The organism is Duganella sp. CF517, assembly GCF_900110275.1.
Lineage (GTDB): Bacteria > Pseudomonadota > Gammaproteobacteria > Burkholderiales > Burkholderiaceae_D > Rugamonas.
The window spans coordinates 403,700-458,502 of the sequence record NZ_FODC01000001.1 but is presented as its reverse complement, the minus strand read 5'-3'; the positions used below and the strand labels follow the sequence as shown (position 1 = coordinate 458,502).

The window sequence follows — 54,803 nt, the reverse complement described above, 5'->3', positions numbered from 1 at the left end:
ACGACGCCGCCGGCGGCCGACAGGCGCACGCTGTTGAGGCGGCCCTGGACGTCGACCGGCGGGGTTTCCTTGGAGCTGGTCTCGACCGACATCTTGTAGGTGCCGGCGGGGATCTTCAGGCCGGCCGTGTCGATCGTGAACGGCACCGTGCCGGCCGCCTGCGTGCCCAGCTTGACCGAATACTTGGTGCCGTCGTCGCCGGTCAGCACCACGGTGGTCGCGGTGCTCGAGGCGGCCAGCGTGGTCTGGCCGCTGATGGCGGTCTTGCCGTCGATCTTGACGGTGCCGGTTTCGGCCATGACGTCCGAGCCGACCTGCGCGCCCAGCGAAATCACTTGCATGCTTTGCAGCACGCTCGAATTGGCGCTGGTGAGCTGCGACAGGTTCTGCAACGCCTCGGTCTGCGACAGCTGGGTCAGCTGCTGGACGAATTGCGACGGATCGGTCGGCGACAGCGGGTCCTGGTTCTGGATCTGCGCCACCAGCAACTTGGTGAACATGTCCGACGAGGCGCTGGCGGCATTGCCGGTCACGCTGGTGCCGGCGTTGCCGGCGCTGGCGCTGCTGTTGTTGAGGAGACTGACTGCCATGGCTTAACCTTCAGCGAGTTTGAGGAGGGATTGCTGCATGCCGCGGATGCGGCCCAGGACTTCGACATTGGTTTCGAAGGCGCGCGAGGCCGACATCATGTCGGCCATCTCCGCCACTTCGTTGACGTTGGGGTAGAACACCATGCCTTCGGCGTTGGCCATCGGATGGCCCGGCTCGTAGACCTTGCGCAGCGGCTCGGACGACTGCACCACGTCGAGCACTTGCACCTTGCCGCCGGCCTGCAGGTCGCCGTCGAAGCTGTCGCTCATGACGGCCGAGAACACCGGCTTGCGGGCGCGGTAGGTGTCGGCCTCGTTGCCGTTGACCGAATCGGCGTTGGCCAGGTTGCTGGCGATGGTATTGAGGCGCACGCTCTGGGCCGACATGGCCGAACCTGCGATCTCGGAAATATTCTTAAAGGACATGGGTTACTCCGTGGTTGATGCGGGCGATGCTGCGCTCGGTTGCGGCCGGGTGGACGGCGGCGCGCTCACTGGCCACTGATGGCCTTGGCGAGACCGCGCAGACGCATCGTCACGAACGTCAGGCTGGTCTGGAAGTCGGAGGCGTTCTGCGAGAACGCGGCCTGCTCGACGCCGACCTCGACGGTGTTGCCGTCGCGGGTCGGGTGGTAGGGCACGCGGTACATCGACGCGGCGCCGTCGTCGCCGCCGATGTCGCCGGCCGCCTCGGCCTGGGTGTTGGCCAAGGTGGCGGCGAAATCCATGTCGCGCGCCTGGAAGCCCGGCGTGTTTTCGTTGGCCAGGTTGGTGGCCAGGATGCGGGTGCGTTCGGCGCGCAGCTGCAGCGCGTCGGCGTGGACCCCTGCCGCTTCTTTGAAGTTGATGCCCATAGTCTTCCCCTGTCCCAATTCAAGCTGCGTTGCTAAAAAACGGTGTTGCATGAGTGCAAAACGTTACCGCCAATGTAAAATGACGGCACTGCGGTTTAACTACCATCGCTCTCCGCATCATAGTAGAGGTATTGCCCATGTTCAACAAAAGTATTGTAACTGGTTTAGGTGGAATGTTGCTGCTTAGCACAACAATTTTTAACACTTGGGCCGCCTCCAGCCCCACAAACGCCGAACAGGTACCCGTTTTGGTCGAGGCCGCGGCCCGCCAATATGTGTTGCGCTGGGCAGACAGTAGCGGTTTGATAGAGCCCAAATTCGAGTTGAATGTGTTGCGCGGCAGCCGTCCGCTGGCCGCTTGCGGGCAGGGTGTCACGGTCGAGGCGGTCGATACGCGCGCGCCGGGACGCATGAAGTTCGCGGCGACCTGCAGCGCCGGGCCGGGGGCGCCGGGCTGGCGCTACGAGTTCGTGGTGCGGGCGCAGATCTCGGCGCGGATCGCCGTCGCGGCCAATGACGTGCCGGCGGGCAAAGTTATTGCAGATGAAGATGTGTTGCTTGAGCGCCACGACATTTCGAATATCACCGACCCGGTCTCCGATCCGCAGGACGTGGTCGGCATGAGCGGCAAGCGGGCCCTGCGCGGCGGCGAAGTGCTGCGCATGGCGCTGCTGGCCTCGCCGACCCTGGTCAAGCGCGGGGAGGCGGTGCGCATCGTCGCGCGCAACGAACAGGTCGAGGTCAGCATGGCCGGCGAGGCGCTCGACGCCGGCGCGCGCGGCTCGCTGGTGCGCGTGCGCAACGCCAGCGGCACCATCATCCGCGCCAAGGTGACCGGCGCCGGCACCGTGCAACCGGCCGACATGCCGGTGTCGATCAAGCCGTAGCGCGTTGCCCGCCCGGGGCGCCGCGCGGCGCCCGCAAAGCGAACAAGCCAACCCGAGGGGTTGGCTTGTCGTGATCCGGATCCGCATGCGACTTAAGGCTTGGAATCGATCGTCGCGCCGGCGCCGCGCTGGACTTGCGCCGCCAGCTTGCTGAGCTTGTCGGCGTAGGCGGGGTCGGTGGCGTAGCCGCCGCGCGCCAGGCCGGTGGCGAAGGCGCGCGCGTCGTTGCCGGTGTTGAGCGCGGCCTGGTAGCGCGGATTGCTCGACAGCATATCGGCGTAATCGCGGAAGGCGCTGGCCGCGTCCGGATAGCTGCGGAAGCGCTCGGTCTTTTTCAACATCGCGCCTTGCTCGTATTCGGTGGTGGTGGCGGCCGCCACCGCGCCTTTCCAGTTGCCGCCCGCCTTGATGCCGAACAGGTTGTTGGTGTCGGCGCCGCCCTTGCGCAGCGGTTGCAGGCCCCAGCCCGATTCGAGCGCGGCGTGGGCGGCCACCACGTCCGGCGAGACGCCCAGCCTGTTGCCGGTCTCTTCGGCCCACGGTTTGATAGAGGCCAGAAATTGTTTCTGGAGATCGCTGTCGATGCCGCCCGCGCCGGTCCCGGCGTTGACTCCCGTATATTCGCCGTCGATGGCGCCGCTCGAGCGCTGCAACGCCATCGCCTGCAGGCTCAGCGCCTGGGACGCGGACGGCGAGGGCGCCGGATCGCCGAAGCCGCCACCGCCGTGGCTGATGAAGGTGGCGACATCCTGCTGCACCTGGCGGAAGGTCGAGGCGAAGTTGCCGGACGACGAGGAAGAGGAGGACGACGAGAAGGCGCCAACGGCCGCGACGGGGCGGCTGGCGGTCATGTTCGATACGGTGGCGGCGGTCGGCGCCGTCGCGGGCATAAAGTTAAGCTGGCGCATAGAGTTGGTCCTCGCCATGCAGCACGCGCTGCATGATGGTGTGCTGTTCTAACAGCAAGTCGCTATTGCGCTTGCCGAGACGCTTGCATTCAACCACCATGGTTTCCAGCGTCTTCCAGTCGGACTCTATTTTCTCCCGTGCAGCATTTTTCAGCAAGGCAAATGCCTGGGCCATGTTGGCAGTTGGACCAAGTAAACGTTGCGCGAGCGCAACGCGCTGCGCGCGGCGCGCCTGCAAGGTGTCGACCAGGGCCGCGATGGCCTCGGCCGCCTGGCCCAGCGGCGCGGCCTGGTGGCGCACCGCGGCCTGGAATTGCTGCTCCAGCAGCTCCTGCAGCGCCGGGTAGGCGCGCAAATCGTCGGCGATGCCGGCCAGCAGCACGCGCATGGCGTCCTGACGCGTCATGGCCGCGATCTGGCGGGCGCCGTCGTCCGGCGCGCCGTTGACCGCATGGTTCACTTCTCGCTCCCGTGGAAGCGCTGGATCAGGCCGGCGAGCTTGGCGGGATCGAACGGCAGTTCGCCCTTGGCCAGCGCGTCGCGCAGCATGTCGACCTTTTCCTGGTCGATGTCGGGCATCTCGCGCATCGCCCGCAGCGCCGGCTGCATGACGGCCGACTGCAGCGGCGCGGCGGCCGGGGCGGGCGCGGCGGCCTCGCCGGCGTCGACCGGCGCGGCGTCGGCCACGCGTTGGACGGTCATGCCGTCGGGGGTGGAGGTCGTGATTCTCATACGTGTGCCTCTGCTTGGCTTGGTTTCCATACGATATCTTAAAGGTTGCCGCTTAATTGTTGCCGCTGTTGTTGCCGCTGTTGTTGCCGCCGCGGCGCGGCTCGGGCGCGGGCTGGCGCTGGGCGCCACCGCCGCCGAGCGAGTCGCGCAGCTTTTCCAGCAGGCCGCGGTCGGGCAGGGCGGTGTGGATCTCGTCGGTCAGCGGCACCGAGTTGTCCGGCATGCCGAACATGGCGGCGATGATCTTCGCTTGCGTCGTGGTCAGGATCAGCAGCTCGATGCGGCGGTTGACGCCGGCGTCGACGCGCTTCGTGTCGAGCGGCGCGCGGTCGGCCATGCCGACCACCTGCAGCACCGATTCCGGATTCATGGTGCCGGCCAGCAGCTGGGCGCGGGCCGACATGGCGCGGTTCGACGACAGCGTCCAGTTCGAGAAGGCGGCGTAGCTGGTGTCGGCGTACTGCAGCGAATCGGTGTGGCCGACGATCAGCATCTGGTTTTCCATCTTCTTGAACAGCGGGCCCATCTTGCGTAGCAGCGCGCTGAACTTGTCGGTCGGCACGGCGCTGCCGCGCACGAACATGCCCTGGCGGTCGGTGTCGTGCAGCATCACGCGCAGGCCGTACGGCGTGATGATGGCTTCCAGGTTCGACGTCAGGCCGAACTCGGCGCTCATTTTGGTCAGCGCCTTCGACAGCGCGGCCAGGTCGGCTTGCGACTCGTACTTGACCTTGTCCTGCTTGAGCGGCGGCACCGGGTCGGGCTCGCCCTGGGCGTTGGTCTTCTCGCCGGGCGCGTCGCTGGTGCCGAAGTGCGGCATCGGGTAGCGGTCGATCAGGCTGCCGCGCGGGCCGCCGACCTGCTGCGGCATGACACCCTTGCCCTGGTCGGTCTTGGCGCCGTTGGCCTCGGTGAGGATTTGTTCCAGCGATTCGGTGTTGCGCGCGGCCATCAGCCACAGCACCAGGAACAGACACATCAGCGCCAGGCAGAAGTCGGCGAACGCCACCTTCCAGGCGCCGCCGTGGTCGTCGTGCTTGTGCTTGCCGCCACCGCGCTTGACGATGGTCTGGTCATGCCCCTTGTCATGCGGCTTTAGCACCACGACCTCCCCTGGCGTTGTCGGCTGGCTCGCTGTCGCGGCCCTCGAGGTCGTTGATCCAGCGTTCCAGCTGGGCGAAGCTCGGTTTGATGTTCAGCGCCACCAGGCGGCGCCCGGCGTCGATCGCCAGCAGCGGCGGCTTGCCGGCCACGTGCGTGACCAGCACCACCTTGACGGTTTCCTTGTTCGAGCCTTCCGAATTGACCAGCTGCTTCATCATGTTGCACAGCGGGTCGATCAAGCCGTAGCAGAGGAAAATACCGATGAAGGTACCGACCATGGCCGCGCCGACGTGCTCGGCGATCTCGCCCGACGTCGCGCCTTCGCTCACGGTGCTCATGGTGATCACGATGCCCAGCACGGCCGCCAGAATGCCGAAGCCCGGCATCGCCTCGCCGATCTTGCCGAGCGACTTGGCCGGCTGCTCGAGCTCGGTGTGGATCGCTTCCAGTTCCTGTTCCAGCACGCCTTCCAGTTCGTGCGCGTTGATCTTGCCCATGGCCATCAGGCGGAAGTTGTCGACGATGAAGGCCAGCAGCTTGGGCTCTTCCAGCACGCGCGGATAGCGCTGGAACAGCGGGCTGTCCTTGGGCGCCTCGACGTGGGCGTCGAGCGCCTTGAGGCCGCCGGCGGCCAGTTGCAGCAGCTCGTACATCAGCAGCAGCAGCTGGCGTTGGAATTCGGAGTCGTACTTTTTCTTGGTGACGATCTTTTTGATCTGGGTCATCATTTCCTTGAGCACGTGGGTCGGGTTGCCGATGACCAGCGCGCCCAGGCCCGAGCCGGCGATGACGATCAATTCGATCGGCTGCCAGATTTGATGGAACGAGCCGCCCATCATGAAGAAGCCGCCGAAGACGCTGCCTAAAACGATGAGGATGCCGACTATTTGCTGCATGATGATTCGCCTTTCCGCGTCATTTACTAATTCCTGGTGCAGTCCCGAACGATTCAGGCCTGCAGCACGGCTTTCATTTTGCCCAGCGCCGCCTTGTTGAGCTGACAGACGCGGGCGTCGGTCAGGTCCAGCACGGCGGCGATTTCCTTGTAGCTGAGCTCAAATTCGTAATACATTTGCACCACCCGCTGCTCGCGCTCGTCGAGCCCGCGCAGCGCCTGTTCCAGGCTGCGGCGCACCATCAGCTGGTCCTCCGGGCTGGGCGCGCTCTCGTTGCTGACGCTGTCCTGCAGGATCTCGTCGAAACTGGCGATCAGCTCGGCGTTCTCGTCGAGCTGGTAGGCCTGGTAGGCCTCGGCCGTCAAGCCCAGGCCGGTGGTGATCTCTTGCTCGCTGGGCTCGCGGCCGAGCTTGCGGGTCAGCGCGCGCACCGCGTCGCGCAGCTTGTGGCTTTGCTGGCGCACCGCGCGCGGGCGCCAGTCCTGGCGCCGTAGTTCGTCGAGGATGGCGCCGCGGATGCGCAGGCTGGCGTAGCTGCCGAACCCGCCGTCGGGCTCGCCATAACGGCGCAGCGCCTCCAGCAAGCCCATCAGGCCGATCTGCTCCATGTCGTCGCGGTCGATGGCGCCGGCGACCTGCGAATTGAGCTGGCGCACGATGCGCTTGACCAACGGCGCATAGGCGAGCAGATACTTTTGCTCGTCGGCCGCACTGTGCATGACCGGCGCCTTGCCGTCTTCACTGTAGCCCTCGGCGTAAGTTTCCGCATACTGCTCTGTGTAGGCCATGCCCGCTCCACTCGTGTTCATGCCGCTGCGGCTACTCGATGATGAGTTTGCCGATCATGACCTCGGAAAATGGTTTTTCCCGGCCTTCCTGCTCGTACGTCTCGTCGAAGGCCTTGTTCAATTCATTGGCGAACTGGTCGATCGTCATCACCTGCGCGGTGGCCATCGGCAGGTTCGACAGGGTGCGCACGGCAACGCTGCGCAGCATCGGCAAGTGCTCCTTGGCTTCCTTCTCCAGCTTGGCGTTGGTGGTGATCACCAGGTCGGCCGACATGTAGTGGGCCGAGGTGTCGGTGGGCACCCGCTTGAGCATGATGATGACCTTGTCGACGGTCAGGTATTTCGGCGGCGTTTCATCCTTTTTCTCTTCCTTCTTGGCCTTCTTGGCCTTCGCTTCCTTGCCGTCCTTGCCACCCTTGGCGTCGTGTTCCTCGGCCGCGGCCTCGTCGCCCTTGGACATGTACCACACCGCGCCGCCGGCGACGGCGGCGCCGACCACCGCCACCAGGGCGAACGCGACAATCATTTTCATGTTCTTCATCTACTGATTACTCCTGCTCGGACGTCATGGCAAAGAGGGAGGCGGCGCCATCCTCGGACAGCGCGCGGCCCGGCGTGCGGGCGTCGTCCTGCCCGCGCTGCTGGCCGTTGCGTCCGCCGCCGTCGCCCTGGGCCTGCGCTTGCGCGCGGCTCGACGACACGGTCACGGCGACGTCGCCGAACTGGCGCGTCGACAAGTCCTGGCGCACGCTGTCGCCGATGCTGTTGAGCTGGCGCAGCACTTCGCTGTTGTTGGCCGACAGGTTCACCTGCAGCGACCCGGCGCTGTGGCGGATCGAGATCTCGATGCTGCCCATGTTGGGCGGTTCCAGGCGGATCACCGCGTGGTCGTTGTTGCGCTGCAGGTTCATTTGCAGGCGGTCGCCCAGCGCCTGGCGCAGCGGCTGTTGCCACTGCTCCGGCGTGCCGGCCAGCTTGACGGTGGCGCCCGGCGCGGCCGGCGCGGCCGGCGCGCCCGCGGTCAAGCCGGCGCTGGCGCTGGTGGCGGCCGGCGCGGCGGCGGTGGCGCGGTTCTCGTCCTTGGCCACGCTGGCGCCGGCCAATGGGGCGGCGTCGGCGCGCTGGCCGGCGGCCGCCTCGGCGGGCGCGCGTGGCGCCGGGCCGGCGTTGGCCGCGGTCGGGGCGGCGGCGTCGAGCGCGGGCGCGGCGGCGTTGGCGCCGGCGGCGTCGCCGCCGGTTGGCCGGGCGGGGGCGCCCTGGGCGGCGCCGTTGGGCAGGCCCTGGGCGCCGGCGCCGGTGCCGGCTTGCTGCTGTGCGGCGGCGAGCGCGGCGGCATCGGCGGCTCGCTGCGGCGCGACCACATTGACGGCGATGCTGGCGGCGGCCAGGTTCAGGCGCGTGGCCGAGTTGCTCAGCGTCGAGACGGCGCTGACGGTCTCGCCACGGGCATCGGCGGCCAGCGCCTGCGTGCCGCCGGGGGCGGCGCCGGCGCTGAGCATGGAGGTGATCATTGCCGGCAGGGTGTCGGCGGCGGTGGTGGCGGCGGCGCCGCTGTCGGCGCCGGCGGTGGCGTCGGCGGCATCGGCGGCCGGCGCGGCGGCGCCGTCGTCCTGGACGGCGGCCGACAGGTCCGCCAGATTGAGCATCTGGGCGAACGGCGCGGCCAGCGGCGCATCGGCAACCGGCTCGTCGGCCAGGTCGGCCGCTTCGGCGCTCTTGCCGGACGACGTGGTCCTGGCCGCTTGTGCGGCGGTGCCGGACTGGGCGGTTCTGGCCGGGGCCGGGCTGGCCGGCGACCTGGCCGGGGCGGCCTGGCCGGCGCCCGGGCGCGGGTTCGCGGCCGCCGCGTTGCGCTGGGCCGGCTCCCTGGCCGGCGCGGCGGCATTGCCGGCGCGCGCGGCTTGGCCGCGATTGGCGGCGACCGGCGCGGTGAAGTCCGCCTTGGCGGCCTGGGCCGCCTTGTCGGCGGCGCTGGCGTAATGGACGCTGTTCATTGTGATGCTCATGCTTGAATTCCGTTGTCTGCTTGTTCGCTGTCGAGGGCGTAGGCCAGCCACCCCTCCTTGTTTGCCTGCATTTCGTTCAGACGCCGCCCCAGGTCTTCGGTGGCGAGGTCGCAACGGCGTACCGCTTGCCGGTGCATGTCATGCAGGGCCGCCAGCGCGGCCCGTTCGGCGCCGCTCCATTGGCCCTGCGCCGCCATTTGCGGCAAGGTCGCCGCCACCAGCGTGTTCAGCGCCGCCAGCAGCTTCCAATCCTCGGCGGCGATGGCGGCGTTCATCTTCTTGGCCATCTGCAGCAATGTCGCTTGCCTATCCATTTTTGGCCTGTACGCCCAGCCAGCCTTTTTTGATGGTCGTCAGCAAGGTCGTGACCTCGTCGATGATGCCCGGGTCCAGGCTCACGCCGGCCGTGTAGAGGCGCCCGGCGCAGTAGTCGTACAGGCGGCTGAGGTTTTCGACGACGTCGCCGCCGTTGTCGAAGTCCAGCGAGCTCGACAAGCCGTTGATGATGTCGGTGCACTTGTTCAGGCTGTTCGCCTTGAGCTCGTAGCGCTTGCCGACGATGTGGCCGCGCGCGCGCGCCAGTTCCTCGAGCAAGCCGTCGGTCAGCACCAGCACCAGTTCGATCGGCGACGCCCTTGCCACCTGGGCGTCCAGATTGGTGGAGTGGTAACTGCTATAAGCTTCGTGGTTCAACATGGGTTCACCGTACGGGTAAGAATCCGCGGCACGATTGCCGCGGCGGGACTGCGGGTTAGCTATCGCTGTCGGAGGAGAACAGCGACGTGAACAGGTTGGAGGTGCCGGTCATCGACGACTGCAGCTGCTGCAGCGCGGTAAATTGCGCCAGATAACGCTTGTAGGCGTTGTTGAACTGGTTTTCCAGCGTCGCCAGGCGGTCGGTGACGTCGCTTTGCTGCTTGGTCGCGACGTCCTTGCGGGCGCTGATATAACCGGTGGTGAGGTTGGTCCAGCCGGACGCCAGCTTGTTCATCGCGCCCAGCACGCCGGTGCCGGGGTCGGTGCCGACGCCGGCCTTGCCGAACAGCGTGTCGAGCGCGGCGGGATTGGCGCCGACGGTCTTGTTCAGGCGCGCCGTGTCGAGCGTGAGCATGCCGTCGCGCCCGGCGGAGATGCCGAAGTTGATCAGCGACTGGCCGCCGGTGGCCGCGCGCAGCGCCGTGCCCAGGCGGTCGCGCAGCGAGGCGATGCCGGCGTCGCCGTACAGCGCGGTGGCGGCGCCTTCGGCCCCCGAACCGCTGACCGTGTTCATCGCGCCCAGCAGCGTGTTATAGGCGGTCACGAACGCCTGGACGTTGGCGGCCGTGCCGCTTTTGTCGGCGGCCACGGTCAGCGTCACCGGCGTGGCGTTGGCGGCCTGGGCCTGGGTGACGGTGAAGCTGATGTCGTCGATGGCGGTGATGGTGTTGGAGGCTTGCTCGATCTTGGTGCCGTTCTGGCCGCCGATCCAGACGATGGCGTTGCTCGCCGCGCTCAGCACGGTTTTGGCCGACAGGTCCGCCTGCAGCGCCGGGTCGCCCAGGCCGCTGACGTCGATCGAGGCGACCGCGTTGTCGGCGCCGGTCTGGGTCGACGTCAGCACCAGCTTGGAGGTGCCGTTGATGGTCATCGTCGACGCCGACACGCGCGAATTGTTGGTGGCGGCGACGTTGACGGCGGCGGCGATTTCCTTCGCGCTCAGCTTGCCGTCGAGGTCGCTGTCGGCGTTGGTCAGCGCGACCTGGAAGGTCGAGCCGTCGGCCAGCGCGATGTTGAGCGAGCCGGCGTTGGTGGCGGTGCTGTCGGCGACGTTGTACGAGACCTGGCCGGCGGTGGCGAGTTGCTCGACATAGAACGAATAGGTGCCGGCCACGGCGCGCGAGTTGGCGCTGGCGGTGGCGACCGAGGGGTTGCTGATCGTGGCCGCGTTGGCGGTGACGGTCTTGCTGCCGGTGGTCAGGCCGGCCAGCGCGCCCTGGAACGCGCTCAGCGCCGAACCGAGCTGCGTCAGCGCGGCCGTGGTGGCCTTGGCCTGCGCGCCCTGCGCGTCGAGGATCGCCTTGGTCGGGGCGACGTAGTTGTTGGCCAGATTGGTGGCGGTGGTTTTCGGGTCGTAGACCGGACTGCTGATGACTGCCATGATCGTGCTCCTGGAAAGGATGAATGAAGTGTACCTTGATACAAGGCGACCCTAATCGTTTCCGTATGAAAATATTTCTAACTTTTTTTTGGGTGTTGCAAATGTGTCGCGCCGGGCCGGGACTGTGTCGTTTACCGCATCAGTGACGCCGCGACAACAGATTTGGCAAGGCGCTAACGTTACACCGGCGATTTCTGTCCGCGCAGCCAGGCCTGGGTCGCCAGGTCGTCATGCTGCTTGCGCTCCTTGGCGTCCTGTTGCTTGAGCACCACCTTCTGCTGCGTCACCAGCACCTTGCCCAGCACCTCGCGCTTGGCCCAGGCGGCGTTGAGCGCCTGTTGCGACACCGCCATGTCGGCCTCGTGCATGTGCAGGTCGAGCCGGTGGCTGTCGGCCATCTGCATCACGGCCTGCTTGTAGTTGCCGCAGTTGCCGGCCAGCGCCGGGTGCAGGTTGCCGCTGGCGCCGCTGTTGGTGTACAGGCCGGTAAGGCGGTCGAGGTTTTTCTGGTAGCGTTCGCGCAAGTTTTGCTTTTCCGCCATCTCGGTCTGCAGGCGCTCGACCTCGGTATTGCGCAGGGCGACCAGGGTGGTCAGGTTGCGGATATTCTGGTGGCTCATGTCATCAGCCTTTCAAGTTCACTTACGCACGGCGCGAACGGCGCTTCTTCCTTGGTGCCCTGGCACAGAAAATCTTCGACCTTCGGGTGCAGCATGACGGCCTTGTCGGTGACCGGATCGGCGCCCGGCACATAGGCGCCCAGCGGGATCAGGTCGCGCACGCGGTTGTGGCGGGCCATGCTCGACTTGAGCGCGCGCGCGGCCAGCATGTGTTCCTGCGTGATGACCTGGCTCATGCAGCGGCTGATCGAGGCGCCGATGTCGATCGCCGGATAGTGGCCGCGCTCGGCCAGTTCGCGGGTCAGCACGATGTGGCCGTCGAGCACGGCGCGGGCGGTGTCGACCACCGGGTCCTGCTGGTCGTCGCCCTCGGCCAGCACGGTGTAGATCGCGCTCATCGAGCCGGTCTGGTTCTCGCCGTTGCCGGCCGATTCGACCAGCTGCGGCAGCGCCGAGAACACCGACGGCGGATAGCCCTTGGTGGCCGGCGGCTCGCCCAGCGCCAGCGCCACCTCGCGCATCGCCATCGCGTAGCGCGTCAGCGAGTCGACCAGCAGCAGCACGTTCTTGCCCTGGTCGCGGTAGTGGGCGGCGATCGAATGGCACAATTCGGTGGCCATGATGCGCATCAGCGGGCTCTCGTCGGCCGGCGCGATCACCAGCACCGCCTTGGCCAGGCCGTCCTTGCCGAGCGACATGTCGACAAATTCGCGCACCTCGCGCGAACGCTCGCCGATCAGGCCGACGACGACGACGTCGGCCACGGTCTGCCGCGTCATCAGGCCCAGCAGCACGGACTTGCCGACGCCGGAACCGGCCATCAGGCCGACCCGCTGGCCCTTGCCCAGGGTGAGCATGGAATTGATGGCGCGCACGCCGACGTCGAGCGGCTCGGTGACCGGCTTTTTCTTCAGCGGATGGACCCGCGGCGGCTGCGACTCGAGCGGAAAGTCGCCGCTGAGCTTGCCCAGGCCGTCGATCGGTTCGCCCAGCCCGTTGACCATGCGCCCGAGCCAGCTCGAGCCGATCTGCAGGCTCACTTTTTCGGGGGAGGGCAGCACGCGCGCGCCGGTGGTCAGGCCGACCGCTTTTTTGAACGGCATCAAAAACGATAGCTTGTCGCGGAAGCCGACCACTTGCGCGTCGAGCCATTCGCCGCCGACTGTCTCGATTTGGCAACGCTGGCCGGTGTGCATCGGGCAACCGACGGCCTCGAGCAGCAAGCCGGACGCGCCGACCAGGCGGCCCGTCGGGGTCGCCATGGGCACGGAGCCCAGCTCGAGGTTGCGTAACGCGTCAGCGATCACTCTTCCGTCTCCGTTTCGTCGCCGCCGTCGGCCGCCTGCAATTGATTATCGACCTGTTCCATGACAGCGGCAAGACGTTGATGACATCCGGCATCGACTTCATTGTCGCCAGCCTTGATGCGGCATTCGCCCACTTCCAGCCGGGCGTCGGGAATCAGGTTCCAGCGCTTGGAACGTTTTGGATCGAGCTCGGCGATGCGCTTCAATTCCTCCGGGTTGAGGAAGACGTCGATCTCCTCGCGCGTCGGTGGCATCGATGCCAACGTTTCCTCGACCAGCGCCATCAGCTGCACCGGTTGCAACGCCAGCTCGGCGCGGATCACCTGGCGCGCCACCTTGGCCACCAGGTCGACCACTTCCTTGCGCTGGGCGGCGCGGTAGTCCGAGCGCAGTTTTTTCAGGCTCTTGAGCATGGCGTCGACCGGGCGCGCCATCTGGTCGTAGGCGACCAAGGTTTCGTGGCGGCCTTCCTCGCGGCCCTGTTCCTGGCCGGCGGCGCGGCCGGCCTCGAAGCCGTCCTCCTGGCCGCGCGCCAGGCCGATCTCGTAACCGTCGCGCTGGCCCTGTTCGAAGCCCTCGCTGACCGACGCCGCCCACTGGGCGCCGCCGTCGCCGCCCTGGCCGTGGCTCTGCGCCACCGCGCGCTGGTGCGCGAGGTTGGTGAACTGGGCCAGCGGCGGAAAGCGGTAGGCGCGGAATTGCTTCATTCGACCACCTGTTCGGCGAACAATTGGATTTCGATCTCGCCGCCGTCGGCCAAGGCCTTGACGGTGGCCATGATTTCCTGGCGGGTTTGTTCGATGCGCGACATCGGCATCGGGCCGGCGCGGCGCATCATGTCCTCGAACGCCTGGGCCTGGCGCTTCGGCATGGTCTTGAGCACGGCGTCGCGGATCGACACTTCGGCGCCCTTGAGCGCGATCGCCCATTGTTCCAGCGGCACTTCCTCGATGATGCGGGTGATGGCCACCTCGGACTGGTTGCCGAGGATGAAGAAGTCGTACATCGACAGCTCGATCTGGGCCACGACCTCGGGATCGTGGGCGCGCAGCAACTCGACCATCTGCGCGCGGTTGCCCGGCAGGCGGTTGAGGATCTCGGCGGCCTGGCGGATGCCCTCGACGCTGGTGCTTTGCGAGTCGAACGAGCTCAGGCAGCGCACCACCAGGTCGTCGAGCTCCTGCAGCAGGTCGCGGTCGATCTCGTCGAGGCGCGCCAGGTTCAGCAGCACCAGGTCGCGGCCCTCCTGCGGCAGCGCGTCGATGATCTGGCCGGCCAGGGCCGGCGGCAGGAAGGCCAGGAACACCGACTGCATCTGCACGTGTTCGTTGGAGATGTATTCGGCCAGCCACTTCGGCGAGGCCCACTGCAGGCGCGCCATTTTCGGGCGCAGCTCGTCGCCGTAGATGTTGTTGAGCACCGTGTTGGCGAGGTCGCCGCCGAGCGCCAGGTCCAGCGAGCGCTTCAGGTAGCTGCGCGAGGCGCCGTGCACGCCGGACTGCTCGCGGTAGTCGTCGAAGAAGGTTTGCATCGCCGCCTTGACGGATTCGACCTTGATGCCGCTCATGCGCGACATCACCTGCGTCACCTCCAGCAATTCCTCGCGGCTCAGGCAGCGCAGCACGGCGGCGGCCGGCTCCTCGCCGATGCTCAGCAAGACGATCGCGGCCTGCTCGACCGGCGACAGCTTGGGCGCGGCGTGCGCGTAGTCGGAATCGTCCGGGTCCTGCGGTTTATTGAGTTCGGCCATTTTTCTGCATCCATTGTTTAACGACTTCGGCTACGCGTTCCGGTTCCTTGGCGGCCAGCACCTTGAGGTGGTCGACCATGACGTCGACCGCCGAGCCCGGTGGCGGCAGATCGTAGTTCTCCAGCAGCGGCACCACCGGCATGCCGGCTTGTTCCGTTCCCGGCAGGGCGGGAGCGCCGGCCGCGCCGGCCGCGCCCGGCAGCGCCGGCAGCACGCCGTCCTTGGCGTCCTTGGCTTCCTTGGCGGCCGCCACGGCGGCGGCCTCGGCGGCGCGGCGTTCGGCGGCCACGCGCTGCAATTCCTTCGGATCGGGCGTGAAGCGCACCGTCACCAGGCGCAGCAGCGGACGCAGGATCAACAGGTAGCCCAGCAGCAGGCCGACGCCGTAGATCACGTAGGAGCTGATGTCGACGATGTTGTCGCGCTCTTCCCACCATGGCGTCACGGCCGCCTTCGGCGGGAAGTTCATGGCCGACACCACCAGCTGGTCGCCGCGCTCGGCGTTGATGCCCAGGCCGTTGCGCAGGATTTTGTCGATGTTGGCGATCTCGGCGGCGCTCCAGCCGGTCTTCGGCGTCGGCGCGGCGGCCTGCGCCAGCACCACGGCCACGCTGAGTTTTTGCAGGCGGCCCCGGCTGCGCTTGGTCTGGGTGATGCTGCGGTCGTAGGCGTACTGGCGGGTGGTGGCGTTCTTGCGCGCGGTGCCGTCGCCGGCGCTGGCCGGGTCGGTGGCCGGCTTGGCGGCGTCGGCCGGATTCGGGTTGGCCGGCGGCGGCCGGTTCGACAGCGTGCCCGGCACGCCCATGGCCATGCGGTTGCGGTCCTGCTCCTCGCGCATCGCCTCGCTCGTCACTTTCGGGTCGGCGCCGAATTTCTCCACCGTCTCCTCGATCTTGTCGTTGTCGACGGCGGCCATCACGCTCAGGCGGAAATTGTCGTCGCCGATCACCGGACCGAGCAGGTTCTTGACGTTGGCCTTGACCTCGTCCTGGATGCGCTTGCCGTTTTCGTTGCCGGCGCTGCCGGCGTCGAAGCCCTCGGTCAGGTCGATGTGCGACGACAGCAGGTTGCCGGTCTGGTCGACCAGGCTGACCCGCTGCGGGCTGAGGCTGGCGACGCTGCCGGCCACCATGTTGACGACGGCGGCGATGGCCTCCGGCTGCAGGGTGCGGCCCGGCTTGAGCGCCACCACCACCGAGGCCGACGACTTGTCGCCGTCGGACGACACGAACGAGGTCGACTTGGCGATCGACAGGTGCACGCGGGCGTGCGCGATGGCGTCCATGGTCATGATCGACTGCGCCAGCTCGCCTTCGAGGCCGCGGCGGAAGCGCACGTCCTGGACGAACTGCGACACGCCCAGCGGGTCGTTCTTGTCCATCAATTCGAGGCCGGCCGGCAGCTGGGCGGTGACGCCCTTGGCCGCCAGCAGCATGCGCACCTTGCCCAGCATCGACGCCGGCACCAGCACCTGGCCGCTCTCCGGATGCAGGCGGTAGGGGATGTGGTCGGTGTCGAGCACGGTCATCATGTCGGACGCCGAGACTTTCTCGCGCGCGCCGAACACCGGCTTGTAGCCGGACTGGTCGTTCCAGAGGTACATCAGCACCAGCGCCGTCACGCCGATCGCCAGCAGCAGCAGCGGATACAGGTTCTTGAGCAGGTTGGGGGGCAGCGACATGGCGGCCGGGCTGGTGCGCCAGCGACCGAAGGCGGTCTTGATGGTGTTGATCACGTTGATTGCTTTCGCGTTGTGGGTGCGCGGTGGTGTCGGCAGGTAGGTGGCTGGGGCGCGCGCTTACAGCGGCAACTTGATGAGCTCGTCGACGGCGCCCATCACTTTGTTGCGCACCTGCATCAGCATCGAGAACGACAGGCTGGCCTCCTGGCTGGCCAGCATGGCGCCGACCAGGTCGTCGCTCTTGCCGGCGTCGACGTCGGCCATCTTCTGGCCGGCGGCGGCGTCGCCGTCGTTGACCTTGCCGATCGCGTCCTTCATCGACTGGGCGAACGAAAAGCCGGCGTTGGCGTCGGCGGCGCCGAACTGGCCGGCCTGGCCGCCGAACTGGGCGGCCGGCGCGATGGCGCTGTTGCCCAGCGTTTGCGCGGCGTTGGTCAATGACGCCAGGTCGGCCTGAATCAGGCTGGAGAATCCGTTACTCATGCTTGTTACCTCCTGTTGCGTGCAACGCGCGCCGCTTGCGCGCCGCGTCGTCCCACGTGTCTACCATATCCAGATTGCCGGTGAGCGGCAAGCCCGGCGTCGCGTCCGCGTCCAATGCCGGGCTGAACCGCACTATGTCTATCTCATTCGTGCTACACATCCATCTTGCATGTCACAGTCTTGTAGGAAAGATCGTGGCGGCGCTGTCGGACTAACCCTGGTGCATTGCATTTTTGCAATTGTGTCGGGCGGTATTGTGCGGCGGGAAAATGTCACGTTTTGAGCGTACCCTGATTAAATGTTTTCGATGCCAATTCCGGCGCTCTTGGAAAGTGTTTTCCTGGAGTAAATACCGTTATAAATCATTCACTAAGGGTCGTTTATTAATGTTTGTTGCGTTGCAGCGATTCCTCTATGAGGCTGCGTTTAGCTTACCGGCTAGCAATATTCTTGTAAAGGTTTATTTGCCCTACGTAAACATCCTGCGACAAAACTTGTTCCATAGCAATAATGTGAATTTTCCTGTAGACTGTTCCTAGCGATCCCGACCTACTTGCCTTATGCTGTTGCACGGAGCCAAATTTTGCGCTGGAAGTAACCAGTTTTTAGCTGGATAGTGCGATGATGGAGGAGTATGAAGAATTATCCGACCTGGCCATAACATGACAACCACAAAACCGACCGCGCCCCATCAGGTTCTGGACCCTTGCTTGCTGGGGCGTCCGGTGCACCTGCTGCATATCTTTGCGGCCCAGTTGCGCGACGACCTGACGCAGGCCATGCGTTTGAACATGAACCGCCGCTACTGGGGCGCGTTCCGGGTAGACGACGTGCAGTTCACGCGGTTCGACGGCGAACAGCGCGGGCGCTGGTTGAGTTTTGCCGCGCCGGCCGGCCATATCGCCTTTTCGCTCGAGCGCAAGGTGTTGCTCAGCGTGCTCAACTTCCGTTACGGCAGCAGTGGCAAGTCCGACAATAGCGCCGCCACGGTCGACGAAAACACGGTGCGCGTGACCGCCACCGAGGAGCGGCTCGCTGTGGTTTTGGGGCAACAGCTGGCCGGCACGCTGGCCGGCCGCATCGAGCTCAACTTGCCGGTGATCGACAAGGCGCCGTCCGCCGAAGGCGCCGAGGAGGGCGTCGACACCGAATTCAAGCCGGCGCCCGGCGCGCCGCCGCCCAAGGGCAACTGGACCATCACCGTGACCCTGGCCGACAACGCCAGCGGCGCCACCGGCCAGTTCTGGTTCGCGCTGGACAAGGCGCTGATGGCCAGCGTGCTGCGCGGCCTGTTGCGCGACCGCGACGGCGCCAAGAAACCGCAGGCCGCCAGTCCGCTGGCGCAGCGCCTGCAGGTGGGCCTGACGGGCCGCCTGGCGAGCAAGGAAGTGATGCTGGGAGCCTTGTACGATTTGCAGGTGGGCGATGTCATCCCCATCAGCCTGAGCAGAGCCGACGTCCTGCTCGAGGATTCCCGGCTGTTCACCGCGGCCGTGACCGAGCACAAGGGCAAACTCTGTCTAACCTCCTTTGAAGATGTTGAATAAACATGATGAACATGAACGTAGCCAATCCCACCGACGCCCTGCTGGAAGACCTGTCCGAGGAAATGATCATCGACCAGGTCGGCACCGAACTGGCCGACGTGCCGGCCGTCGCGCCGCGCCGCGACCTGCCGGCGATGATGCGCAAGATCCCGGTGACGTTGACCCTGGAGGTCGGCTCGGCGCGCATCTCGCTGCAGGAGTTGATGGCGATCGGCCCCGATAGCGTCGTCGAGCTCGACGTGCTGGCCGGCGAGCCGCTGGTCATCAAGGTCAACGGCACGGCCATCGGCCGCGCCGAGGTGGTGGTGGCCGGCGAAAACTACGGCCTCAAAGTCATCGACCTGGACGGCCTCAATCTCGACATGATGACTTCATGACCCGGAGTGTGACGACGCGGTGGCGCCGGCCCGGCCTGGCCGCCGCCGGCGTGGCGGCGTTCGCGGCCGGCCTGGCGCTGGCGCCGGGCGCGGCCCAGGCGGTCGACCTGCTGGCCAACGTGGTGCCGGGCGCCAAGACCGAGCTGACGGTCAAGATGCAAATCCTGATCATCATGACCTTGCTGGGCTTGCTCCCGGTGATGGTCATGATGATGACCAGCTTTACCCGTTTCGTCATCGTGCTGTCGTTGCTGCGCCAGGCGCTGGGCCTGCAGCAGGGCCTGCCCAACAGGGTGATCACCGGCGTCGCGCTGATCCTGACGCTGCTGGTGATGCGCCCGATCGGCGACCAGATCTGGACCGACGCCTTCGTGCCGTACGACCAGGACAAGATCAGCCTGGAGACGGCGCTGCAGATCGCCGAAAAACCCGTTTCCCGCTTCATGCTGGCGCAAACCAGCAAGGCCGCGCTGCAGCAGATCGCCCACCTGGCCGGCGAGGATAAAATCACCGTGCCGGCCGAGCACGCGTTCACCGTCAAGCTGGCCGCGTTCGTGCTGTCGGAGCTGAAGACCGCGTTCCAGATCGGCTGCATGCTGTTCATCCCGTTCCTGGTGATCGACCTGGTGGTGTCGTCGGTGCTGATGGCGATGGGCATGATGATGCTGTCGCCGCTGGTGATCTCGCTGCCGTTCAAGCTGCTGCTGTTCGTGCTGGTCGACGGCTGGACCCTGACCGTCAACACGCTCGTCACCAGCGTGCAGGCGTATTAGATAGTAGATTGAGATAGGCTAGCCATGCTCACTCCCGAAGTTGCCGTCGACCTGGTGGTCGAATCGCTGCACATCGTCATGCTGCTGGTGATCCTGCTGGTGGTGCCCGGCCTGATCATGGGCCTGCTGGTGGCGCTGGTGCAGGCGGCCACGCAGATCAACGAACAGACGCTCAGTTTCCTGCCCAGGTTGCTGGTCACCCTGCTGGCCATCATTTTGATGGGCCGCTGGATGGCCGGCTACCTGATGGACTTTTGCGTCTCCATTTTCACCCGCGCCGCCACCCTGGTCGGCTAGCGGCGCCCCCGAACCCCCACATGGAACCGGTCCTGGCCCAGCTGCTGCCGATGCTCACCGCCATCTGGTGGCCGTTCTGCCGCATCCTGGCGATGTTCATCGGCGCCCCGGTGCTGGGCGAGGCCGTCACGCCGGTGACGGTGCGCATCCTGATCGCGCTGGTGCTGGCGGTGCTGATGCTGCCGGCCACCGGTGCGGTCGGCGGCGTGGGCAACTACGGCATCGATCCGTTCTCGATGCACGGCGTGGTCGCCACCATCGAGCAGGCGCTGATCGGCTTCGTGCTGGGGCTGGCGTTCCACTTCGCCATGTCGGTCGTCGGCGTGCTCGGCTTCATGGTGTCGTCGCAGATGGGCTTTTCGATGGCGGTGATGAACGACCCGATGAACGGCCAGTCGTCGGACGTGGTCTCGGCCTTGCTGTCGGTGCTGTCGATCATCGTGTTCTTCGCCATCGACGGCCACCTGGTGATCGCCAACATCATCGGCCAGAGCTTCCGCGCCTGGCCGCTCGGGCACGGCTATGCGCCGATACTGCTCAACGCGGTGGCCTACAACGTCGCCTGGATCTTCTCGGCGGCGATGCTGCTGGCGATCCCGATCGTGTTCTCGACCCTCGTGGTGCAGCTCGGCTTCGGCTTCCTGAACCGGGTCGCGCCCAGCCTGAATCTGTTCGCGCTGGGCTTTTCGGTGATCACCATCTTCGGCCTGGTGATGCTGGCCGAGGTGGTGCGCTTCATCCCCGACCACTACGTGCGCATGACCAACCAGGTGCTGGAGCTGATCCGCCAGCAGATGCAGGTGGCCGCCAATGGCTGAGGGCAGCACCGGCGACAAGACAGAAAAGGCTTCACAACAGAAGCTCAAGAAGTCGCGCGACGAAGGCCAGGTGGTGCGCTCGCGCGACCTGTCGACGGCGATCGGCATCCTGGTGAGCCTGAAGCTGTTTGTCTACCTGCTGCCCAACTACATGGCCGACTTCCACGAGATCTTCCACCAGAGCTTCGCGCCGTTCGACAGCGTCGGCTCGATCGACAACGCCATGTCGACCGTGTTCGGCAGCGCCATGCTGCTGTTCATCAAGATGGTGCTGCCGCTGTTCGTGGTGCCGCTGTTCATCGTGCTGGGGGCGATGGTGCCGGGCGGCTGGGTGATGACCACCAAGCACTGGGCGCCCAAGCTCAGCCGCATGAGCCCGGCCGCCAACCTGGGCCGGCTGTTCGGCGCCAAGCACGGCTTCGAGCTGCTGGTGTCGATCGCCAAGGCCGGCGTGCTGATCTCGGTGCTGATCCACGTGGCGCGCTCGACGGTGAAGGATTACACGCAGCTGCAGCACATGCCGATGGGGCAGGCGATGATGAACGGCTCGAACCTGATGCTCGACGGCCTGATGGCGCTGATCGCCGTGTTCGTCATCTTCGCGCTGATCGACGTGCCGGCGCAGGCCTTCTTCTTCGCCAAACAGCAGCGCATGAGCAAGCAGGACATGAAGGAGGAGCACAAGTCGACCGAGGGCCGGCCCGAGGTCAAAGGGCGGATCCGCCAGCTGCAGCGCGCGCTGGCGCGCAACAGCGCCCGCAAGACCGTGCCCAGCGCCGACGTCGTCATCGTCAACCCGGAGCACTACGCGGTCGCCCTCAAGTACGACCACGACCGCGCCGAGGCGCCGTACGTGGTGGCCAAGGGCGTCGACGAGATGGCGCTCTACATCCGCCAGATCGCCAGCGAACACAAGATCGAGGTGATGGAGCTGGCGCCGCTGGCGCGCGCCATCTACAACACCAGCCAGGTCAACCAGCAGATCCCGGTGCAGCTGTACCAGGCGGTCTCGCAGGTGCTGAACTACGTGCTGCAGCTGAAAGCATTCCGTACCGGACGGCGCGCCGCCGAGCCGGCGTATCCAAACGAAGTCGTCGTCCCCACATCCATGAGCGAGGTTAAGCAGTCATGAATTTATTCCAGCGGTTGATCGCCGAAGCGCGTCGCCACAAGTTCGCCACACCGATATTCCTGTTGGTGATCCTGGCGATGATCATCCTGCCGTTGCCGCCTATCCTGCTGGACGTGATGTTCACGTTCAACATCGTGCTGGCGCTGATCGTCATCATGGTGGCCGTCTCGGCCAAGCGGCCGCTGGACTTCTCGGTGTTCCCGACGGTGATCCTGGCCACCACCATGCTCAGGCTGACGTTGAACGTGGCCTCGACCCGGGTGGTGCTGCTGCACGGCCACCAGGGCACGGCCGCCGCCGGCGAGGTGATCGAAGCCTTCGGCGAGGTCGTCATCGGCGGCAACTACGTGGTCGGTATCGTCGTCTTCGTCATTTTGATGATCATCAACTTCATGGTCGTGACCAAGGGCGCCGAGCGCATTTCGGAAGTGTCGGCGCGGTTCACGCTGGACGCCTTGCCGGGCAAGCAGATGGCGATCGACGCCGACCTTAACGCCGGCCTGATCAACCAGGAGAAGGCGCAGGCGCGGCGCAAGGACGTCGCCGCCGAGGCCGACTTCTACGGCGCCATGGACGGCGCCTCCAAGTTCGTGCGCGGCGACGCCGTCGCCAGTATCCTGATTCTGATCATCAACATGGTCGGCGGCGTGGCGATCGGCTCGATCATGCAGGACATGTCGTTCGGCGACGCCTTCAAGCAGTACGCGCTGCTGACCATCGGTGACGGCTTGGTGGCGCAGATCCCGGCGCTGCTGCTGTCGGCCGCCTCGGCCATCCTGGTGACCCGCATCTCGGACTCGGGCGACTTCGAGAAGCAGGTCGGCGACCAGGTGCTGACGTCGCCGCAGGTGATGTTCAGCGCCGCCGGCATGATGCTGATCCTGGCCGTGGTGCCGGGCATGCCATGGCAGATGTTCACCCCGTTCGCCATCGTGCTGGCCTATGTCGGCTGGAAGCTGGGGCAGGTGGTCAAGGCGCCCGACACCTCCGGCATCGACGCCATCGAGGCGGCGCTGCGCGACGACCGCGCGCCCGAGCTCGACTGGCACAGCCTGCCGGCGGTGCAGCAGTTGCAGCTGGCGCTGGGCTATAAACTGGTCGGCCTGATCGACAAGACCCACGGCGAGCCGCTGACCAAGCGGGTGCGCGGCGTGCGCCAGAGCCTGTCCGAATCGATGGGCCTGCTGTTGCCGCCGATCGTCGTGCGCGACGACCTCGGCCTCAAACCGTCGCAGTACACGGTGATGCTCTCGGGCAGCGTGGTGGCCCAGGCCGAGGTGTTCGCCGACCGCCTGATGGCGATCCCGTCGCCCAACATCTACGGCCAGATCGACGGCATTCCCGGCATCGAGCCGGCCTACGGCATGCCGGTGACGTGGATCGAAACGAGCGAGAAGGCCAACGCGCTGGGGCTCGGTTACCAGGTGGTCGAGGCGCCGAGCGCGATCGCCACCCATTTGTCCAAGCTGATCCGCGAATACCTGCCCGAGCTGTTCCGCCACGAGGACGTGCCGGCGCTGATGGACCGGCTGACGGCGCTGTCGCCCAAGCTGGCCGCCTCGCTCGACAAGGCGCTGACGCACACGCAGATGCTGCGGGTGTTCCGCGTGCTGCTGGCCGAGAACGTCTCGCTGAAGGATATCGTGCCGATCGCCACCACGCTGGTCGACAGCTCGGAGACCACCAAGGACCCGATCCTGCTGGCGGCCGAGGTGCGCTGCGCGCTGCGGCGCCAGATCGTCACCGGGCTGTTCGGGCAAAAGACCGAGATGCTGGCCTTCAACCTCGGCGGCGACCTCGAGAACATGTTGCTCGGTTCGTTGAACCAAGCGCGCCAGAGCGGCAAGGTGGTGCTGGACAACTACCCGATCGACCCGCACCTGCTGGCGCAGCTGCAGGTGAACATGCCGGTGGCGCGCGAGCAGATGAAGCAGCAGGCGACGCCGCCGCTGTTGCTGGTGTTGCCGCAGATCCGCCCGTTGCTGGCGCGTTACGCGCGCCTGTTCGCGCCCGGCCTGCACGTGCTGTCGTACAACGAGATTCCCGAGAACCGCGAAGTGAGCATCATCGGCACCGTCGGTTGATCCGGGAATGCGCGGCGCGGCTCAGGTGGCGCCGCACGCGTCCTTGCGGTAAAAATAGAAATTGCCCAGCGCGATGAACGGCGTCGCCGCGCCGACCTTGTAGGTCAGTTCGCGGCGCTGTTCGTTGTACGCCGCCAGCGCGCCGATCTTGCTGCGCAGCTGCACCTTGGCGATGTCGGACGGGAAGTCGGCGTTGCCGCCCAAGGTCACCGTCAGCATCCCGGTGGCGCCATCGTGCCGCCATTTGCCCGGCTGGTAGAACTGGAAGCCGCCCTTGAAGGCGAGCGTGCCGTCCGACTGCATCACCATGCAAATCGCCGGATAGTCGGCGGCCGGGCTCTCCCAGACCTGCACCGGCTTGGGCGCCGGTGTTCGCAGGGCGCAGCCGCCCAGCGCGGCCAGCAGCAACGCGGGATAGATGTAAGCGGGGTATAAGTAAGCTCTCATATTCCTCATTTGACGAAAAGCGTCCAGGCCAAGCCGGCCAGTCCGCAGGCTACCACGACCTGGATCACGCCGCGTTTGTAACGGAACAGCGCCACGCCGGCGGCCAGCCCGATCAGCGCGGACGGCCACTCGAAGGCGCCGCTCCACCCACGCGGCCACAAGGTGTGCCAGGCGAAGAACAGCGCCAGGTTGAGGATGACGCCGACCACGGCGGCGGTGATGCCGGTCAGCGGCGCGGTGAACTTCAGGTTGCCGTGCGTCGATTCGATGAACGGCCCGCCCAGCAGGATGAACAGGAACGACGGCAGGAAGGTGAACCAGGTGACCACCGCCGCCGCCACCGCGCCCGACAGCAACAGCGCGTCGCCGCCGAAGATGGCGCTGTTCCAGCCGCCGGCGAAACCCACATACGACACCACCATGATCAACGGTCCCGGCGTGGTCTCGCCCAGCGCCAGGCCGTCGATCATCTGCGCCGCGCCGAGCCATTGATAGTGCTCGACCGCGCCCTGGAACACGTAGGGCAGCACCGCGTAGGCGCCGCCAAAGGTCAGCAGCGCGGCCTTGGTGAAGAACCAGGCCATGCGGGTGAGCACGCCGTCGGCGCCGAACAGCGCCAGCAGCGCCCCCATGCCGGCCAGCCACAGGCCCAGGTGCGCCAGCAGCACGGTGCGGAAGCGCCGCCAGCTGAATTGCGCGTGGGCCGGAGTCGGCGTGTGGTCGTCGATCAGCGCCGGGCCTGCCGGCGCGGCGGCCGTGCCGTGGCCGCCCGCGCCGCGGAAGCGTTGCGGGGCGTAGCGTCCGCCCAGGTAGCCGGCCAGGCCGGCGGCCAGCACGATCAGCGGGAACGGGACCGCCAGCACGAAGATGGCCAGGAAGGCGGCCGCGGCGATCGCCCACAGCCAGCCGTTTTTCAGGGTGCGCGAACCGACCCGCCAGGCCGCGTGCAGCACCAGCGCGGTGACCGCCGGCTTGATGCCGTAGAGCAGTCCGGACACCGCCGGCGTGTGGCCGTACGCCATCGCCATCCACGACAGCCCGATCAGGATGAGCAGCGACGGCAGCACGAACAGCACGCCGGCGGCGATGCCGCCGCGGGTGCGGTGCATCAGCCAGCCGATGTAGATCGCCAGCTGCTGCGCCTCGGGACCCGGCAGCACCATGCAATAGTTGAGCGCGTGCAGGAAGCGCCGCTCCGAGATCCAGCGGCGCCGCTCGACCAGCTCCTGGTGCATGATGGCGATCTGGCCGGCCGGTCCGCCGAAGCTGATGAAGCCGAGCTTGAGCCAATACAAAAAAGCGGCGCCGAAGCCGACCGCTTCCGGCGCCGCCCGGGCGGGGTGGTGGGCCATGTCTGTTGCGCTCATGCGCGCCAGTTTATCACGCTGCCATTACGCGGTTTCCGCGAGAACGTCGTCCGGCGGCAGCGGTTGCGACAGCATGACCGCCATCTCGGCCATGGCCTTGAACACGGCCGCCGTCAGCGCCGCCGTGTGCGCCCGGGTGGGGTAGGGGTGGTCGGTGCTGGTCGGCGGCAGTTCGCGCCGGAGGCGGCAGCGCAGGATCGTCAGGCCGCAGCGCCCGACCATCGCCGCCAGCTTGGGCAGGATTTCGCGCATGTGCTGCATGGCCGAGGTGTGGGCCGCGCCCACTTCCATGAACACGCCGTTGCCGCCCGCCGGTTCCATCTGGATGACCACGCGGCCCAGGCCGGGCAGCATCAGTTCGAGCCGCAGCGCCACGCGCGCGCGCTTGCGGCGCTGGGGCAAGGGCTCGTCGTCGTCGTTGACGACCACGCGCAGCACCAGCCGTTCCGCCCCCCAGGCGAACACGGCGAAACGCCACGGCTCCATTTCGGTCACCAGCGGCAGGCCGGGACGGCCCTCGCGCAGCGCCGACGGGGTGTGGTCGGCCATGAACAGGCTCGACGGGACGTGATGGCCGGCGGCCTGTTCCAGCCAGGCGGCGCGCTGCTCGCCGTACGCGCGCACCATGGTTTGCCACGAGCCGGCCATCATGGCCGTGTCGGGCGGCTGCCACACCAGTTGGCGCGACATGAAGACCTGGTTGGGCCGCATCGCCGACGGCTCGGCCGCGTTGGGCAGGTCGGCCAGCGCGGCGGCCAGCGCCTCGAGCCCGGACTGCGGCAGCGGCTGGGCGTCGGGACCGTCGAACGGCATGCCGACGCCGCCCGGCGCGGCCGGCGCCAGCGGCGTGACCGGATAGGGGGCGTTGCTGTCGCGCGCGTCGATCGGCCCGCGCACGGACGGCCCCGGCTGTCCGGACTGCCGGTCTGGGATGCTCAAGGGGCGCGGAGTGGCGCCGACGCGGTCTACGGCCATCAGGCTCGCTCTTTAATGTTCGGGTTCGATACGATGAAAAAAAAGCCAACCGAAAACTCCGGTTGGCTCCTTGTCTTCCGTCCCGCGAGCGGAACGGAGAGGCTACGATTATTGCAGCAAGGACATAACCAGGGACGACGTGCTGTTCGACTGCTTCAGCATCGCGGTACCGGCTTGCAGCAGCATCTGGCTGGAAGTCATGTTCGACGATTCGGTCGCGAAGTCGGTGTCCATGATACGGCCAGTTGCGGCTTTGGTGTTAGTGGAAACGTTGGCCAGATTGTTATTGACGTGTTCCAGACGGTTCGAAACGGCACCCAGCGACGAACGGACGGTCGAGACGGAGTCGATGGCGGTGGCCAGCGTGTCGATGATGGTGTTGGCCGATGCGGCGGTGCCGAACTCGGTGCCAGGACCGGCAGGGGCGGTGCCGGTGGCGGCGAACAGGGCGGTCGAAGCGCCGACGGCGGTGTGCATGGCTTGCAGGTCAACGCTGATATCGACGTCCATTTTCTCGGCGGTCGAGGTGCCGATCTGGAACGAGATCGCGGCGTTGAACTTGGAGTCGGCCTTGGTGCCGATCAGCGAATTGCCGCCGAAACCGGTGTTGCCGATGATGTTGGTCAGTTCTTTGCCCAGTGCATCGTATTCCGACTGCATCGCGGTACGGTCGGCGGTGGTCGACGAACCGTCGGCTGCCTGGGTGGCCAGATCCTTCATACGCACCAGGATGTTGGTGGTCTCGTCGAGCGCGCCTTCCGCGGTTTGCATCATCGAGATCGAGTTCTGGGTGTTACGCATCGCCACGGCCATGCCGCTGGTCTGGTATTTCAGACGGGTTGCGATTTGCAGGCCGGCAGCGTCGTCCATTGCCGAGTTGACACGGAAACCGGTGCTCAGATTGGTCTGCGAAGTCGACAGCGACGACTGGGTACGGGAGATCGAGTTTTGTGCCGACAGGGCAGCGGCGTTGGTGTGAAGGCTCAGCATGGAAATACTCCTGGTAGGTGGATTCAGTTCGGAGCGTCGGTATTTTGCGCTCTCCCAAGTACAAGACGACCGTACCCTGAAGGACATTAAATGCTTTGTGGAAATTTCTTAAAAAAAATATGTAACAGTGGCCGTGTCCAGGGCGCCAGGCCGCTTTGCGCGATTTTTCACTGGTTAATTATCCGCCGTTTGCCGCCGGCGGACCTGGCAAAGCGCGGCGCGCATAAAAAAACAGCACGGTCAAAAGACCGTGCTGTGTCGCTATTGTTGGTGTTTACATATTCGGATAGTTCGGCCCGCCGCCGCCCTCCGGCGTCACCCAGACGATGTTCTGGGTCGGGTCCTTGATATCGCAGGTTTTACAGTGGACGCAGTTCTGCGCATTGATCTGCAGGCGGTCGGCGCCGGCGTCGGTCTTGACGAACTCGTACACACCGGCCGGACAGTAGCGCGCCTCCGGCCCGGCGTACTGGGCCAGGTTGACGTCGACCGGCACGCTCGGATTCTTCAAGGTCAGGTGGATCGGCTGGTCTTCGGCGTGGTTGGTGTTGGAGATGAACACCGACGACAGGCGGTCGAAGGTCAGCTTGCCGTCCGGCTTGGGGTAGACGATCGGCTGGAACTGCGAGGCCGGCTTCAGGCACTCGTGGTCGGCGTGCGTATGGTGCAAGGTCCACGGCGCCTTGCCACGGAAGACGATCTGGTCGATGCCCGTCATCAGCGAGCCCAGCACGAGGCCCTTGTTAAGCCATGGCTTGACGTTGCGCGCCACGTGCAGCTCCTCGTGCAGCCACGATTTCTCGAACGCGGCCGGGAAGGCGGCCAGCTCGTCGTGCTGGCGGCCGGCGCCCAGCGCCTCGAACGCGGCCTCGGCCGCCAGCATGCCGGTCTTGATGGCCGCGTGGCTGCCCTTGATGCGGCTCATATTGAGGAAGCCGGCGTCGCAACCGATCAGCGCGCCGCCCGGGAACACCAGTTTCGGCAACGATTGCAAGCCCCCCGCGGTGATCGCGCGGGCGCCGTAGGAGATGCGCTTGGCGCCCTCGAAGAACGGCTTGATGGCCGGATGGGTCTTGTAACGCTGGAATTCCTCGTACGGCGACAGGTAGGGGTTCTCGTAGTTCAGGCCGACCACATAGCCGACCACGACCTGGTTGTTCTCCATGTGGTACAGGAACGAGCCGCCGTAGGTCTTGGTGTCCAGCGGCCAGCCGGTGGTGTGGACCACCAGGCCGGGCTGGTGCTTGGCCGGGTCGATCTCCCACAGTTCCTTGATGCCGATGCCGTACGATTGCGGGTCCTTGCCCTTGTTCAGGTCGTACTTGGCCATCAGCTGCTTGCCCAGATGGCCGCGCGAGCCTTCGGCGAACAGCGTGTATTTGCCGTGCAGCTCCATGCCCAGCTGGAAGTCCGAGCCGGCCTCGCCGTCGCGCTTGACGCCCATGTTGCCGGTGGCGACGCCTTTGACATGGCCGTCTTCGCCGTAAAGAATTTCGGCGGCGGGGAAGCCGGGGAAGATCTCGACGCCCAGCGCCTCGGCCTGCTGGCCCAGCCAGCGCACCACATTGCCCAGCGAGATGACGTAGTTGCCGTGGTTTTCAAAGCAGGCCGGCAGCGCGAAGGCCGGGGTCTTGAAGGACTTCGTTTCGGTCAGGAACAGCACGCGGTCTTCGGTGACGGCGGTGTTGAGCGGCGCGCCTTTTTCCTTCCAGTCCGGGATCAGTTCGGTGAGCGCCTTCGGGTCCATGACGGCGCCCGATAGGATGTGCGCGCCCAGTTCGCCGCCTTTTTCCAGCACGACGACCGAGACTTCCTGGCCCTTGTCGGCCGCCAGCTGCTTGATGCGGATCGCCGCCGACAAGCCGGCGGGGCCGCCGCCGACGATGACGACGTCGTACTCCATCGCGTCGCGCGGGCCGTACTGTTCTACGAGATTTTGAGGCTGTGTCATGGTCTTTTTATAGTGGTTATGATGTATTTAAAAGAGGGACGGCTACGTGATGGGAAAATTTTAGCACGAGTGTGCTTCTTTTTCCGTCCGAATGCAACTTTGGCGCCATTTTGAGGGACATTATTAGACACCGCAATCTAATACTGGCGATTTGTGTAATGATTACGTTTCGACAGCCGGGGCGTACACCTGGGGTTGGACCCGGCCGTCAGGAATTCGTCACCAATAAATCTAGGAGTAGCTCGTGGGCATAGAAGTCAACTTTGAGGGAAAAATCGCGCTGATCACCGGCGCCTCCAGCGGCCTGGGCGCCCGCTTCGCCAAAGTGCTGGCCCAGGCCGGCGCCCAGGTGGTGCTGGCCTCGCGCCGCACCGAGCGGCTCAAGGAGCTGCGCGCCGAGATCGAGGCCGACGGCGGCGCCGCGCACGTGGTCAGCCTGGATGTGACCGATTTCGCCAGCATCAAGTCGGCCATCGCCCACGCCGAGACGGAGGCCGGTCCGATCGATATCCTGGTCAACAATTCCGGCGTGTCGACCACGCAGCGGCTGGTCGACGTCACGCCCGAGGACTACGCCTTCGTCATGGACACGAATTTGCGCGGCGCCTTTTTTGTCGCGCAGCAGACCGCCAAGCGCATGATCGCGCGCGCCAAGGGCGACCCGAGCAAGAAGCACCGCATCATCAACATCGCCTCGGTGGCCGGCCTGCGCGTGCTGCCGCAGATCGGCGTCTATTGCATGAGCAAGGCCGGCGTGGTGCAGATGACCAAGGCGATGGCGGTGGAGTGGGGCAAGTACGGCATCAACACCAACGCCATTTGCCCGGGCTACATCTCGACCGAGATCAACGAGGACTACTTCGCCAGCGAGCAGGGGCAAAAGCTGATCAACATGCTGCCGCGCAAGCGTCCCGGCACGCCGGAGGATTTGGATGGCTTGCTGTTGCTGCTGGCGGGCGAGGATTCGAACTTCATCAACGGCGCGATCATCTCGGCCGACGATGGCATGACGGCGATGTAAAAATGCGCGTATCCGCTAAAGCTGTATGCCCACCAGCTTGTGCACCAACTCGGAGGACGTCGAGGCCGAGAATTTGCGCATCAGTTTGGCGCGGTGCATTTCCACCGTGCGCGGGCTGAGGTCGATCTGGCGGGCGATGCTTTTGCTGGTCTTGCCTTCGACCAGCAGCGCGGCGATCTCGCGCTCGCGCGGGGTCAGCTCGGCGGTGACGGGGCGCTTTTCGCTGACGTCCTCGAACGTCCAGATGCCGGGCCCGAGCGGCTCCTGGGCCTTCATCGAATGGCCGGTGACGTGGCACCAGAACAGTTCGCCACTGGCGCGGCGCATGATGCGCTCGTCAGAGTAGCGGCCCTTGGCGTTCATGATCGGAATGATGCGGTCGCCGGTGCGCAGGAACTCGTCCATCGTCGGATACAGCGCGAGGAAGGACAGGCCTTCGAGCTGGGCGCGGGTGTAGCCGAACATCGACGCCAGCGCGTCGTTGCAGCGCTGGATGACGCGACTTTCCGAGATGCACATGCCGACCGGCGCGTGCAGGAAAATGGATTCGTAGTCGATGACAGGGGCGGCGTTCATTGTGAAAGTGGCAGGTAGTTCTACGGTATTGTGCTTTTAGAGAGCGTATTCTATGCTGAGACGCCGCGCGAGTAGCGCAGTTAACAACGTTATCAACTGATTTAGCAACAAAGCACGAACAATCGACTTCGACAAATAAGACCAGCACCACTTAAATACAAGAGTTAAGGGACAACATGAACAAAATCTATCCGGATGCCGCCGCAGCGTTGGCGGGCGTCGTTCAAAACGGTCAGACGATCGCCGTGGGCGGCTTCGGTCTGTGCGGCATACCCGAAGCGCTGATCGGCGCGTTGCGCGATTCCGGCGTGACCGGCTTGACCGCCATCTCCAACAACGCCGGCGTCGACGGCTTCGGCCTGGGCCAGCTGCTTGAGACGCGCCAGATCAAGAAGATGATCGCATCCTACGTCGGCGAAAACAAGGAATTCGCGCGCCAGTACCTGGCCGGCGAGTTGGAACTGGAATTCACCCCGCAGGGCACGTTGGCCGAGAAACTGCGCGCCGGCGGCGCCGGCATTCCCGCCTTCTTCACCAAGACCGGCGTCGGCACCATCGTCGCCGACGGCAAGGAAATCCGCGAATTCGACGGCGAACAATATGTGATGGAGCGCAGCCTGGTGGCCGACGTGGCGCTGGTCAAGGCCTGGAAGGCCGACAAGGCCGGCAACCTGGTGTTCCGCAAGACGGCGCGCAACTTCAATCCGAACGCGGCGATGGCCGGCAAGGTCACCATCGTCGAAGTCGAGCACCTGGTCGAGATCGGCGAGATCGATCCGGACGCGGTGCACCTGCCGAGCATTTTCGTGCACCGCATCGTCGTCAACGCGACGCCGGAAAAACGCATCGAGCAGCGCACCGTGCGCGCCAACTAAGAACATCGGAGACACTATCATGGCATGGACACGAGACGAAATGGCCGCGCGCGCGGCGAAGGAATTGCAGGACGGTTTTTACGTCAACCTGGGCATCGGCTTGCCGACCCTGGTGGCGAACTATGTGCCGCCCGGTATCGAGGTGTATTTGCAGTCGGAAAACGGCCTGCTGGGCATCGGCCCGTTCCCGACCGAGGATGAGATCGACGCGGACCTGATCAACGCCGGCAAGCAGACCGTGACGGCGCTGCCGGGCGCCGCCTACTTCAGCTCGGCCGATTCGTTCGGCATGATCCGGGGCGGCAAGATCAACCTGGCGATCCTGGGTGCGATGCAGGTGTCGGAGCAGGGCGACCTGGCCAACTGGATGATTCCCGGCAAAATGGTCAAGGGCATGGGCGGCGCGATGGACCTGGTGGCCGGCGTCAAGCGGGTGGTGGTGCTGATGGAGCACGTCGCCACCGCCAAGGACGGCACGACGTCGCACAAGCTGCTGAAAAAATGCGACCTGCCGCTGACCGGCGTGGGCGTGGTCGACTTGGTCGTCACCGATCTGGGCGTCATGGAAGTGACCGAGACCGGCTTGAAGGTCACCGAGCTGGCGCCCGGCGTGAGCCGGGAACAGATCCAGGCCGCGACCGGCGTCGAGTTGGACATGTCGGCGCTTTGATGTTTTCCAGGGCCGTATGACAAATGGCACGCCTCGGCGTGCTATTTTTTTGACGGCATCACGGCGGATGACCGCCGCGCGTAATCCACCCCAAGAAAAGCGGAAAGCGCCGTCGAAAAAAAAGCCCCGGGCATCGCTGCGCGGGGCTTGGTTGCGACCGGATGACGGCTTAGTGCGCTGGCACGATGATCGCCGGTTTCACTTCGGTGTCGGCGGCAACCACGGTCGAACCGGGATTGTTCAGTTCCGCGTTCATCTTGGCGACATCGAGTTCGTTTTCCCATTTCGACACCACCACCGTCGCCACGCCGTTGCCGACGAAGTTGGTCAGCGCGCGGCATTCGCTCATGAAGCGGTCGATGCCCAGGATCAGCGCCATGCCGGCCACCGGAATCGTCGGCACCACGGCCAAGGTCGCGGCCAAGGTGATGAAGCCGGCGCCGGTGATGCCGGAGGCGCCCTTGGAGGTCAGCATCGCCACGCCCAGGATGGTCAGCTCTTGCATCAGGGTCAGCTCGGTGTTGGTTGCCTGGGCAACGAACAGCGCGGCCATCGTCATGTAGATGTTGGTGCCGTCCAGGTTGAACGAGTAGCCGGTCGGAACCACCAGGCCGACCACCGGTTTGGCGCAGCCGAGGCGCTCCAGCTTGGTCATCAGCGAAGGCAGCGCGCTTTCCGACGAGCTGGTGCCCAGCACGATCAGCAGTTCTTCCTTGATGTACTTGATGAACTTGAAGATCGAGAAGCCGGTGTAGCGGGCGATCAGGCCCAGCACGACGAACACGAACAGGCCGCAGGTCAGGTAGAACGAACCCATCAGTTTTGCCAGCGGAATCAGCGAGGCCAGGCCGTATTTGCCGATGGTGAAGGCCATGGCGCCGAACGCGCCGATCGGGGCGACCTTCATGATGATGTTGACGACGCCGAAGATGGCGTGCGAGAGCTCGTCGATCAGCTTGGTGATCGGACGGCCGCGCTCACCGAGCAGCGACAGCGAGAAGCCGAACAGGATCGCGATCAGCAGCACTTGCAGGATGTCGCCCTTGGCGAACGCGTCCACGAAGGTCTTCGGGATGATGTTCATCAGGAAGTCGGTGGTGGTCAAGCCTTCGGCGTGCGTGTATTGCGCGATCGACTTGGCGTCCAGGTGGGCCGGATCGGCGTTGAAGCCGGCGCCCGGTTTGAGCACGTTGGCCACGACCAGGCCGATGGCCAGGGCGAAGGTGGAGACCACTTCGAAATAGATCAGCGCTTTGCCGCCGACGCGGCCGATTTTCTTGACGTCTTGCATGCCGGCAATACCGGAGACCACCGTGCAGAAGATCACCGGGGCGATGATCATCTTGATCAGCTTGATGAAGCCGTCGCCCAGGGGTTTCATGGCGACCGCGTCGGCAGGCAGGAAGATGCCGAGCAGGATGCCGCAGGCGATGGCGAACAGCACCTGGACATATAGAACTTTATAGAATGGCTTTTTCACGGGGTCTCCTCGCGTTTCGTTTGAGGAGTCCATGATGTCCCAACCGGAGAGTTATCACCATTGTGGAAACCCGCAAATCACTGGCTGTGATAACTCTCCCATATGAGGGATAACACGTAGCGGGTGTGATTTATTGCGCGACCCAGCCGCCGTCCATGTTCCACGCCACGCCGCGCACCTGCTTGGCCGCGTCGCCGCACAGGAACACCGCCAGCGCGCCGAGCTCCTCCGGCGTGACGAATTCGCCCGACGGTTGCTTGTCGGCCAGCAAAGCCTTCTTCGCCTCGTCGTTGCTGATGCCATCCTTGGCGGCGCGGGCGTCGACCTGCTTTTGCACCAGCGGCGTGAGCACGAAGCCGGGGCAGATGGCGTTGACGGTGACGCCGGTGCTGGCCGTCTCGAGCGCGCCGGCCTTGGTCAGGCCGATCAGGCCGTGCTTGGCCGCGACATAGGCCGACTTGCCGGCCGACGCCACCAGGCCGTGGGTCGAGGCCAGGTTGATGATGCGGCCCCAGTTGTTGGCGCGCATGCGCGGCAGCACCAGGCGCGACGTGTGGAACGCCGACGTCAAGTTGATGGCGATGATGGCGTCCCATTTCTCGACCGGGAAATCCTCGATGTTGGCCACGTGCTGGATGCCGGCGTTGTTGACCAGCACGTCGACGCCGCCGAACTTGTCGCCGGCGAAGGCGATCATGCTTTCGATCTCGGCCGGCTTGGACATGTCGGCGTTGTGATAGGCGACCTGGACGCCGAATTCCTTGGCCAGGTCCTGCTGCAGTTTGTCGATCTCGGCGGCGTCGCCGAAGCCGTTCAGCAGCACGTTGGCGCCCTCGGCCGCCAGGGTGCGCGCGATGCCCAATCCGATGCCGGACGTGGAGCCGGTGACCAATGCTGTTTTACCGCTCAAAGTCTTGTTTGTCATGGTGTCCTCTGCGGGGTTGGAGATAAAAGGCTGGCTGCGCTACACTTCGGTAGGATTTTAAGCGCAACGCCCGGTAAAATGGTATTTCAGAACATCATTACATAAAAACCATCAAGGAAGCCGCATGCTCGAAGCAAAAATAAAGTCTGTTCAGTGTCTGTCGTTGGCTGGCTTGCACCGGATGGCATATAAGGAATGGGGCGACGCGGGCAACCCGAACGTGCTGGTCTGCGTGCACGGCGTGACGCGCGTGTCCGACGATTTCGACAGCATGGCGCGCGCGCTGGCGGCCGACTACCGCGTGATCTGCCCGGACGTGGTCGGCCGCGGCCGCTCCGACTGGCTCCGGAATCCGCAGCTGTACCGCATCCCCCAGTATGTCAGCGACATGGTGACGTTGCTGGCACGGGTATTGGACCAGGGGCCGGCGCAAAAGGTCGACTGGTTCGGCACTTCGATGGGCGGCCTGATCGGCCTGGGCCTGGCCTCGCTGCAGGACAACCCGATCCGCAAGCTGGTGCTCAACGACATCGGCCCGGTGCTGGCGCCGGCGGCGCTGCAGCGCATCGGCGACTACATCGGCCAGGATCTGCGCTTCGACACGTTCGACGACGGCGCCCGGTTCGTGCGCGACGTCTCGGCGTCGTTCGGCCAGCACAGCGACCAGGAATGGCACAAGCTGGCCACCGATGTCTTGCGCCAGGATAAGGACGGCAAGTGGGTGCGCCATTACGATATGGCGCTGTCGTTGCCGTTCCGCTCGGCGACCCCCGAGTCCGCCGGCATGGACGAGGCGATGCTGTGGGCCGCCTACGACGCCATCGCCTGCCCGACCCTGCTGGTGCGCGGCGCCGATTCCGATCTGCTCACGCGCGAGACGGCGGCCCTGATGGCGCAGCGCGGTCCGAAGGCGACCCTGGTGGAAATCCCGCACGTCGGCCACGCGCCGACCTTTATCCACGACGATCAGATCGCGATCGCGCGCAAATTCCTGCTTGGCTGATAGGCCCGGCGTACCAAATCAAGTTAAAGAAGAAAAAGTATGGAAATCAAACGACTGCATGTAGGCAAACGATTGTCCGAAGTGGCAATTCACAACGGCACCGTCTATCTGGCGGGCCAGATCGCCGAAGAAACCAGTCTCGATATCAAGGGGCAAACCCGCGAAGTGCTCGGTCACGTCGACCGCCTGCTGGCCGAATCGGGCAGCGACAAAACCTGCATCCTGAGCTGCCAGATCTACATCGCCGACATGGCCGATTTCGAGGGCATGAACGAAGAGTACGACGCCTGGGTGCCGAGCGGCCACACGCCGCCGCGCGCCACCGTGGAAGCCAAGCTGGCCAATCCGGAAGTCCTGGTCGAGATCGTCATCGTCGCCGCGCAGCGTTAGGAACATCATGGTTTCAATCACCGCGCTTACCAGCGCCACGTCGGACCAACTGGTGCAGGGGCTCACGCCCGACGACAGCGCGCGCATGCTGTCGGCGCTCGACTTCGCCAGCACCGCGTATGGCGACCTGGTCAGCACCAGCGGCCAGTCCGCGCTGGAGTTCTCGATCGGCGTGGCCGGCACCTTGTCGTTCATGCGCACCGACGTCGAGACCCGCATCGCCGGGCTGATGTTCGAGCTGACCTTGCTCGACACCGCGCAGGCGGCGGTGATCGAACCGCGCTTCGGCCAGGAAGTCGGCGACCTGGTGGCCGGCGTGCGCCAGCTGATACGCCTGCGCGAATTGACGCAGGCGCCTGGCGGCCACGGCGGCGTGTCGCCGGTGCCGGTGGGCCGCGGGCGCAACGCCGCGCAGATGGCGGTGGCGCAGGTCGAAACCCTGCGCAAGATGCTGCTGGCGATGGCGTCCGACATGCGCGTGGTGCTGGTGCGGCTGGCCTCGTGCGTGACGACCTTGCGCTACTTTGCCGACATCAAACTGTTCAACGACATGACGTGCGCCTACGGCCGCGAAACCCTCGATTTGTACGCGCCGCTGGCCAACCGTCTGGGAATCTGGCAACTGAAGTGGGAGCTGGAGGATTTGTCGTTCCGCTTCATCGAGCCGGAGGCGTACAAGCGCATCGCCAAGATGCTCGAAGAAAAGCGCATGATGCGCGAAGGCTTCGTCACCAGCGCCATCGCGCGCTTGCAATCGGAAATGGCGGCCGCCGGCATCCAGGCCGAGGTGTTCGGCCGGCCCAAGCACATCTACTCCATCTGGAGCAAGATGAAGGGCAAGGAGCTCGACTTCACCGACCTGTACGACGTGCGCGCCTTCCGCGTGATCGTCGCCGACGTCAAGACCTGCTACACGGTGCTCGGCGTGGTGCACAACATCTGGACGCCGATCCCCAAGGAATTCGACGACTACATTTCGCGTCCGAAGCCGAACGGCTACCAGTCGCTGCACACGGTGGTGACGGCCGAGGACGGCCGCCCGCTGGAAGTGCAGATCCGCACGCAAGAGATGCACAGCTTCGCCGAATACGGCGTGGCGGCGCACTGGCGCTACAAGGAGGAGGGCGGCTCCAACTTCGCCGGGCAAAAGTACGACGAAAAGATCGCCTGGCTGCGCCAGCTGCTGGCATGGAAAACCGACGTCGCCGACGCCGTCGTCGGGCAGGAGGAGCAGCAGCGCGAATGGGTCGAGAAGCTCAAGTCGGCCGCGCTGGACGACCGCATCTTCGTGCTGACGCCGCAGGCGCGGGTGCTGGAGTTGCCGGTCGGCGCCACGCCGGTCGACTTCGCGTACCACCTGCACAGCGATGTGGGCCACCGCTGCCGTGGCGCCCGCGTCGACGGCGTCATGGTGCCGCTGAACACCCCGCTGAAAAACGGCCAGACCTGCGAGATCATCACCGCCAAGGGCGCGCCCGGCACGGCCGGGCCGTCGCGCGACTGGCTCAGCGACGAATACACGGTCGCCACCCGCACGCGCTCGAAGATCCGCGCCTGGTTCCACGCCATCGACATGCAGGAAACCTTGTCGCACGGGCGCGCGATGGTGGAAAAATCGCTGCAGCGCGAAGGCAAGACGGCGGTCAACCTGGAAGCGCTGGCCAACAAGCTCGGCTTCGCCAAGGTCGACGACCTGTTCCTGGCGGTGGGCAAGGATGAATTCAGCCTGCGCCATGTCGAGCACGCGCTGCACGACACCGGCGAGCCGGTCGAGCAGGAAGACGCGGTGGTGCTGGGCAAGAGCAAGGCGTCGAGCGTCGACCAGGGCGCCAAGTCGGGCGTGCTGGTGGTCGGCACGGACGGCTTGATGACGCAGCTGGCCAAGTGCTGCAAGCCGGCGCCGCCGGACGGCATCGTCGGTTTCGTCACGCGCGGCAAGGGGGTCTCGATCCACCGCGCCACGTGCAAGAACTTCGCCGAAATGCGCGCCAAGGCGCCGGAGCGGGTGATCGTCACCGAATGGGGGCGTGCGGTATCTGACACGGTCTACCCGGTCGACATCTTCATCCTGGCGGGCGACCGCCAAGGCCTGCTGCGGGACATCTCGGAGATCTTCTCGCGCGAAAAGATCAACGTCGTCGGCGTCAACACGCAAAGCGCCAAAGGCTACGCGCGCATGACCTTCACGGCCGAGATCGGCGCCACCGCGCAACTGCAAAAAGCGCTCAACGCCATCGCCGAGGTCACCGGCGTGCAAGAAGCCCGCCGCGCCTAAAACCCCGGGGTCAAGTCTGGCAATCGGACACGGACGCAGCCGTAAAACCCCGGGGTCACGTAAAACCCCGGGGTCAAGTCTGACAATCGGACACGGACGCAGCGGTGCCAGCGCGTTACTGCTGGCTTCGTGTCCGAATGTCAGACTTGACCCCCGCACCGGTGACCCCCGCGCCGGGGAGCTGGGTTTGCGGGATGCGCGACGCGTGCGACGAGACCAGCAGCCAAGCGGCGCCATCCCATTGCCATACGCGCGTGACGCGTTGGCGCTCGGTCCACGGCGCGCCGTCGCCGGTTGCGGATTGCGTGCTGACGTTGTTGATGATGGCTATGTCGCCGTAGAACCGGGTGCTCGATTCCTCGTTGAGGATGGCGTTGCTCAACCCGGGACGGGCGGCCAGAGACATCAGATAGTCGAGCTTGCGCTGAACCGTGCCGTCCGCGTTGATCAGCATGAAGTCCTCCGCCATCAGCTGGCCCAGCTGCTCGGTACGCGCTTGCTGGCGCAAGGTGTTCCAGGCATCGTCGACCACCGCCAGCGATTCCCGCTGCGCCTCGGCCGCCGCCACCGGCAGCGGCAATCCCATTGCCATCGCCAGCCATGCGGCAGACAGGCCGCGGCGCATCGACCCCGCGCCGTGAACCCCGGCCGTCATGCCCGGATAATCCCGGCCACGCGCGCGGCGATGGTTTCGGCCAGCAAATGGATGTGGTAGCCGTCGACAAAGCCATGGTGCGCCTGCACCGAGAACGGTACCGTCATCTTGCCGTTGTCGGCGTCGCCGAACCTGCCCCAGGCCAGCGAGGGAATGTCGTAGCCGCCGTGCCGGTAGATCGGGTGCTCGATCGACGTCAGCTTGAACCACGGCATGCAGGTGATGTGGACGTTGTTCTTTTGCTCGCGCTCGGACTGCTCCTTGGCGGAGTTGATCATCCCGGCGCTGCCCTCGGCGACGGCCTTCGCTTCCAGGCTGCGGGCGACGAACTCCCGCAAGTCCGTCGACATCGCGAAACAGGCGAAGTTGAGATTCTTGTCCTTGTTGAGCACGGTGTACGACGCCCAGAACTCGTCGATCTTGATGACTTCACCGTCGTTGATGCGGTACATGAAGTTGTCGATTTCCTTGACCGAATTGAGTATGCAGTACAGGAAGAAGTGGAACGGCGGCAGTCTATGCTCCTTGCACCAGGGCCGGAAGTCCGGCACGGACATCTCGAAGCTGACGTTGACGAGCGGCTTTTCAAACGCGGCGAAGAGATTGTAGCGGTCGCGGCGCTTTTCAAAATTGTGCATGGTGTTCCAGGGACTGTTGTTAAAGGGATGCCTGCGGCGCGACCTCGGCCTGCAAGGTGATGTGGTCGATGCCGTGCTTGTCGAGCAGCATGGCCTTGATCGCGTGCAGGATGTCCGGCCAGCGCTCGAGGTCGACGATCTCGACGTGGCCGATCAGCGCCGGCTCGCCCGGCGACATGTCCCACACGTGCAGGTCGTGCACCGAGCACACGCCGGCGATCTGCTCCAGGTCGGCGCCTACCTTCAGATAGTCGATCGGCTCGGGCACGCCGCCCATCAGGAAGTGGTAGGACTCGCGCAGCACGTCGACGGTCGATTTTAAAATCAGCAGCGCGACAAAGATCGACAGCAGCGGGTCGATCATCATCCAGCCGGTGTAATAGATGACGGCGCCGGCGACCAGCGCGGCCACCGATCCCAGCAAGTCGCCCATGACGTTGACCAGCGCGGCGCGCGTGTTCATGTTGCTGTCGCCCCGCGACAACATATAGGCGAGCACGATATTGATGGCGAGGCCGATGCCGGCGACGACGAACACCGTGGCGCCGTGCACCTGCTCAGGATGCGCGAAGCGTTGCGCCGCCTCGAACACGATCCAGCCGACCAATACCAGCAAGACCAGGCTGTTGACGAACGCGGCCAGCGCCTCGGCGCGGCCGAAGCCGAACGAGTGGCGCGCCGACGGCGGCCGCTTGGCGATCAACTGCGCCAGCAACGCCAGCCCCAGCGCGGCGGCGTCGGTGACCATGTGGCCGGCGTCGGAAATCAGCGCCAGCGAGTTGGACATGAAGCCTGTAACGACCTCGACCACGGCGAAGCCCAGCGTCAACGCCAGCGACCACGCCAGCACCGACTGGCTGCGCTGCACAGTGAAGTGCGCGTGCTTGGCGTCGCCGTCGCGGTGCTCGTGCAGGTGGGCGGAAGGCGAGGGCGGCGGCGGGGTGGACTGCGCCGCGCTAGCATTGATGCGGGTTTCAGCTTGCATGGGTTCTATCGGTGATGGCAATAAACCACAGTTTAAAGGATGCCGCCCGGCGCGTCTTGCGCTGTCATGGTGCGCTTTGTAAATGTTTCCTATGAATACCCTTGTTTTTCTCCGAATCGCTCTCTATAATGCTGGTCTTCGGGCGGTTAGTTCAGCTGGTTAGAATACTTGGTCGACATCCAAGGGGTCGCAGATTCGAATTCTGCACCGCCCACCAGATTACGTAGTACGGTAGTAAATGCGAGCAGTAAGGCGCAGTAAAAAGCGGTAAAATAGCAGCACAGTAGTACAACGGGCGGTTAGTTCAGCTGGTTAGAATACTTGGTCGACATCCAAGGGGTCGCAGATTCGAATTCTGCACCGCCCACCAGAACATATGTAAGAGCGAGAAAGGCAATCCGGTTATGACACCGCGAACTACTACCAAGCTTTGGGAGTGACGCTAGTCGATCGGGATTCTTTTTGCTCAAAAAAAGAGAAAACGCGGCTAGCCCGCGTTTTTTTTTCGTCCGCGTTTTTATTATCAAATTCCGCTGTAACTACACCGGCCTCGCGCCAACAGGAGATCACTATGCTTTCAGTCCGCCTTCCAGATGGTTCTGCCCGTGAATTCGACGGCCCAGTCACCGTGGCTCAAGTGGCGACCAGCATTGCCACCAGCCTGGGCAAGGCCGCGCTGGCCGGCAAGGTCGATGGCAAAGTGGTGGATACCTCTTTCCTGATCGAGAAGGATGCCGATCTGGCCATCATCACCGACAAAGACCCGGAAGGCCTCGATGTGATCCGTCACTCGACTGCCCACTTGCTGGCCTACGCCGTCAAGGAACTGTTCCCGGACGCGCAGGTGACCATCGGCCCGGTCATCGAAAACGGTTTCTACTACGACTTCTCGTACAAGCGTCCGTTCACCCCGGACGACCTGGTCGCGATCGAAAAGAAAATGACCGAGCTGGCCAAGAAGGACGAGCCGGTCACCCGCAAGGTGCTGCCGCGCGACGAGGCCGTCGCCTACTTCAAGTCGATCGGCGAAGACTATAAGGCCGAAATCATCTCGTCGATTCCGGCCGACCAGGACGTGTCGCTGTACTCGGAAGGCAAGTTCACCGACTTGTGCCGCGGCCCGCACGTGCCGTCGACCGGCAAGATCAAAGTGTTCAAGCTGATGAAGCTGGCCGGCGCCTACTGGCGCGGCGACAGCAAGAACGAAATGCTGCAGCGGGTCTACGGCACCGCCTGGACCAAGAAGGAAGACCAGGAACAGTACCTGTTCCAGCTGGAGGAGGCGGAAAAGCGCGACCACCGCAAGCTGGGCAAGCAACTGGACTTCTTCCATTTCCAGGACGAAGCGCCGGGCCTGGTGTTCTGGCATCCGAAGGGCTGGACCATCTGGCAACAGGTCGAGCAGTACATGCGCAACAAGTACCAGGTCAACGGCTACCAGGAAGTCAAGGCGCCGCAGATCCTGGACTCCAGCCTGTGGGGCAAGACCGGCCACTGGGATAACTACCGCGAAAACATGTTCGTGACGGAATCGGAAAACCGTTCGTACGCGCTCAAGCCGATGAACTGCCCGGGCCACGTGCAGATCTTCAACAGCAACATGCGCAGCTACCGCGACCTGCCGCTGCGCTACGGCGAGTTCGGCCAGTGCCACCGCAACGAGCCGTCCGGCGCGCTGCACGGCATCATGCGGGTGCGCGGATTCACCCAGGACGACGGCCACATTTTCTGCACCGAAGAGCAGATCGAGCCGGAAGTGGTGTCGTTCCACACGCAGGCGATGGAAGTCTACAAGGACTTCGATTTCCACAACATCGACGTCAAGCTGGCGCTGCGTCCGGACAACCGCATCGGCACCGACGAAGTCTGGGACGAGGCCGAGGACGCGCTGCGCTCCGGCCTGCGCGCCTGCGGCGTGACCTGGACCGAGTTGCCGGGCGAGGGCGCGTTTTATGGTCCGAAGATCGAATACCACCTGAAGGATTCGCTGGGCCGCCCATGGCAGGTCGGCACGATGCAGGTCGACTTCTTCATGCCGGAGCGTTTGGGCGCCGAATATGTCGCCGCCGACAACACCCGCCAGGTGCCGGTCATGCTGCACCGGGCGATCGTCGGCTCGATGGAGCGCTTCATCGGCATCCTGATCGAGAACTACGCCGGCGCGCTGCCGACCTGGCTTGCTCCGGTGCAAGTATCGGTGCTGAACATCTCCGACGCGCAGGCCGAATATGTGGGCCAGGTCACGGAAAAGCTGCGCCGCAGCGGGTTCCGCGTGCAGAGCGATTTGCGCAACGAGAAAATAACCTATAAAATACGTGAACATTCCGTCCAAAAACTGCCTTACATCCTTGTAATCGGCGATAAAGAGCGGGATGCCAACACCGTGGCCGTGCGGGCACGGGGCAATGTCGATCTGGGCGTCATGTCCGTCGATGCCCTGATCGAGCGACTCCAGCAAGACGTCGCCAATAAAGCCTGATCGCACTGGCCTTACCATTAGATTTTAAAAGGAATCACCATAGCTACTGACAAGTCGCATCGCATCAACGGCGAAATCACTGCCCCTGAAATGCGTTTAAGTGGGGTCGAGAACGAGCCGCTCGGTATCGTCACTTTGGCCGAAGCCTTCCGCCTGGCGGAAGAGGCCAATGTCGACCTGGTCGAGATCGCGCCAACGGCGGTACCGCCGGTTTGCCGTTTGATGGACTACGGCAAATTCAAGTATTCGGAGCAGAAAAAGGCTCACGAAGCTAAATTGAAACAGAAAATCATCGCCGTGAAGGAAGTCAAATTCCGTCCGGGTACCGATGATGGTGACTACAATATCAAGCTGCGTAACCTCATCAAGTTCCTTGATGAAGGCGACAAGACCAAGATCACGCTGCGTTTCCGCGGTCGTGAAATGGCGCACCAGGATATTGGCTTCCGCATGCTGGAACGTCTGAAAGCCGATCTGGAGCCGTACGGCCAGGTCGAGCAGTTCCCGAAGATGGAAGGCCGCCAGATGATCATGGTGCTGTCTCCTAAGAAAAAGAAGTAAATCCGTCGCGTATGGATCGACCAGGGGCGCTTTCGGGCGCCCCTGGTAATTTGTGGTGCAGATTTGCCGCAAGTGGTCTATAATTGCCGGCTGTTGTAATGTAGTGGACTCGCATCCGCTGCAAAAACAAGTGAAAGCAGGCATCTAAGTGTGACGTCGTGTCACCACCTGCAATCCTGTTTGATATGGAGCTACCCCAAGGGTAGATTGCTATGCCAAAAATGAAAACCAAAAGCTCCGCGAAGAAACGTTTTCGCGTGCGTCCAGGTGGTACCGTCAAGAGTGGTCACGCGTTCAAGCGCCACATTCTGACCAAGAAAACCACCAAGTCGAAGCGCCAATTGCGCGGTATCACGAATGTCGATGCGGCTGACGTGAAATCCGTCCTGCGCATGATGCCATCCGCTTAATCTCACACTCAATTTAAGGAGTTACTATGCCTAGAGTAAAACGTGGGGTTACAGCTCGTGCCCGTCATAAAAAAGTCTTAAACCTGGCCAAAGGTTACCGTGGTCGTCGCAGCAAGGTTTACCGTGTTGCCAAGCAAGCAGTCATGCGCGCTGGCCAATACGCTTACCGCGACCGTCGTAACAAGAAGCGCGTCTTCCGCCGCCTGTGGATCGCCCGTATCAACGCCGCTTCCCGTGAGCATGGCGTGACGTACAGCGTGTTCATGAACGGTCTGAAAAAAGCTTCGATCGAACTGGACCGTAAGGTTCTGGCCGATATGGCAGTGATGGACAAGCCGGCCTTCGCCGCGATTGTCAACGCTGTGAAAGCAAAAATCGCTGCGTAAGCATTGATTGTTGATCGCTGGCCCCTTACCGGGCCGGTGGTGGGAACGGGGCAAAGGTCTAGACCTGTGCCCCGTTTTTGATTGAGGATAAGAAAAACGCATGGACTCCCTGGAACAACTCGTCGCCTCAGCAGTGCAGGATTTCACGGCCGCGCAAGATGACGCCGCCGCGCTGGAAAATGCCAAAGCCAAATATCTGGGCAAGACCGGCCAGATCACCGAATTGATGAAGGGTCTGGGCAAGCTCGACCCCGAGGCACGCAAGGCGCAGGGCGCCCTGATCAACGCGGCCAAGGGTCAAATTGAAGCGGCCTTGACGGCCCGGCGCGACGCGCTGGCCGACGCCCAGATGCAAACCCGTTTGAACGCCGAGGCCATCGATGTCTCGCTGCCTGGCCGCGGACGCGCCGGCGGCGGCCTGCACCCGGTGATGCGCACCTGGGAACGTGTGGAGGAAATCTTCCGCTCGATCGGTTTCGACGTGGCCGACGGCCCCGAGATCGAAAACGACTGGACCAACTTTACCGCCTTGAACAGCCCGGAGAACCATCCGGCCCGTTCGATGCAGGACACTTTCTACATCGAAGGCAACGACAGCGAAGGCAAGCCGCTGCTGCTGCGCACGCACACCAGCCCGATGCAGGTGCGCTACGCGCGCAGCCACACGCCGCCGATCAAGGTGATCGCGCCGGGCCGCACCTACCGCGTCGACAGCGACGCCACGCACTCGCCGATGTTCCACCAGGTCGAGGGCCTGTGGATCGCCGAAAACATCAGCTTCGCCGACCTCAAGGGCGTGTACCTGAACTTCGTCAAGGCCTTCTTCGAGACCGACGACTTGCAGGTGCGTTTCCGTCCGTCGTATTTCCCGTTCACCGAACCGTCGGCCGAGATCGATATCGCCTTCGGCTCCGGACCGCTGAAGGGCCGCTGGCTGGAAATTTCCGGCTCGGGCCAGGTGCATCCGTCGGTGGTGCGCAACTTCGGCCTGGACCCGGAAAAGTACATCGGCTTCGCGTTCGGCTCCGGCCTCGAGCGCCTGACGATGCTGCGTTACGGCGTCAGCGACCTGCGCCTGTTCTACGAAGGCGACCTGCGCTTCCTGAAGCAGTTTAACTAACGGGTTCAGCTCACGAATCATACGGGCGGTCGAGCGCGGCCGGCAAGGCAAGCGCTCCCGCTGGACACTCTTTGAAGGCTTGATTATGCAATTCTCCGAAAACTGGCTCCGTACCATGGTCGATCCGAAGATGACTTCGGACGAACTGGCCCACCTGCTGACGATGTCCGGCCTGGAAGTGGAAGAAGTCGAACCGGTCGCGCCGCCGTTCTCGAACGTCGTCGTCGGCCTGGTGCGCGACATGGCCAAGCATCCGAACGCGGACCGCCTCAACGTGTGCCAGGTCGACGTCGGCACCGGCACCTTGCTCAACATTGTCTGCGGCGCGCCGAACGTGCGTCCCGGCCTGAAGGTCGTGTGCGCGATGGCCGGCGCCGTGCTGCCGCCGGGCGCCGACGGCAAGCCGTTCGAGATCAAGGTCGGCCAGCTGCGCGGCGTCGAATCGCAGGGCATGCTGTGCTCGGCCAAGGAGCTGAAATTGTCGGAAGAGGGCGGCGGCCTGCTGGAGCTGCCGGACGACGCGCCGGTCGGCAAGAATTTCCGCGACTACTACGCGCTAAACGACCTCAAGTTCACCATCAAGCTGACCCCGAACAAGGCGGACTGCCTGTCGGTGCTGGGCGTGGCGCGCGAAGTATCGGCGCTGACCGGCGTGGCGCTGCACGCGCCGCAGTTCCGCAACGCCGTCGTCAACAGTGACGAAGTGCTGCCGGTGAAAATCTCGGCGCCGGACCTGTGCGGCCGTTTCTCCGGCCGCGTGATCCGCAACCTGAACGCCAAGGCCGCCACGCCGGACTGGATGAAGCAGCGCCTCGAGCGCAGCGGCCAGCGCTCGGTGTCGGCGCTGGTGGACATTTCCAACTACGTCATGCTGGAACTGGGCCGTCCGAGCCACGTGTTCGACCTGGCCAAGATCCACGGCGGCCTCGACGTCCGCTGGGGCAAGGCCGGCGAAACCCTGAAGCTGTTGAACGGTAACACCGTCAGCGTCGACGAATGGGTCGGCGTGATCGCCGACGACCAGGAAATCGAATCGCTGGCCGGCATCATGGGCGGCGACGCCACCGCCGTCTCGCTGGAAACCGAATCGATCTACCTGGAAGCGGCGTTCTGGTGGCCGAACGCCATCCAGGGCCGCGCCCGCAAGTACAACTTCTCGACCGACGCGGCGCACCGCTTCGAGCGCGGCGTCGACTACGCGACCACGGTCGAGCACCTTGAGCGCATCACCTCGCTGCTGATCGAAATCTGCGGCACGGCGGCGACCCAGGTCGGCCCGGTCGACGACCAGATCGTCAACATCCCGCAGCGCGCACCGGTCAAAATGCGCACCGCCCGTGCGCAGAAGGTCATCGGCGTGGCGCTCGACGACAACACCGTGGCCGACATCTTCACCCGCCTGGCGCTGCCGTTCACCCTGGAAGACGGCGTGTTCGCGGTGACCGCGCCGAGCTACCGCTTCGACATCGAAATCGAGGAAGACCTGATCGAGGAAGTCGCGCGCGTGTACGGCTTCGAGAACATCCCGACGGTGGCCCCGGTGGCCGCCAACACGATGATCATCGCGCCGGAAAACACCCGTTCGCTGTTCGCCGTGCGCCACCAGCTGGCCGACCTGGGCTTCCAGGAAGTGGTCAACATGAGCTTTGTGGACGCGGCGTGGGAGCAGGACTTCGGCGGCAACACCAATCCGATCAAGCTGCAAAACCCGATCGCCAGCCAGATGAGCGTGATGCGCTCGACCCTGGTCGGCAGCCTGGTCGCCAACGTGCGCTACAACCTCAACCGCAAGACCAACCGCGTGCGCGTGTTCGAAGTCGGCGCCATCTACCAGCGCGACGACGGCGTGCCGGACGGTCCGCTGACGGTGGCCGGCTACCAGCAGCCGAAGCGCGTCGCCGCGATCGCCTACGGCACCGTGGCGGACGAACAGTGGGGCCAGGACAGCCGCGCGGTCGACTTCTTCGACCTGAAGGCGGACCTTGAGCACCTGTTCGCGCCGTTGCAACTGCGTTTCGTCAAGGCCGAACATCCGGCGCTGCATCCGGGCCGCTCGGCGCAGGTGCTGCTCGATGGTAAGGTGATCGGCTTCATCGGCGAGCTGCATCCGCGCTGGATGCAGAAGTACGAGCTGCCGCAGGCACCGGTCGTGTTCGAGGTGGATGCGGTTGCCTTGCAGCAACGATCCGTGCCAGAATACGCCGAGATCTCCAAGTTCCCCGGCGCCACGCGCGATCTGGCTGTGGTCGTCAAGCAAGACGTTCCCGCGCAGGATTTGTTGGACGCATTTAATGCTGCCGTGCAAGCAAGTCCGCAAGGAAAGATCGTGCAAGCCATTGTTTTGTTTGATGAATATCGTGGAAAAGGTTTGGAGCAGGACGAAAAATCGCTTGCTTTCCGCTTTAGCTTGCAAGATACTCAAAACACGCTGCAGGACGATGTTGTCGAGGCCGTCATGGCCGCGGCAGGCGATGCGGCCAAGCAAAAGCACGGCGCCCGCTTGCGCACGTGAGCGGCCGCCAGGGCCATCGATTTTGTTTTTTTTGATCGTTCGGGAGTCCGGCACAGGCCGGACTCATTCGTTCTTTGATAAGGCAGGGCAGGAAAATTAATAACAACGACGTTGATTCCGCCGTACTCCAATCCGCATTGGCTGCCGATTTGCATCGGGCCATGCAGGTCGCCAAGGTACGCCAGGATGCGGAAAAAGATTTGCCCACGCTGACCAAGGCGGAGCTGGCCGAACTGCTGTTCGAACAGGTTGGCTTGAACAAGCGCGAGGCCAAGGACATGGTGGAAACCTTCTTCGACGAGATCCGCAACGCGCTCGAGCGTGGCGAAGCCGTCAAGCTGTCCGGGTTCGGCAACTTCCAGCTGCGCGACAAGCCGCAGCGTCCCGGCCGCAATCCCAAGACCGGCGAGGAAATCCCGATCACGGCGCGCCGCGTCGTGACCTTCCATGCGAGCCAAAAACTCAAGGGCATGGTCGAGGAGACCAATCCGATGGCGCGTGCGGCCTGAGTGGGAGCTGATTAGTGATGAACGATCGCCTCGCCAAGTCCGAACTGGTCGTGCTGCCGCCGATACCTGCCAAGCGCTACTTCACCATCGGTGAGGTCAGCGAGCTGTGCGGCGTCAAGCCGCACGTGCTGCGTTACTGGGAGCAGGAATTTACCCAGCTCAAACCCGTCAAACGACGCGGCAACCGCCGTTATTACCAGCACCACGAGGTGCTGCTGATACGCCGCATCCGCGAGCTGTTGTACGAGCAGGGCTTCACCATCAGCGGCGCGCGCAATAAACTCGACAGCCGTGCCGTCGATGGCGCGGCGGCGGAGTATGATGGCGGTTTCGGCGAAGAGGCGAAAGCCGTTCCCGCTCCATTGGACCGCGAAATGATACGCAGCGAACTGCTTTCCATCCTGAGTCTGCTCCAGCAAGACTAGTGCGCGCACTGCTGCACAAGGCGTGGCAAGAAGCTAATTCCTGATATACTTTCAATATTATTCATTTATCAGCGACGCTGATATACACGGTGGCGTGAAGTCCGGCGTGCCCGAGGGCGCGAGCCGGACAAGACGAGGGGAAACAATGATACGCGTTGCCATTTGTGACGACCATCAGATAGTAAGAGCAGGATTTAAACAGATTTTTTCGGCGTCGGACGACTTCGACGTGGTCGCGGAAGCCGGCACCGGGCGTGAAGCGCTCGATATCGCTCGCCGTGAGATTTGCGACGTGCTGCTGCTCGATATCGCCATGCCGGATCAAAGCGGCATCGATACCTTGCGCACGATCCGCCAGGGGCAGCCCGATCTGCCGGTGCTGATCCTGTCCGGATATCCGGCGCAGCAGTACGCGCTGAATTTGTTCAAAATGGGCGCCAACGGCTATTTGAACAAAGAGTGCGAGGCCGACGAGCTGATCACCGCCGTGCGCACCGTGTACCAGGGGCGGCGCTATGTCAGCTCGACCGTCGGCGAACTGCTGGCGCAAAGCTTCGACCGCGATCCCAATACGGCGTTGCACACCGAGTTGTCCGACCGCGAGTTCCAGGTGTTCCTGCGGCTGGCGCGCGGCGCGACGGTGTCCGATATCGGTGTGGCGTTGTCATTGAGCATCAAGACCGTCAGCACCTACCGCACCCGCATCATGGAAAAGATGGGGATGCAGTCGAACAGCGATTTAACATATTACGCAATGAAAAATAACTTGCTTGATTGAAATTAAGCAAGCCGCTCTCGTCCTGAGACCTATTGCTTAATGGATACAGTTGCGCACTCTTCGGGTGCGCAGCTGCTGCATCTATTTCCCTAACGGACTATAATTAGCCAGCTGGCGTGTTGCCTGACTGACTTAACCCCCGCGAAGGAAGTGGATGTATTTCACTGTGGAAACAGCGCCGCATCACCGTTTGCCGCTCTACAAGACCGTCTTGTGCGTGACCTGCGCCCTGCTGCTGATCGTGAACGGCTTCAGCCTGTTTTACAATTTGCAGGCCCTGCGCGGCGCGCAAGTGCTGCTGGGGCAGAGCGCGCGCGTGGCCGACCGCCTGCAATACCTCAACGTGCTGGTGCTCGACGCCGAAAGCAGCATGCGCGGCTATTTCCTGTCCGGCAGCGACGCCTATCTGGGGCCGACCCGCACCGCGCTGGTCGACAGCGAACATGAATTCAAGGAACTGCAAAAGCTGCTGGCCGATAATCCGACCCAGCTCAAAAATCTGACCCAGTTGCAAACCCTGGTGCGCCGCCGCCTGACCACCGTCAGCCAGGCGATCGACGTCTACCGCGAAGGCGGGCTGGACGAAATCGTCAAGATCGCCAAACTGAGCGACGGACGCGGCAGCATGGACGAGATCCGCCTGCAGGTCGTCATCATGGAGCAGGAGCAGAACGAAACCATGGCCACGCGCAGCGCCATGTTCTATCAGGAATATCAAAAGGCGGTGTTGCTCGGCATGAGCATCAACGCCGTCGCCATCGTGGTGCTGATCATGTTCTACCAGCTGGTGCGGCGCAGCTTCGCCAACCGGGCCCAGGTCGAGCACGCGCTGCAGGCCGCCAACGAAACATTGGAAACCCAGGTCGAGCAGCGGACCGAGCAGCTATCCGTGCTGTCGCGCCACCTGATCAGTATCAGCGAGGAGGAGAAGGTCCGGCTCTCGCGCGAGCTGCACGACGAGATGGGCGCCTTCCTGACGTCGATCAGCATGGACATCGCGGCCGTCACCCACCAGTTGCAAAAGAACCAGCCTGAGCTGGCCGCCCAGCTCAAGCGCGCGCGCGGCACCTTGATGGAGGCGGTGGAAATGAAGCGCCGCATCGTCGAGAATCTCCGGCCGAGCCTGCTGGATAACCTCGGCCTGTGCGCCGCCATCGAAAGTTATTGCGACGAATTCAGCCGCATGGCGCAGGTGCGCTGCGATTGCGACGTCGCCGCCGATATCGAGGCGCTGGGCCGCGACTCCGGCGACCTGTCGATCGCCCTGTTCCGCATCGTGCAGGAATCGCTGACGAATATCCGCAAGTACGCCAAGGCCAGCCGCGTGACGGTCACCTTGAACCGCAATCAGGAAGCATTGATGCTGCGCATTATCGACGACGGCATCGGCATCGACGCCAACAACATCGTCAAGCCGATGTCGCACGGCCTGCTGGGCATGCGCGAGCGCGCCTTGCTGCTGGGCGGGACGATGACGATACGCCGCGGACGCAACGATACGGGCACCTGTATCGAGGTCGCCATTCCGCTGCGCAAGAGTGATGGTGGGGTGACGCCGAGTCCGGCGGCGCCGGCGCCGGGACAGGAGCGCCGCATGCAGCCGCAGACGGTCGACGCGATGATGACGGCGGCCGCGCCAGCGCCGGCACCTTTGCCGCCGCTGCCCAGTTCCATCACCGACGTGCTTAACAGCGTGCTACATCAACCAGAAGACGATCATATTCGGTCTTCGCCACCTTATAGCACTCACCCGCATAATCCTCCAAGCCTGAGCGATCAAGCACGGTGATGTTGCCACGGCGGTAGGTGATCAAGCCTTCCTCCTGCAACTTGCCGGCGGCGGCGGTGATGCTCTCGCGGCGCACGCCCAGCATGATTGAAATCATTTCCTGCGTCACTTTCAGTTCGTTCGATGGCGAGCGGTCCAGGCGGTCCAGCAGCCAGCGGCACAGCTTTTGTTCGATCGAGCTGTGGCGGCCGCCGACGGCGTTTTGCGCCATCTGCGCGAACAGCGCGGTGTTGTAGCGCATCAGCAGCGCCGGCAGGGCGCCGCCCTGGTTGAAGGCGTCGCGCAAGTGCTGGGCCTTCATGCGGTAGCCGTAACCGGCGGCCTGCACCACGGCGCTGCACATGGCGCGCTCGCCGTCGAACAGCGACACGCCGACCACGCCTTCGTGGCCGACCACGGCGATCTCGGTGGTGGCGCCGTCTTCCATCACGTACAGCAGCGACACGATGGCGGTGGTGGGGAAATGGACGTAATCCATCGCGCCGCCGAATTCAAACAGTTCTTTGCCAAAGGGCAGGGTGACGAGTTCGAGGTGTTCGAACAGCGACTCGAGCACGTCACGTGGAAGCGCGGCCAGCAGTTCGTTTTGCTGGGTGCCGCTGTAGCTGACAACAGGCCGCGACGCAACCTTAAACTCTTTCGTATCGACCGCCATGGTGGATGCGGTGGATTTCTCGGTTGCGTTGACTTGGGTGTTGTTCATATTTTCCTCACTAATCTCTGGCTATACAAATCACGTCGGGGGTAATCTGACGTGCTGGTAGCACTTTATGGGGAATGTTAGTTTGCGAACATAAGAGGAGCGGTCGCACAAATGTAGGCTTGCAACATGGTTGGTTGTAGGTTTGCTCCTACACAACGGCTATGTTTCTGTTCATCGGCGGTGCATAATGCACAAATCCCAGTCGAAGGGCGCACAACATGCATGTACTTGTAGTGGAGGACGACACGGTCCTCGCCGACGGCCTGAGCCGTGTGTTGGGCGGCCACGGCATGGTGGTCGAAGTGGTCGGCGACGGCGCCCAGGCCGACGCGCTGCTGCAGCGTGCCGCCCAGGCCGAAGTGATCGTGCTCGACATCGGCCTGCCGGGCATCGACGGCTTCGAGGTGGTGCGCCGGCTGCGCGCGCGCGGCAGCCAGGTGCCGGTGCTGTTGCTGACGGCGCGCGACGCCATCGAGGACCGCGTGCGCGGGCTGGAGCTGGGCGCGGACGACTACCTGGTCAAGCCGTTCGCCACCGCCGAGCTGGTCGCGCGGATCAAGGCGCTGGCGCGGCGCAACGCGCCCAAGCCGACGGTGCTGGCGTTGGGCGAGCTGGCGCTGGACCTGTCGGCCAAGCGGGCGCGGGTGCGCGACAAGAGCGTCGAGCTGTCGGTGCGGGAGTGGGCGGTGCTCGAATACCTGTTGCAGCACGGCGCGCGGGTGGTGTCCAAGCAGCAGATCATCGAAGCCATCCTGCCGTGGGGCGACGACCTGACCTTGAACGCGGTCGAGGTCTACATCTCGCGGCTGCGGCTGAAGATCGCCGATGCCGGCGTCTCGATCCGCACCATCCGTGGTTTCGGCTACATGCTGGAACTGGCGCCGGCGCGGGGGGCGGATGACTAGCATCAGGCTGCGCCTGCTCAAAACACTGATCGTACCCATCCTGTTGATCAACTTGGCGGGCGGGGCGCTGGCCTACATGCTGGCGTGGCTGCCGGCGCGGATCGCCGTCGACCACAGCCAGCCCGGGGTATCGGCGCGGGCCGGCGCTGCCGCGGGTCCGGCGGCGGGGCCGGCCGCCGCCGACCGGGCGCCGGACAAGCATGTGCAGATGCGGCACGCCGTGGTGCGCGGCCTGGTGCTGCTGGAAGTATTGATCGCGCTCGCCTGCATCGGCTTGATCTGGTTCTCGGTCAGCAACGGACTGCGGCCGCTGAACCGCCTGCGCGCCGGCCTCAACGCGCGCGACGGCGACGACCTCGCGCCGATCGCCATCGCCGACGTGCCGTATGAACTGGAGCCGGTGGTCTCGGCCCTCAACGGCCTGCTGGACAAGGTGGGCGACGGCGCCCGGGCGCGGCAGGACTTCCTGGCCAACGTCGCGCACCAGCTGCGCACGCCGCTGGCGGGGCTCAAGACGCAGCTTGAATGGCTGGGCGCGCGCCACGCCGAGCCGGACACGGCGCACTCGGTCAAGCTGATGTTGTCGGCCACCGAGCGCATGATCCGGCAAACCAACCAGCTGCTGGCGCTGGCCCGCGCCGAACCGAACCATTTCGAAAAGACGCGGCTGGAAGCGGTGGCGTTGAACCAGCTGGTGGAGGACGCGATTCAATCCTTCGTCGACCAGGCCACGGGCAAGGGGATCGACATCGGTTTCGCTTTGCGGCCGGTGGAGATCATCGGCGACCGTTTCCTGCTGCGCGACCTGATCGACAACCTGATCGACAACGCGATCCGCTACACGCCGGCGGGCGGCGCGGTGACGGTCGCATGCCGGGCGGACGAGGGCGGCGGCGTGCTGACGGTCGTGGACAGCGGCCCCGGCATCCCGGCGGCCAAGCGCGAGCAAGTGTTCAGCCGCTACGTGCGGCTCGACGACAAAACCCATGGTAGCGGCCTCGGCTTGGCAATCGTGCGCGACATCGCCGTCGTCCACGGCGCCACGTTAAGCATCGGCGACGGCGCCGGCGGCCGGGGCGCGGTCTTCACCGTCCGCTTCCCCAATAGCAACTCCGCGGTCGTTGACTCCAACTCCGGGGGCAAGTCTAACAATTCCACATAAGTTCGGCCGTAGACGATCGTCGGACGCCCTGTGGAGTCCAGTTCGTGCAGCGATGTGAGCCTTGCCCCCG

General features: G+C 64.4%; 58 protein-coding genes and 2 tRNA genes (1 of these 60 cut by a window edge). 28 read left to right on the top strand and 32 right to left on the bottom strand.

What is annotated here, in order from left to right:
- The 3 genes from BMX85_RS01880 to flgB form a co-directional block, all read right to left on the bottom strand.
- Positions 1-590, bottom strand: partial view of a flagellar hook capping FlgD N-terminal domain-containing protein gene (locus tag BMX85_RS01880; RefSeq protein ID WP_090313991.1) — the 5' portion only. It extends 82 nt beyond the left edge of the window; the window shows 590 of its 672 coding nt (coding positions 1-590); the start codon lies at positions 588-590; its stop codon lies beyond the left edge, outside the window.
- Between the two features lie 3 nt (positions 591-593).
- Entirely contained in the window at positions 594-1,016 is a 423-nt protein-coding gene (gene flgC / locus BMX85_RS01875) for a flagellar basal body rod protein FlgC (protein WP_090313990.1), read from the bottom strand.
- A gap of 65 nt (positions 1,017-1,081) precedes the next feature.
- On the bottom strand, positions 1,082-1,444 hold the full coding sequence (gene flgB, locus BMX85_RS01870) for a flagellar basal body rod protein FlgB (RefSeq protein WP_090313989.1): 363 nt from the start codon (positions 1,442-1,444) through the stop codon (positions 1,082-1,084).
- Positions 1,445-1,746: 302 nt separating this feature from the next.
- Here flgB and flgA point away from each other — a divergent pair, with 302 nt between their 5' ends.
- Entirely contained in the window at positions 1,747-2,331 is a 585-nt protein-coding gene (flgA, locus tag BMX85_RS01865) for a flagellar basal body P-ring formation chaperone FlgA (protein WP_229210240.1), read from the top strand.
- A 92-nt stretch (positions 2,332-2,423) separates the two neighbouring features.
- Here the strand turns inward: flgA and BMX85_RS01860 are convergent, their stop codons facing one another.
- From BMX85_RS01860 to BMX85_RS01780, 17 genes are all read right to left on the bottom strand, one after another.
- Entirely contained in the window at positions 2,424-3,239 is an 816-nt protein-coding gene (locus BMX85_RS01860) for a glycoside hydrolase family 73 protein (protein WP_090313987.1), read from the bottom strand.
- On the bottom strand, positions 3,226-3,699 hold the full coding sequence (flgN, locus tag BMX85_RS01855; protein ID WP_229210239.1) for a flagellar export chaperone FlgN: 474 nt from the start codon (positions 3,697-3,699) through the stop codon (positions 3,226-3,228). Before flgN ends, BMX85_RS01860 begins: the two co-directional genes overlap by 14 nt.
- Positions 3,696-3,971, bottom strand: coding sequence for a flagellar biosynthesis anti-sigma factor FlgM (locus tag BMX85_RS01850; protein WP_090313986.1), 276 nt, complete (start codon positions 3,969-3,971; stop codon positions 3,696-3,698). Before BMX85_RS01850 ends, flgN begins: the two co-directional genes overlap by 4 nt.
- 52 nt (positions 3,972-4,023) lie before the next feature.
- Positions 4,024-5,073 (bottom strand): flagellar motor protein MotB, encoded by a 1,050-nt coding sequence (locus tag BMX85_RS01845; RefSeq protein WP_090315137.1) that lies wholly within the window; start codon positions 5,071-5,073, stop codon positions 4,024-4,026.
- The gene (gene motA, locus BMX85_RS01840; RefSeq protein WP_090315135.1) at positions 5,057-5,971 is read right to left on the bottom strand and encodes a flagellar motor stator protein MotA; all 915 of its coding nucleotides are present in this window, start codon (positions 5,969-5,971) and stop codon (positions 5,057-5,059) included. The genes BMX85_RS01845 and motA overlap by 17 nt, the downstream gene beginning before the upstream one ends.
- Positions 5,972-6,024: 53 nt before the next feature.
- Complete coding sequence (locus BMX85_RS01835) at positions 6,025-6,759, bottom strand: FliA/WhiG family RNA polymerase sigma factor (RefSeq protein ID WP_090313985.1); 735 nt, start codon at positions 6,757-6,759, stop codon at positions 6,025-6,027.
- A gap of 31 nt (positions 6,760-6,790) precedes the next feature.
- Positions 6,791-7,300, bottom strand: a complete 510-nt coding sequence (locus tag BMX85_RS01830) for a flagellar basal body-associated FliL family protein (RefSeq protein ID WP_090313984.1) — start codon at positions 7,298-7,300, stop codon at positions 6,791-6,793.
- Positions 7,301-7,307: 7 nt separating this feature from the next.
- Positions 7,308-8,765, bottom strand: coding sequence for a flagellar hook-length control protein FliK (locus BMX85_RS01825; protein WP_090313983.1), 1,458 nt, complete (start codon positions 8,763-8,765; stop codon positions 7,308-7,310).
- Positions 8,762-9,079: a hypothetical protein gene (locus tag BMX85_RS01820; protein ID WP_090313982.1), complete on the bottom strand. Its 318-nt coding sequence runs from the start codon at positions 9,077-9,079 to the stop codon at positions 8,762-8,764. The genes BMX85_RS01825 and BMX85_RS01820 overlap by 4 nt, the downstream gene beginning before the upstream one ends.
- Positions 9,072-9,461, bottom strand: coding sequence for a flagellar export chaperone FliS (gene fliS, locus BMX85_RS01815; RefSeq protein WP_090313981.1), 390 nt, complete (start codon positions 9,459-9,461; stop codon positions 9,072-9,074). Before fliS ends, BMX85_RS01820 begins: the two co-directional genes overlap by 8 nt.
- Positions 9,462-9,516: 55 nt before the next feature.
- Positions 9,517-10,902: a flagellar filament capping protein FliD gene (fliD, locus tag BMX85_RS01810; protein WP_090313980.1), complete on the bottom strand. Its 1,386-nt coding sequence runs from the start codon at positions 10,900-10,902 to the stop codon at positions 9,517-9,519.
- A gap of 179 nt (positions 10,903-11,081) precedes the next feature.
- On the bottom strand, positions 11,082-11,522 hold the full coding sequence (gene fliJ, locus BMX85_RS01805) for a flagellar export protein FliJ (RefSeq protein ID WP_090313979.1): 441 nt from the start codon (positions 11,520-11,522) through the stop codon (positions 11,082-11,084).
- Complete coding sequence (gene fliI / locus BMX85_RS01800; RefSeq protein WP_090313978.1) at positions 11,519-12,829, bottom strand: flagellar protein export ATPase FliI; 1,311 nt, start codon at positions 12,827-12,829, stop codon at positions 11,519-11,521. Before fliI ends, fliJ begins: the two co-directional genes overlap by 4 nt.
- Positions 12,826-13,536 carry a flagellar assembly protein FliH gene (gene fliH, locus BMX85_RS01795; protein WP_090313977.1) on the bottom strand — a complete coding sequence of 237 codons (711 nt, stop codon included), beginning with the start codon at positions 13,534-13,536 and terminating at the stop codon, positions 12,826-12,828. The genes fliI and fliH overlap by 4 nt, the downstream gene beginning before the upstream one ends.
- A complete protein-coding gene (locus BMX85_RS01790; RefSeq protein WP_090313976.1) occupies positions 13,533-14,579 on the bottom strand; it encodes a flagellar motor switch protein FliG in 1,047 nt (348 codons plus the stop codon). The genes fliH and BMX85_RS01790 overlap by 4 nt, the downstream gene beginning before the upstream one ends.
- A complete protein-coding gene (fliF, locus tag BMX85_RS01785) occupies positions 14,563-16,314 on the bottom strand; it encodes a flagellar basal-body MS-ring/collar protein FliF (protein WP_177196626.1) in 1,752 nt (583 codons plus the stop codon). The genes BMX85_RS01790 and fliF overlap by 17 nt, the downstream gene beginning before the upstream one ends.
- 63 nt (positions 16,315-16,377) lie before the next feature.
- A complete protein-coding gene (locus tag BMX85_RS01780) occupies positions 16,378-16,743 on the bottom strand; it encodes a flagellar hook-basal body complex protein FliE (protein ID WP_090313975.1) in 366 nt (121 codons plus the stop codon).
- A 662-nt stretch (positions 16,744-17,405) separates the two neighbouring features.
- Between BMX85_RS01780 and BMX85_RS01775 the strand changes: the two genes are divergently transcribed.
- The 7 genes from BMX85_RS01775 to BMX85_RS01745 are packed head-to-tail and all read left to right on the top strand — an operon-like array spanning position 17,406 to position 23,771.
- On the top strand, positions 17,406-18,290 hold the full coding sequence (locus BMX85_RS01775) for a FliM/FliN family flagellar motor switch protein (protein ID WP_090313974.1): 885 nt from the start codon (positions 17,406-17,408) through the stop codon (positions 18,288-18,290).
- Between the two features lie 5 nt (positions 18,291-18,295).
- Positions 18,296-18,667: a FliM/FliN family flagellar motor switch protein gene (locus tag BMX85_RS01770; protein WP_177196625.1), complete on the top strand. Its 372-nt coding sequence runs from the start codon at positions 18,296-18,298 to the stop codon at positions 18,665-18,667.
- Positions 18,664-19,440 (top strand): flagellar type III secretion system pore protein FliP, encoded by a 777-nt coding sequence (fliP, locus tag BMX85_RS01765; protein WP_090313972.1) that lies wholly within the window; start codon positions 18,664-18,666, stop codon positions 19,438-19,440. Before BMX85_RS01770 ends, fliP begins: the two co-directional genes overlap by 4 nt.
- Positions 19,441-19,464: 24 nt before the next feature.
- Positions 19,465-19,737: a flagellar biosynthetic protein FliQ gene (locus tag BMX85_RS01760; protein ID WP_090313971.1), complete on the top strand. Its 273-nt coding sequence runs from the start codon at positions 19,465-19,467 to the stop codon at positions 19,735-19,737.
- A gap of 20 nt (positions 19,738-19,757) precedes the next feature.
- Positions 19,758-20,555 (top strand): flagellar biosynthetic protein FliR, encoded by a 798-nt coding sequence (locus BMX85_RS01755; RefSeq protein ID WP_090313970.1) that lies wholly within the window; start codon positions 19,758-19,760, stop codon positions 20,553-20,555.
- Entirely contained in the window at positions 20,548-21,687 is a 1,140-nt protein-coding gene (locus BMX85_RS01750; RefSeq protein ID WP_090313969.1) for an EscU/YscU/HrcU family type III secretion system export apparatus switch protein, read from the top strand. The genes BMX85_RS01755 and BMX85_RS01750 overlap by 8 nt, the downstream gene beginning before the upstream one ends.
- Positions 21,684-23,771, top strand: a complete 2,088-nt coding sequence (locus BMX85_RS01745; RefSeq protein WP_090313968.1) for a flagellar biosynthesis protein FlhA — start codon at positions 21,684-21,686, stop codon at positions 23,769-23,771. The genes BMX85_RS01750 and BMX85_RS01745 overlap by 4 nt, the downstream gene beginning before the upstream one ends.
- 21 nt (positions 23,772-23,792) lie before the next feature.
- On the opposite strand, the gene BMX85_RS01740 is transcribed toward BMX85_RS01745, so the two are convergent.
- The 5 genes from BMX85_RS01740 to BMX85_RS01720 form a co-directional block, all read right to left on the bottom strand.
- Positions 23,793-24,218: a hypothetical protein gene (locus BMX85_RS01740; protein ID WP_143067877.1), complete on the bottom strand. Its 426-nt coding sequence runs from the start codon at positions 24,216-24,218 to the stop codon at positions 23,793-23,795.
- Positions 24,219-24,223: 5 nt separating this feature from the next.
- Positions 24,224-25,585, bottom strand: coding sequence for a chromate efflux transporter (gene chrA, locus BMX85_RS01735; protein ID WP_373923103.1), 1,362 nt, complete (start codon positions 25,583-25,585; stop codon positions 24,224-24,226).
- 24 nt (positions 25,586-25,609) lie between these two features.
- Positions 25,610-26,560 (bottom strand): hypothetical protein, encoded by a 951-nt coding sequence (locus BMX85_RS01730; RefSeq protein WP_090313965.1) that lies wholly within the window; start codon positions 26,558-26,560, stop codon positions 25,610-25,612.
- A gap of 108 nt (positions 26,561-26,668) precedes the next feature.
- Entirely contained in the window at positions 26,669-27,550 is an 882-nt protein-coding gene (locus BMX85_RS01725) for a flagellin N-terminal helical domain-containing protein (RefSeq protein WP_090313964.1), read from the bottom strand.
- Between the two features lie 274 nt (positions 27,551-27,824).
- Complete coding sequence (locus BMX85_RS01720) at positions 27,825-29,453, bottom strand: electron transfer flavoprotein-ubiquinone oxidoreductase (protein WP_090313963.1); 1,629 nt, start codon at positions 29,451-29,453, stop codon at positions 27,825-27,827.
- 292 nt (positions 29,454-29,745) lie between these two features.
- On the opposite strand from BMX85_RS01720, the gene BMX85_RS01715 reads away from it, so the two are divergent.
- On the top strand, positions 29,746-30,522 hold the full coding sequence (locus BMX85_RS01715; RefSeq protein WP_090313962.1) for an SDR family oxidoreductase: 777 nt from the start codon (positions 29,746-29,748) through the stop codon (positions 30,520-30,522).
- A gap of 15 nt (positions 30,523-30,537) precedes the next feature.
- Here BMX85_RS01715 and BMX85_RS01710 read toward each other — a convergent pair whose 3' ends face one another.
- Complete coding sequence (locus BMX85_RS01710) at positions 30,538-31,098, bottom strand: PAS and helix-turn-helix domain-containing protein (protein ID WP_090313961.1); 561 nt, start codon at positions 31,096-31,098, stop codon at positions 30,538-30,540.
- Positions 31,099-31,274: 176 nt separating this feature from the next.
- On the opposite strand from BMX85_RS01710, the gene BMX85_RS01705 reads away from it, so the two are divergent.
- Both BMX85_RS01705 and BMX85_RS01700 read left to right on the top strand, forming a co-directional pair.
- Positions 31,275-31,973, top strand: coding sequence for a CoA transferase subunit A (locus BMX85_RS01705; protein ID WP_090313960.1), 699 nt, complete (start codon positions 31,275-31,277; stop codon positions 31,971-31,973).
- A 19-nt stretch (positions 31,974-31,992) separates the two neighbouring features.
- On the top strand, positions 31,993-32,643 hold the full coding sequence (locus BMX85_RS01700; RefSeq protein ID WP_090313959.1) for a CoA transferase subunit B: 651 nt from the start codon (positions 31,993-31,995) through the stop codon (positions 32,641-32,643).
- A 169-nt stretch (positions 32,644-32,812) separates the two neighbouring features.
- On the opposite strand, the gene BMX85_RS01695 is transcribed toward BMX85_RS01700, so the two are convergent.
- Together BMX85_RS01695 and BMX85_RS01690 are read right to left on the bottom strand one after the other, a co-directional pair.
- Entirely contained in the window at positions 32,813-34,156 is a 1,344-nt protein-coding gene (locus tag BMX85_RS01695; protein ID WP_229210238.1) for a dicarboxylate/amino acid:cation symporter, read from the bottom strand.
- A gap of 97 nt (positions 34,157-34,253) precedes the next feature.
- Positions 34,254-35,048: a 3-hydroxybutyrate dehydrogenase gene (locus BMX85_RS01690; protein WP_090313957.1), complete on the bottom strand. Its 795-nt coding sequence runs from the start codon at positions 35,046-35,048 to the stop codon at positions 34,254-34,256.
- 124 nt (positions 35,049-35,172) lie between these two features.
- On the opposite strand from BMX85_RS01690, the gene BMX85_RS01685 reads away from it, so the two are divergent.
- The 3 genes from BMX85_RS01685 to BMX85_RS01675 are packed head-to-tail and all read left to right on the top strand — an operon-like array spanning position 35,173 to position 38,716.
- On the top strand, positions 35,173-36,051 hold the full coding sequence (locus BMX85_RS01685) for an alpha/beta fold hydrolase (RefSeq protein WP_090313956.1): 879 nt from the start codon (positions 35,173-35,175) through the stop codon (positions 36,049-36,051).
- A 39-nt stretch (positions 36,052-36,090) separates the two neighbouring features.
- Positions 36,091-36,441 (top strand): RidA family protein, encoded by a 351-nt coding sequence (locus BMX85_RS01680; protein ID WP_090313955.1) that lies wholly within the window; start codon positions 36,091-36,093, stop codon positions 36,439-36,441.
- 7 nt (positions 36,442-36,448) lie between these two features.
- Complete coding sequence (locus BMX85_RS01675) at positions 36,449-38,716, top strand: RelA/SpoT family protein (RefSeq protein WP_090313954.1); 2,268 nt, start codon at positions 36,449-36,451, stop codon at positions 38,714-38,716.
- Between the two features lie 115 nt (positions 38,717-38,831).
- Here BMX85_RS01675 and BMX85_RS01670 read toward each other — a convergent pair whose 3' ends face one another.
- Genes BMX85_RS01670 through BMX85_RS01660 form a run of 3 tightly spaced genes read right to left on the bottom strand, consistent with a single transcriptional unit; the run spans position 38,832 to position 40,994 of the window.
- Entirely contained in the window at positions 38,832-39,371 is a 540-nt protein-coding gene (locus BMX85_RS01670; RefSeq protein ID WP_090313953.1) for a nuclear transport factor 2 family protein, read from the bottom strand.
- A complete protein-coding gene (locus BMX85_RS01665; protein ID WP_090313952.1) occupies positions 39,368-40,009 on the bottom strand; it encodes a CatA-like O-acetyltransferase in 642 nt (213 codons plus the stop codon). Before BMX85_RS01665 ends, BMX85_RS01670 begins: the two co-directional genes overlap by 4 nt.
- A 19-nt stretch (positions 40,010-40,028) precedes the next feature.
- Positions 40,029-40,994 (bottom strand): cation diffusion facilitator family transporter, encoded by a 966-nt coding sequence (locus tag BMX85_RS01660; RefSeq protein WP_090313951.1) that lies wholly within the window; start codon positions 40,992-40,994, stop codon positions 40,029-40,031.
- Positions 40,995-41,134: 140 nt separating this feature from the next.
- Here BMX85_RS01660 and BMX85_RS01655 point away from each other — a divergent pair.
- The 12 genes from BMX85_RS01655 (at position 41,135) to BMX85_RS01600 (ending at position 51,963) form a co-directional block, all read left to right on the top strand.
- Positions 41,135-41,211 (top strand) — tRNA-Val (locus tag BMX85_RS01655).
- A gap of 76 nt (positions 41,212-41,287) precedes the next feature.
- Positions 41,288-41,364, top strand: a tRNA-Val gene (locus BMX85_RS01650).
- Between the two features lie 201 nt (positions 41,365-41,565).
- Entirely contained in the window at positions 41,566-43,473 is a 1,908-nt protein-coding gene (gene thrS / locus BMX85_RS01645; protein ID WP_090313950.1) for a threonine--tRNA ligase, read from the top strand.
- Between the two features lie 21 nt (positions 43,474-43,494).
- Complete coding sequence (infC, locus tag BMX85_RS01640) at positions 43,495-44,034, top strand: translation initiation factor IF-3 (RefSeq protein ID WP_255372374.1); 540 nt, start codon at positions 43,495-43,497, stop codon at positions 44,032-44,034.
- Between the two features lie 212 nt (positions 44,035-44,246).
- Complete coding sequence (gene rpmI, locus BMX85_RS01635) at positions 44,247-44,444, top strand: 50S ribosomal protein L35 (RefSeq protein WP_026636906.1); 198 nt, start codon at positions 44,247-44,249, stop codon at positions 44,442-44,444.
- 26 nt (positions 44,445-44,470) lie between these two features.
- Positions 44,471-44,830 (top strand): 50S ribosomal protein L20, encoded by a 360-nt coding sequence (gene rplT / locus BMX85_RS01630; RefSeq protein WP_090313948.1) that lies wholly within the window; start codon positions 44,471-44,473, stop codon positions 44,828-44,830.
- A gap of 100 nt (positions 44,831-44,930) precedes the next feature.
- Entirely contained in the window at positions 44,931-45,950 is a 1,020-nt protein-coding gene (gene pheS, locus BMX85_RS01625) for a phenylalanine--tRNA ligase subunit alpha (protein WP_090313947.1), read from the top strand.
- Between the two features lie 85 nt (positions 45,951-46,035).
- Positions 46,036-48,462 (top strand): phenylalanine--tRNA ligase subunit beta, encoded by a 2,427-nt coding sequence (gene pheT / locus BMX85_RS01620; protein WP_090313946.1) that lies wholly within the window; start codon positions 46,036-46,038, stop codon positions 48,460-48,462.
- 161 nt (positions 48,463-48,623) lie between these two features.
- Positions 48,624-48,971, top strand: a complete 348-nt coding sequence (locus BMX85_RS01615; protein ID WP_008449399.1) for an integration host factor subunit alpha — start codon at positions 48,624-48,626, stop codon at positions 48,969-48,971.
- Positions 48,972-48,988: 17 nt separating this feature from the next.
- Complete coding sequence (locus BMX85_RS01610; protein ID WP_090313945.1) at positions 48,989-49,396, top strand: MerR family transcriptional regulator; 408 nt, start codon at positions 48,989-48,991, stop codon at positions 49,394-49,396.
- 145 nt (positions 49,397-49,541) lie between these two features.
- Positions 49,542-50,174, top strand: coding sequence for a response regulator (locus BMX85_RS01605; RefSeq protein ID WP_090313944.1), 633 nt, complete (start codon positions 49,542-49,544; stop codon positions 50,172-50,174).
- 154 nt (positions 50,175-50,328) lie between these two features.
- Complete coding sequence (locus BMX85_RS01600; protein WP_090313943.1) at positions 50,329-51,963, top strand: CHASE3 domain-containing protein; 1,635 nt, start codon at positions 50,329-50,331, stop codon at positions 51,961-51,963.
- Here the strand turns inward: BMX85_RS01600 and BMX85_RS01595 are convergent.
- A complete protein-coding gene (locus BMX85_RS01595; protein ID WP_090313942.1) occupies positions 51,860-52,666 on the bottom strand; it encodes a Crp/Fnr family transcriptional regulator in 807 nt (268 codons plus the stop codon). The two genes, BMX85_RS01600 and BMX85_RS01595, sit on opposite strands and share 104 nt — an antisense overlap.
- A 218-nt stretch (positions 52,667-52,884) precedes the next feature.
- On the opposite strand from BMX85_RS01595, the gene BMX85_RS01590 reads away from it, so the two are divergent.
- The gene (locus BMX85_RS01590) at positions 52,885-53,571 is read left to right on the top strand and encodes a response regulator transcription factor (protein ID WP_090313941.1); all 687 of its coding nucleotides are present in this window, start codon (positions 52,885-52,887) and stop codon (positions 53,569-53,571) included.
- The gene (locus BMX85_RS01585) at positions 53,564-54,733 is read left to right on the top strand and encodes a sensor histidine kinase (protein ID WP_090313940.1); all 1,170 of its coding nucleotides are present in this window, start codon (positions 53,564-53,566) and stop codon (positions 54,731-54,733) included. Before BMX85_RS01590 ends, BMX85_RS01585 begins: the two co-directional genes overlap by 8 nt.
- Positions 54,734-54,803 lie beyond the last annotated feature (70 nt).

Bases quoted from the DNA above. Each gene is read 5' to 3' on its own strand.
- flgB (WP_090313989.1), bottom strand. From the start codon at position 1,444: ATGGGCATCAACTTCAAAGAAGCGGCAGGGGTCCACGCCGACGCGCTG.
- BMX85_RS01690 (WP_090313957.1), bottom strand. From the start codon at position 35,048: ATGACAAACAAGACTTTGAGCGGTAAAACAGCATTGGTCACCGGCTCC.
- BMX85_RS01660 (WP_090313951.1), bottom strand. From the start codon at position 40,994: ATGCAAGCTGAAACCCGCATCAATGCTAGCGCGGCGCAGTCCACCCCG.
- BMX85_RS01590 (WP_090313941.1), top strand. From the start codon at position 52,885: ATGCATGTACTTGTAGTGGAGGACGACACGGTCCTCGCCGACGGCCTG.
- BMX85_RS01825 (WP_090313983.1), bottom strand. From the start codon at position 8,765: ATGAGCATCACAATGAACAGCGTCCATTACGCCAGCGCCGCCGACAAG.
- BMX85_RS01820 (WP_090313982.1), bottom strand. From the start codon at position 9,079: ATGGATAGGCAAGCGACATTGCTGCAGATGGCCAAGAAGATGAACGCC.
- BMX85_RS01835 (WP_090313985.1), bottom strand. From the start codon at position 6,759: ATGGCCTACACAGAGCAGTATGCGGAAACTTACGCCGAGGGCTACAGT.
- BMX85_RS01585 (WP_090313940.1), top strand. From the start codon at position 53,564: ATGACTAGCATCAGGCTGCGCCTGCTCAAAACACTGATCGTACCCATC.
- BMX85_RS01600 (WP_090313943.1), top strand. From the start codon at position 50,329: ATGTATTTCACTGTGGAAACAGCGCCGCATCACCGTTTGCCGCTCTAC.
- fliP (WP_090313972.1), top strand. From the start codon at position 18,664: ATGACCCGGAGTGTGACGACGCGGTGGCGCCGGCCCGGCCTGGCCGCC.
- BMX85_RS01605 (WP_090313944.1), top strand. From the start codon at position 49,542: ATGATACGCGTTGCCATTTGTGACGACCATCAGATAGTAAGAGCAGGA.
- BMX85_RS01850 (WP_090313986.1), bottom strand. From the start codon at position 3,971: ATGAGAATCACGACCTCCACCCCCGACGGCATGACCGTCCAACGCGTG.
- rplT (WP_090313948.1), top strand. From the start codon at position 44,471: ATGCCTAGAGTAAAACGTGGGGTTACAGCTCGTGCCCGTCATAAAAAA.
- BMX85_RS01710 (WP_090313961.1), bottom strand. From the start codon at position 31,098: ATGAACGCCGCCCCTGTCATCGACTACGAATCCATTTTCCTGCACGCG.
- BMX85_RS01750 (WP_090313969.1), top strand. From the start codon at position 20,548: ATGGCTGAGGGCAGCACCGGCGACAAGACAGAAAAGGCTTCACAACAG.
- fliJ (WP_090313979.1), bottom strand. From the start codon at position 11,522: ATGAGCCACCAGAATATCCGCAACCTGACCACCCTGGTCGCCCTGCGC.
- pheS (WP_090313947.1), top strand. From the start codon at position 44,931: ATGGACTCCCTGGAACAACTCGTCGCCTCAGCAGTGCAGGATTTCACG.
- rpmI (WP_026636906.1), top strand. From the start codon at position 44,247: ATGCCAAAAATGAAAACCAAAAGCTCCGCGAAGAAACGTTTTCGCGTG.
- fliD (WP_090313980.1), bottom strand. From the start codon at position 10,902: ATGGCAGTCATCAGCAGTCCGGTCTACGACCCGAAAACCACCGCCACC.
- BMX85_RS01595 (WP_090313942.1), bottom strand. From the start codon at position 52,666: ATGAACAACACCCAAGTCAACGCAACCGAGAAATCCACCGCATCCACC.
- BMX85_RS01755 (WP_090313970.1), top strand. From the start codon at position 19,758: ATGGAACCGGTCCTGGCCCAGCTGCTGCCGATGCTCACCGCCATCTGG.
- thrS (WP_090313950.1), top strand. From the start codon at position 41,566: ATGCTTTCAGTCCGCCTTCCAGATGGTTCTGCCCGTGAATTCGACGGC.
- BMX85_RS01745 (WP_090313968.1), top strand. From the start codon at position 21,684: ATGAATTTATTCCAGCGGTTGATCGCCGAAGCGCGTCGCCACAAGTTC.
- BMX85_RS01695 (WP_229210238.1), bottom strand. From the start codon at position 34,156: ATGGACTCCTCAAACGAAACGCGAGGAGACCCCGTGAAAAAGCCATTC.
- BMX85_RS01665 (WP_090313952.1), bottom strand. From the start codon at position 40,009: ATGCACAATTTTGAAAAGCGCCGCGACCGCTACAATCTCTTCGCCGCG.
- BMX85_RS01675 (WP_090313954.1), top strand. From the start codon at position 36,449: ATGGTTTCAATCACCGCGCTTACCAGCGCCACGTCGGACCAACTGGTG.
- BMX85_RS01760 (WP_090313971.1), top strand. From the start codon at position 19,465: ATGCTCACTCCCGAAGTTGCCGTCGACCTGGTGGTCGAATCGCTGCAC.
- BMX85_RS01775 (WP_090313974.1), top strand. From the start codon at position 17,406: ATGACAACCACAAAACCGACCGCGCCCCATCAGGTTCTGGACCCTTGC.
- BMX85_RS01780 (WP_090313975.1), bottom strand. From the start codon at position 16,743: ATGAGTAACGGATTCTCCAGCCTGATTCAGGCCGACCTGGCGTCATTG.
- fliH (WP_090313977.1), bottom strand. From the start codon at position 13,536: ATGAAGCAATTCCGCGCCTACCGCTTTCCGCCGCTGGCCCAGTTCACC.
- BMX85_RS01610 (WP_090313945.1), top strand. From the start codon at position 48,989: ATGAACGATCGCCTCGCCAAGTCCGAACTGGTCGTGCTGCCGCCGATA.
- BMX85_RS01725 (WP_090313964.1), bottom strand. From the start codon at position 27,550: ATGCTGAGCCTTCACACCAACGCCGCTGCCCTGTCGGCACAAAACTCG.
- BMX85_RS01790 (WP_090313976.1), bottom strand. From the start codon at position 14,579: ATGGCCGAACTCAATAAACCGCAGGACCCGGACGATTCCGACTACGCG.
- BMX85_RS01670 (WP_090313953.1), bottom strand. From the start codon at position 39,371: ATGACGGCCGGGGTTCACGGCGCGGGGTCGATGCGCCGCGGCCTGTCT.
- fliS (WP_090313981.1), bottom strand. From the start codon at position 9,461: ATGTTGAACCACGAAGCTTATAGCAGTTACCACTCCACCAATCTGGAC.
- BMX85_RS01730 (WP_090313965.1), bottom strand. From the start codon at position 26,560: ATGGCCGTAGACCGCGTCGGCGCCACTCCGCGCCCCTTGAGCATCCCA.
- BMX85_RS01705 (WP_090313960.1), top strand. From the start codon at position 31,275: ATGAACAAAATCTATCCGGATGCCGCCGCAGCGTTGGCGGGCGTCGTT.
- chrA (WP_373923103.1), bottom strand. From the start codon at position 25,585: ATGAGCGCAACAGACATGGCCCACCACCCCGCCCGGGCGGCGCCGGAA.
- BMX85_RS01860 (WP_090313987.1), bottom strand. From the start codon at position 3,239: ATGCGCCAGCTTAACTTTATGCCCGCGACGGCGCCGACCGCCGCCACC.
- pheT (WP_090313946.1), top strand. From the start codon at position 46,036: ATGCAATTCTCCGAAAACTGGCTCCGTACCATGGTCGATCCGAAGATG.
- BMX85_RS01830 (WP_090313984.1), bottom strand. From the start codon at position 7,300: ATGAAGAACATGAAAATGATTGTCGCGTTCGCCCTGGTGGCGGTGGTC.
- BMX85_RS01740 (WP_143067877.1), bottom strand. From the start codon at position 24,218: ATGAGAGCTTACTTATACCCCGCTTACATCTATCCCGCGTTGCTGCTG.
- BMX85_RS01700 (WP_090313959.1), top strand. From the start codon at position 31,993: ATGGCATGGACACGAGACGAAATGGCCGCGCGCGCGGCGAAGGAATTG.
- BMX85_RS01685 (WP_090313956.1), top strand. From the start codon at position 35,173: ATGCTCGAAGCAAAAATAAAGTCTGTTCAGTGTCTGTCGTTGGCTGGC.
- BMX85_RS01615 (WP_008449399.1), top strand. From the start codon at position 48,624: ATGCAGGTCGCCAAGGTACGCCAGGATGCGGAAAAAGATTTGCCCACG.
- flgC (WP_090313990.1), bottom strand. From the start codon at position 1,016: ATGTCCTTTAAGAATATTTCCGAGATCGCAGGTTCGGCCATGTCGGCC.
- motA (WP_090315135.1), bottom strand. From the start codon at position 5,971: ATGCAGCAAATAGTCGGCATCCTCATCGTTTTAGGCAGCGTCTTCGGC.
- BMX85_RS01680 (WP_090313955.1), top strand. From the start codon at position 36,091: ATGGAAATCAAACGACTGCATGTAGGCAAACGATTGTCCGAAGTGGCA.
- BMX85_RS01770 (WP_177196625.1), top strand. From the start codon at position 18,296: ATGAACATGAACGTAGCCAATCCCACCGACGCCCTGCTGGAAGACCTG.
- BMX85_RS01720 (WP_090313963.1), bottom strand. From the start codon at position 29,453: ATGGAGTACGACGTCGTCATCGTCGGCGGCGGCCCCGCCGGCTTGTCG.